This window comes from Roseisalinus antarcticus (assembly GCF_900172355.1).
GTDB classification, from domain to species: domain Bacteria; phylum Pseudomonadota; class Alphaproteobacteria; order Rhodobacterales; family Rhodobacteraceae; genus Oceanicola; species Oceanicola antarcticus_A.
The window spans coordinates 1-54,305 of sequence record NZ_FWFZ01000025.1; the positions used below are offsets into that span (position 1 = coordinate 1).

At 70.9% G+C, this 54,305-nt stretch carries 18 protein-coding genes and 2 pseudogenes; 7 read left to right on the plus strand and 13 right to left on the minus strand.

Going from position 1 to position 54,305, the window contains the following annotated elements; all coding sequences use genetic code 11:
• Window positions 1-174, plus strand: a pseudogene (locus ROA7023_RS25580) (ATP-binding protein); the annotation flags it as partial.
• Window positions 175-368: 194 nt separating this feature from the next.
• Here ROA7023_RS25580 and ROA7023_RS17565 read toward each other — a convergent pair.
• The 9 genes from ROA7023_RS17565 to ROA7023_RS17605 all read right to left on the minus strand — a co-directional run bounded on the left by ROA7023_RS17565 (window position 369) and on the right by ROA7023_RS17605 (window position 44,341).
• On the minus strand, window positions 369-1,049 hold the full coding sequence (locus ROA7023_RS17565) for a hypothetical protein (RefSeq protein WP_085880340.1): 681 nt from the start codon (window positions 1,047-1,049) through the stop codon (window positions 369-371).
• Window positions 1,046-1,903 carry an SDR family oxidoreductase gene (locus tag ROA7023_RS17570; RefSeq protein ID WP_085880341.1) on the minus strand — a complete coding sequence of 286 codons (858 nt, stop codon included), beginning with the start codon at window positions 1,901-1,903 and terminating at the stop codon, window positions 1,046-1,048. The genes ROA7023_RS17565 and ROA7023_RS17570 overlap by 4 nt, the downstream gene beginning before the upstream one ends.
• A gap of 14 nt (window positions 1,904-1,917) precedes the next feature.
• Window positions 1,918-2,286, minus strand: a complete 369-nt coding sequence (locus ROA7023_RS17575) for a hypothetical protein (protein WP_085880342.1) — start codon at window positions 2,284-2,286, stop codon at window positions 1,918-1,920.
• Between the two features lie 198 nt (window positions 2,287-2,484).
• On the minus strand, window positions 2,485-2,850 hold the full coding sequence (locus tag ROA7023_RS17580) for a YMGG-like glycine zipper-containing protein (protein ID WP_085880343.1): 366 nt from the start codon (window positions 2,848-2,850) through the stop codon (window positions 2,485-2,487).
• 78 nt (window positions 2,851-2,928) lie between these two features.
• Window positions 2,929-3,960: an AraC family transcriptional regulator gene (locus ROA7023_RS17585; RefSeq protein WP_085880344.1), complete on the minus strand. Its 1,032-nt coding sequence runs from the start codon at window positions 3,958-3,960 to the stop codon at window positions 2,929-2,931.
• Window positions 3,961-5,364: 1,404 nt separating this feature from the next.
• Window positions 5,365-7,356, minus strand: coding sequence for a preprotein translocase subunit SecA (locus ROA7023_RS17590; RefSeq protein ID WP_159458572.1), 1,992 nt, complete (start codon window positions 7,354-7,356; stop codon window positions 5,365-5,367).
• A complete protein-coding gene (locus ROA7023_RS17595; protein ID WP_143535622.1) occupies window positions 7,349-9,496 on the minus strand; it encodes a M50 family metallopeptidase in 2,148 nt (715 codons plus the stop codon). The genes ROA7023_RS17590 and ROA7023_RS17595 overlap by 8 nt, the downstream gene beginning before the upstream one ends.
• Window positions 9,493-11,352, minus strand: a complete 1,860-nt coding sequence (locus ROA7023_RS17600) for an efflux RND transporter periplasmic adaptor subunit (protein WP_085880347.1) — start codon at window positions 11,350-11,352, stop codon at window positions 9,493-9,495. Before ROA7023_RS17600 ends, ROA7023_RS17595 begins: the two co-directional genes overlap by 4 nt.
• A gap of 22 nt (window positions 11,353-11,374) precedes the next feature.
• Window positions 11,375-44,341 carry a CARDB domain-containing protein gene (locus ROA7023_RS17605; RefSeq protein WP_159458573.1) on the minus strand — a complete coding sequence of 10,989 codons (32,967 nt, stop codon included), beginning with the start codon at window positions 44,339-44,341 and terminating at the stop codon, window positions 11,375-11,377.
• Between the two features lie 158 nt (window positions 44,342-44,499).
• On the opposite strand from ROA7023_RS17605, the gene ROA7023_RS17610 reads away from it, so the two are divergent.
• Entirely contained in the window at window positions 44,500-45,315 is an 816-nt protein-coding gene (locus tag ROA7023_RS17610) for an efflux RND transporter periplasmic adaptor subunit (RefSeq protein WP_159458574.1), read from the plus strand.
• A gap of 100 nt (window positions 45,316-45,415) precedes the next feature.
• Here ROA7023_RS17610 and ROA7023_RS17615 read toward each other — a convergent pair whose 3' ends face one another.
• Genes ROA7023_RS17615 through ROA7023_RS17625 form a run of 3 tightly spaced genes read right to left on the minus strand, consistent with a single transcriptional unit; the run spans window position 45,416 to window position 48,534 of the window.
• Window positions 45,416-46,366, minus strand: coding sequence for a Gfo/Idh/MocA family protein (locus ROA7023_RS17615; protein ID WP_085880350.1), 951 nt, complete (start codon window positions 46,364-46,366; stop codon window positions 45,416-45,418).
• Entirely contained in the window at window positions 46,363-47,682 is a 1,320-nt protein-coding gene (locus tag ROA7023_RS17620) for an aspartate aminotransferase family protein (protein WP_085880351.1), read from the minus strand. Before ROA7023_RS17620 ends, ROA7023_RS17615 begins: the two co-directional genes overlap by 4 nt.
• A gap of 21 nt (window positions 47,683-47,703) precedes the next feature.
• Window positions 47,704-48,534, minus strand: a complete 831-nt coding sequence (locus tag ROA7023_RS17625; protein WP_085880352.1) for an amidohydrolase family protein — start codon at window positions 48,532-48,534, stop codon at window positions 47,704-47,706.
• Window positions 48,535-48,776: 242 nt separating this feature from the next.
• Here ROA7023_RS17625 and ROA7023_RS17630 point away from each other — a divergent pair, with 242 nt between their 5' ends.
• The 5 genes from ROA7023_RS17630 to ROA7023_RS17650 are packed head-to-tail and all read left to right on the plus strand — an operon-like array spanning window position 48,777 to window position 54,095.
• Window positions 48,777-50,258, plus strand: a complete 1,482-nt coding sequence (locus ROA7023_RS17630) for an ABC transporter substrate-binding protein (RefSeq protein ID WP_085880353.1) — start codon at window positions 48,777-48,779, stop codon at window positions 50,256-50,258.
• Window positions 50,259-50,309: 51 nt separating this feature from the next.
• Window positions 50,310-51,257, plus strand: a complete 948-nt coding sequence (locus tag ROA7023_RS17635; RefSeq protein WP_085880354.1) for an ABC transporter permease — start codon at window positions 50,310-50,312, stop codon at window positions 51,255-51,257.
• Complete coding sequence (locus ROA7023_RS17640; RefSeq protein ID WP_159458575.1) at window positions 51,257-52,126, plus strand: ABC transporter permease; 870 nt, start codon at window positions 51,257-51,259, stop codon at window positions 52,124-52,126. Before ROA7023_RS17635 ends, ROA7023_RS17640 begins: the two co-directional genes overlap by 1 nt.
• Window positions 52,123-53,109: an ABC transporter ATP-binding protein gene (locus ROA7023_RS17645; protein ID WP_085880356.1), complete on the plus strand. Its 987-nt coding sequence runs from the start codon at window positions 52,123-52,125 to the stop codon at window positions 53,107-53,109. Before ROA7023_RS17640 ends, ROA7023_RS17645 begins: the two co-directional genes overlap by 4 nt.
• Window positions 53,106-54,095, plus strand: a complete 990-nt coding sequence (locus ROA7023_RS17650) for an ABC transporter ATP-binding protein (protein WP_085880357.1) — start codon at window positions 53,106-53,108, stop codon at window positions 54,093-54,095. Before ROA7023_RS17645 ends, ROA7023_RS17650 begins: the two co-directional genes overlap by 4 nt.
• Here ROA7023_RS17650 and ROA7023_RS17655 read toward each other — a convergent pair.
• A pseudogene (locus tag ROA7023_RS17655) lies at window positions 54,092-54,305 on the minus strand (IS3 family transposase); the annotation flags it as partial. The gene ROA7023_RS17650 and the pseudogene ROA7023_RS17655 sit on opposite strands and share 4 nt — an antisense overlap.

A 54,305-nucleotide genomic window follows, 5' to 3' on the forward strand; every position in this document is an offset into this window, starting at 1 on the left:
ATCGGCAAGCCCCACGAGCGGAGCTCGATCATCGCCACGACCAATCCCGCCTTTGGCGAATGGCCGACCGTCTTCGGAGACGCGACGATGACCGCTGCGCTCCTCGACCGCCCGACGCATCGCTGCGAGACCGGCGGCGGCGGCAACGAAAGCTGGCGCTTAAAGAACCGAGCCCAACGCAAAAGCCACCCCCGCCGGCCCGCCGCCGCTGCGTCACACGAGGACTGCGCAGCGCCGGACCAGCTCAGCTCCGGAGGGGTCAATGCCGGACGCCGATGAGGGGGCACCACGATCAGATGCTGATTGGCAGGTCCGGCCCCAGAAAGCTTCGGAGCCTTCGCGGGCGCTTCCGTTGCAGGCAAGCTTGCTCATGCGAAGGTCTCCTGTGCGAATGGCGTTTGACGGTGGCGCAGAAGGACGATGCCGGCGACGATGAACCATAGGATGGCGCCAAGGCCGAAGACGGCGCCGGCGACCTCGCCAAGCGGCGGCAGGATTGTCAACAGCCCGGCAAAGCCGCTGACCGCGCCGATCCCGGCAGGGATGCGGCCAAAGATGCCGCTCGCAAACGCGGCCAGGCTGACGGCCAGGATCCAGGCACCGCCGGCGATCTCGTTGCCGCCGCCCAGGCCAAGCTCGACCGCGTGGAGTGTCGACCACAGCTCGGCAGCGGCCTCTGGATCGGCTGCGAGGGCATGGACGTGCTCCACCGCGACATTGGCAAGCATCCCGGCGCCGAGAACGAGGGTGGCCCAGATCAGTCCGATGGCGCCGCCCAAGGCGGCGGCGTCGGGGCGCTCTGCGGCGATCCGGCGGTGCAGTGCGACGACCAGAACCGTCAGCGCCAGCGCGTTGACCACGTATATGGTGGTGTTCCAGAGGATCATCATGCCAGGATTCTCGGCGGTATAGGTGACGACGGCGGGGACATCGATCTCGCCCGAGCCGAAGCCGAGTGGAGCGAACACGGTGACGAGGAAGACGAAGCCGAAGATGTAGGTTGCGGCGCAGACGAGGGCGGCCAGGCCGCCAGCTTTGGTGAGAGTCATTTCTGTTCTCCTGAAGGATTGTGGGCCGCCTCGGCGGCAAGGGTCGCAAAGTGATCGGAAAGGCACCGCGTGCCAAAGCGGGGGGCGACCATGTCGCGCCCCGAAGCGGTCAGGAAGAATCGCGCCGGGCCGCCGATGCGGCGCGGCAGGATTGGCAGGACGGCAAGTGCCGTGCGGCGCAGGACGTCCGGCATGTGGGTGATGCGCGGCTCGGCCCCGAGGGCGGCAAAGGCGGCGCGGGCGATCTCGTCCTGCGTCATCGCATCGGGGCCACCGACCTCGGCCCAGCCCCGCCCTGTCTCCGTCGCGTCGGCGACGGCAACCGCCAGGTCGGCGCCATGAATGGGGTTGAGGCGCCGCGTTCCGTCTCCGAACAGCCAGACGCGGCCATTTCGCGCCATCACGAGGATCTCGCCCATGTCGGAGAAATACCCGGTGGGCGCGATCACCGTCGCCGGCATGTCGGAGGCGCGGAGGGCGTCGACGAAGGCGGCCTTGGCATCGACCAGCGGCACGCCCGCCATGGCCTCGGCATGCAGGACATGGACATAGGCAAAGCGCTTCACGCTCGCGGCTGCGGCCTCGCGCAGCAGGTTCAGGTTGGCCTGGACGTCGACCTGCCGGTAGCCAGGCCCGTCGGTCTGCCGGGTGATGCCGAGCGACGAGACGACGAGGTCCTTGCCATCCATGATCCCCTCGGGCCGTGTAGCCTCGGCCTCGACCGTCAGATCGGCGAAAACATCGGCCCGCGCGGCGTCGCGCACCAAAGCGGTGACGTGGTGGCCCCGCGGCGCGTCTTCGGCGCACAGGAAGCGCCCGAGGTAGCCGGTCGCTCCGGCAACGAGAACGGTCATGGATCGTCTCCGGGTCAGAGGAAACCGACGCCAAGCGCGGCGGCGGTCATCAAGACGAGGACCGGCGTCCAGAGCAGACGCTCCGGGCGCGAGGGGCTTGCCGCGTTGGCGGCGAGCGACAGCAGGGTGAGCGCAAGTGCCGGCCAGAAAAGCGGCGTCAGCGCTGCCGGGCCGATGCCGGCCCGGGCAAGCACCGCCCCGGCCATCAACGCGAGAAGCGCCGCCTGGATCAGCGCCAGCGCCCGCCACAGGGGCGGCAGACGGCCGGAAAACCGCCCGCCGACCGTCAACCGGCCCAGCGGCGCCCCGGCGGCGACCGCGAGGTGCATCAGCACCGGCAGCGCGGCCAGCCCGGCATAGGCGAAGGCAAGGACCTGGGTCATCGGTCGGCCCTCACCACCACCGAAGGCGCACGGGAAGGCGCCGACGCGGCGCGGGCGCCCGTCCCTCCGCCAGGCCGTTATCACCCCAGAGGTGACGGGGCGGATAGACGGACCGCCATGCAGGCTGGCCCGGCCCCCCGGTCAGCAGTTGGTGCAGGCCGGTCATCCGGGTCTGGATGTCATGCATCGCCCCCTCCCTCAGTTGACGACAGCGTGGCCGCGGCCACGCAGGCAGTTCAGCACGATGGCCTCGCGCGTGTCGCTCGCCTCGGACGCCCCCATCGCGGCGCCCGCGAGCGCACCGGCAACGGCGCCGCCCAAGGCGTCACCGTCGTCATCGACCTCCCCCAGCACACCGCCGAGCCCGGCACCGAGGACGGCGGCGGCCATCGTCTCGTGATCCAGCTGCGACTGGTTGCGGGCGAGGCTGCGGCAGGCGGAAAGGTCACTGTGGAACTGCGCGGTTGGTTGGCCGTCCAGGATCGGGTCCACTTTCGTGCCCATGTCGGCGCAGGCCCCAAGCAGGGCGGTCATCGCAGCGGGGGCGATCAGGATTGGTTTCATCTCGTGTCTCCTTCGACAAACCTTGGTGTCGAAGGAGGACCTATCCGTCCGTGCCGGGTGACGGCATGACCGCAGGGATCAGCGGCTTGACCTTGGGTATCGATTGCCAAGCCACGCGGTCGGGCTCGCCCCGGTCCAGCGCCGAAAGGCCCGCACGAAGGCCGAGGCCTCCGAGAACCCCAGAAGATATGCTGTTTCCCCGACCGAGACCTTGCCCGCGCCCAGGTAATCCATCGCCATACGGTGGCGCAGGTCGTCATGGACCTGCGCGAAGGTGACGCCCTCGTCCTTCAGGCGGCGATAGAGCGTCTGGCGGCTCATCCCGAGGTCGCGCGCGATGCGATCCATCGACAGCGTGCCCTCGTGCAGGTCCGCGAGCATCATTGCCTCGACCGCAGAGCGCACCGTGTCACGGGTCGCAAGCTCGTCCAGCAGCGTGTCGGCGTGGCGGGTGAAGACGCCGAAGACGTAATCCTTGCCACCGTCGAATGGAACGTCGAGCCAGATCGGATTGATCCGCAGCGCGTTGCGCGCTGCGCGAAACGTCACCGGCACCCGAAACAACTCGGGATAGCGATTGGCATGCGGTGGCGGCGCAAAGCTCACCTCCAGCGCAAGCTCGAACGGGTGCTCCGGCGCGGAGCGGCGGAATTCCGAGATGAACCGGGCGAAGCCCGCCTCCGTGGCCATCCAACTGCCGTCCGGGGGCCGATGATCGACCAGCCAGACCGCCTCGCCGTCGCGGACCAGCTCGAAAGGATCGCGCCCGCCGGGGATCAGCACATCGGCCATGAGCCGCGCGTAGCGATTCAGTTGATCCAGGCTGTGCGGAAAGGAGATGGAGGCATGCACGATCTGGCCGACGATCGACATCGTCTCCAGCCGGGTATCGAGGACGTGCCGCAACAGGAGCGACGTGTCCCCTGTCGCCTCGATCCCGGCGCCGATAAGGCCTTGGTAGGCGCTGACCGGGATGCGGTTGTCCTGATCCGCCAGGTCATCCTCCGTCAGCCCCGACGCCGCCAGAAGGCCGCCGCGAGGCGCCCCGTCGGCAACCGCGTAGTCAAGGAACGCTCGCGCGAAACCGGCGGCCATGGTCTGATCGGACATGCGGCGGTGCTCCCGGGGGTCAAGGTCCTGGTCCGCCCGGTCATGCCGTTGCCGAACCGGCGTCGGCAGAATGCCCCATGACCTGACGTAGGGACACCCCCCATGCGGCGCGGCATGCTTGCGCTGATTGCAAGTCTCCACATTCTTTCCGCGCGGGCCCACGCCGTCCTGCTGTGGGCGACGCGGGTTTCCCCCGCGGATTCCGGCAACGGGGACGGGCGATGCTGCCTCGCCTCGGCCCGAGGGGTCGGTGTCCTGCTGCATGGCCGCCTGGCAGGAGCCGAGGGCGCGCCGCGCCGTCGTCCAGCAGGACGGGGGCCGATCACCGCTCGCTGCCGGCGCTGGATGGACAGAGCGATCCTCACCGTGCCCGGTTCCACGATCAGCGCGGCGCCGGAGGGGCGGCGCGGGTGACGGAAGAGCGGCAGGGTCCGGCGAAGCGCCTCGCCGATCACGATGCGCCGAGCGCGGCGCAGGTCGCAGGCCCTGCCCTGCTGACCCGCCATTCCCGGGGCGCGATGCCGGCTGTCGCCTACCTCGGCCACCGACCCCGAGGCGCCCCCCGCGCCCTCCCGCCGTCCCGCCGTCCCGCCGTCCCGATCAAGCCGGGACCACTGGACAGGTGAGGCTTGCCGCCATCCAGGCCCCGCCTCGCCGCGCTGTTGCACAGCCCGCGGGTGGACTGGGGCCCGACTGCTGGCCGGGCCCCGGTCCGGGAAGGTTGCGGCCGATGCGGAGGCCGCCCCTGACGTCATCGCCGGCACCGTCGTGGACGCCTACGCCAACGATCCAGGGAATCCCGACCATTGCCGGGGGCAGGCCCTCGCCGCCCCCGCATGGCGCCTTGGCAACCACGCGCGCGACAGCTTCTGGAGCACCCCGGCGGCGGCGGCCGGCGTCATGGCGTCCGGTTTCGCCTACACCTGCCCGGTCCCGGCCCCTGTCCCGAACCTGGCCCTAACCTGTCCCTAACCTGTCCCGGCCCCTGGCCCGAACCTGGCCCGATCCTGGCCCGAGCCTGCAACGACCGGACAGGCGCATCGCTCCACGGCTGGCACGCAGCGATGGTCCCGGAGGCCCGGACGGAGATCGTTCCGAGGCGGGACACGATCCCATCCGGGACCGGCCCGAGGACCACTCGCCGCGATCAGGTCCTGTCTCGCCTCGCCGCCAGCCAGGGACCAGTGAAAGGAGGCCGCCCCATGCCGCGTTCGCCATTTCCCCCAAAAGCGGCATCGCCCCCCTTCGCGTTTCTGTGCGCTCGTCCTGAGGATGGCTTGGGAGACCGCGATCACGCTTGCCTCCGACATGGCTCTCCAGCAGGCACTGCTGGAACTGCTGACCCGGGCCGCTCGGGAAGATCGGCCGGCCTGACGTGCGCTGATCTTCAGAAGGGCTGCGGAGTCAGACCGGATCGTTGCCCGCGATGGCGAGGGATTTGACGCGCTCCGTCTCGGCGCGAAGCTGGGCGCGGCGTTGGCTGGCCGAGACCGCCTCGGCGCGGCGTTGGGCGTGGCGGCGCAGCAGGCGCGCCGCCACGCCTCCGCGGCCCGTTCCGGCGAAGCGGCCGAGGGTGGCGCTCAGCCCCGCGGCGTGGCGGCGGAAGAGGTCGTCGTCGATCGCGACGATATCCTCGCAGCTGCCCGGCTCTCCCTGCCGGCCGGCGCGGCCGTAGAGCTGACGGTCGATCCGGCGGCTCTCGTGGAATTCGGTCAGGATGACATGCAGCCCGCCCCGCTCCGCCACGCCGGGGCCCAGCGGGATGTCCGTGCCGCGCCCGGCCATGTTCGTGGCCACCATGATCGCCCCGGCCGCCCCGGCCCCGGCGATGCGCCCGGCCTCGTCGGCCTCGTTCTGGGCGCTCAGCAATTCGTGCGGCAGACCGGCGGCCGCCAGATCCTGCGACAGGGCATCCCCCGCGCCCACCGACCTCACGCCGACCAGCACCGGGCGGCCCGCCGCGTGCATCTGCCGGACACGGGCCAGGATGGCGGCACGTTTCTCGGCCGCGCTTGCCGTCAGCCGGGTCCCGAGGTGTTGCCGCGCCACGGGCCTGTGCGTGGGCACGGGGCTGGCGACCAGATCGTAGACGCTGCGCATCTCGCCCGCGACCTCGAGCCCGGTGCCGGTCATGCCCGAGACCCGCAGGTATTGCCGGAAGAAACGCTGGTAGGTGATGCTGGCCACGGTCTCCTTCTGCGGCGAGGGGTCGAGCCCCTCCTTCAACTCCACCATCTGGTGCAGCCCCGCCCGCCAAGAGCGATCTGGCATCGCCCGGCCAGTGAATTCGTCGACGATCACCACGCCATCCTCCGGCGAGACGATGTAGTGGACCGACCGCTGCATCACGTGGATCGCTACGACGGCCTGTTCCAGCAGCTCTCGCCGGGCCTTGGGCACGCGCCAGACGCCGCCCGCCTGCCCCGCCGCGGCACGGCCCAGGGCCTCGCCCACCGGGCGCAGGCGGGCGCGGCGGCCGCTGTCCTCCAGCACGAAATGCTGGCCGGGCGACATCCCGCCGGCCAGGTCGAGCGCCAGGCGATAGAGGTCGGCATCGGCCCCCGCCTCGCCCTCGGCGGAAATGATCAGGGGCGTTCCCGCCTCGTCGATCAGGATCGAATCCGCCTCGTCGATGATCGCGAAATGCAGGCCCCGCAGCAGCAGCGGCGGCGCTGCGGGGTCGGAGGCCGTCCGCCAGGCGTGCCGGGCGAGGCTGCGGGCCTGGCCAAGCGCCAGCCGGTCCTTGAGATAGTCGAAGACCAGCTCCTTGTTGTCGACATAGACGATGGCCTTGCGGTATTCCGCCTGGCGCTCGGGCGGGGAGAGGCCGGCGGCGACCAGGCCGGTGTCGAGCCCGAGGCAGCCGAAAACGGGCGCGAAGGTCTCGGCGTCGCGGCCGGCGAGGTAGTCGTTCACCGTCACGACATGCACCGGCAGCCCGGCGAGCGCGGTGACGGCGGCGGCGAGGCAGGCGGTCGCGGACTTGCCCTCGCCGGTCGCCATCTCCAGCAGGCGCCCCTCCAGCAGGCGCAGCGCGCCGAGGATCTGCACGGGCCGGTGGGCAAAGCCGATCTCGGCCAGAAAGACCGCGCGGACGGTGGCCATCGCCTCGATCAGCGCCCTGCCCCGCAGCCCGTCGCGCAGCAGCCGGGGCCGCAGGGCGTCAAGCCGCGCGGCCAGCGGCTCGGGGCGGGTGTCGATCCTGTCGCTCAGCGCGAGGATCCGGGCGATCTGGCGACGGCGCGAGACCCTGCGCGGCGAGAGGGCCGCCGCGGCCCGGCCCTGCACCCGGCGCAGGGTGCGGTCGGTCCAGTTCATCGGCCGGTCGCGCCGGTGCGGATAGGGCATCAGCCGCACCCGCACGCCCCGCCCCCAGAACCGCGCGGCCTCAGACATCGAAGCCCCGCAGGAACAGCCGCCGCAGCGCGTCCGCAAGCTGAAGCCCCAACGGGCGGGTGCCGTGATCGAGCCGGACATGGACCCGCCCGCCGAACCGCGAGGGGATGCCCTCGGGCAGGTCGGTCTCGAACTGGAACACCCGGGCCAGGCTGCGCCGGCCGGTCTCGTCGCGCGGATCGACCGGGAACGGCCCGCCGAAGGCGGTGCCCAGCACCGGCGAGGGCAGCTCGAAGGCGGCCGCCGGGATCTCGCGCAGGGGGCCGGCGTTCATGCTCACCGCGGGCCGGGTCGGCAGCCGGATCTCGGCGGCCCGCAGGTGCTGGCGCACGGTGTCGATGGCGCTCTGGCCGACGACAAAGCGCAGCCGCGGCGGTGTCGTGGGCAGGACATGGCCGATCTCCTCGCCCCGCGCCACATGGGCGCCGACAAGATCGCCCGCCGGCTTCAGCGGCTCGAACCGGCCGGTGGCGCGGGCCCGGATCTCCAGGTCCGAGAGCCGGTCGAGGGCGCGGGCCAGGTCCTCTTCGGCGGCGCGCAGCTCGATCCGGGTGATGGCGGCGGTCCGGGGCGCGGCGACCGCGTCGGCGGCAAGCCGCAGGCGCAGTTCGGCGGCATGGGCCTCGGCCACCTCGGCCTGGGCGGCGGCCACGGCGCTGTCGAGCCGGGCGATCAGCTGGCCCTCGGTCACCAGCGCGCCGGGGGCGACCGCCATCTCGGCCAGAAAGCCGGTGCCGTCGCTGCGCACCGCGGCCGAGGGCGGCAGCCAGACCACCCCTTGCGTCCGCGTGGCCCAGGGCGCGGGCAGCGCGAAAAGCAGGGCCAGGACCACGGCCCCCAGCGCGGCCGTGGTCAGGACCGCCCGCCCGCGCACCCTCTGCAGGCGGGGGCCGGTGGTCAGTGTCCAGAACGCCTTGGCCACGGGCTTCAGCAAGGCGTTGAACAGCGACCAGGCCGCGAAGACCACCCCGAGGATGAAGAAGCGCGACACCAGAAAGGCCGCGATCGTCAGCGAAATCGCGATCCGGTAGACGAAGGCCGCGGGCGCGTAGAGCGCGAAGACGGTGGCCTCATAGCCGCTTGCCGGTTTGGGCACCACGTCGGGTGCGCGATAGGCCGTGGCCTGCCAGTGATCCGCCCACCAATCGTTGGCGCGCTTGGCCAGGTTCGGGATGCCCAGCAGGTCCGACAGGATGAAATACCCGTCGAACCGCAACAGCGGGTTGCCGTTGACCAGCACGGTCGACACCCCGCCGATCAGCATCACGTTGAACAGCGCGGCCCGCGCGAGCCCCGGCTCCATGTCGCGCCAGAACAGGAAGGCCCCGGCCGCCAGCGCCGTTTCCACCATGATCCCCGCGGCGCTGACAAAGATCCGCTGGCCGCGCCCCGGCAGGGCACCGGCGGCGGTGATGTCGACGTAGGGCACCGGCATGAACACCAGGAACATCAGCCCGAAATCATGCACATCGACGCCATAGCGCTTGGCCACCCAGCCGTGCGCCAATTCGTGCAGCAGTTTGATCGGCACATAGATCGCCGCGATCAGCGCAAGGTTTCCGGCCGACAGCACCTGGTCCGTCACCGCCGCCCGGATCGTGTCGAACTCGCGGATCACCCCGCTGAGCGCCCAGACCACCAGCGCAAGCCACAGCGCAACCCCCAACGGCCCCACCAGCCAACGGACCAGCGGCAGCGTGCGCGACAGCAGCGGGTCGGGATCGAACAGCGGCAGCCGGAACGACAGCGGCCCCATCAGGTTCTGCTTGAACACCTGCCGGTCCTGCTTGCCGCGCCGCTCTGCCTGCTCGGCCACGTCGGGCGGCCGGTCGGTCGCGATCAGGTCGGCGCCGTGAAGCTGGCCCACCAGCGACATGACCTCGGACTGACCCGGCGCCTCGGGCCCAAGCTCTTCGGCAAGGTCGCTCCAGGCGTCGCCCAGGGTCCGGCGGCCGTCGAAGCGGTGGATCAGCGCGTAGGCATGGGGCGTCAGGCGGTGCGACTTGCCGGTCAGCGGGTCGGTCAGGACATAGGCCGGCCGCCCGGCAAAGCGCCGCCGCGCGATCGTCACCCCCTGCCCCAGCCGGGGCCGCAGGGACGCCACGCGATACCAGTGTTCAGAGAAGAACGGCTCGCTCATGGCATCCAGCGCCAAATCGCAAGCTGCACCCAGTCGCGCAGCCGCCGGGTCCAGATATCGGCGAGGCTGCGCTGGCCGGCGTCGATCCGTGCGACCCCCTCCATCCCGGGGCGCAGGCTCTCGGCCGGAGCAAGCAGCTCCGCGTTCGCGCGGAACAGGCGGCGGCCCTCCTCGATCCGCGCGACCGAGGTGACCGAGGTGATCTCGAACGGCAGCGCGGCGTCGGTCCGGGCGGTCAGCCGCAGGCTGCCGGTCTCCCCGGGGCGGACCAGGTCGAGGTCGCGTTCGTCGATCTCCAGCACCACGCGGTAGGACTCGAGCGGCGCGATGCCGAACACCTCCTCGCCCTCGCTGATGGGGGCGCCGATGCGCTGGCTGATGTCGCCGGAGATGACGATGCCGTCGATCGGGGCCCGCACCTCGGCGCGGGCCAGCCGCGCCTCGGCCAGCGCCAGTTGCGCCGCGCCCTGGCGCCGCTGCGCCTGCAACAGCACCGCCTCGCCGCGCTCGCCGTCAGAGACCGCGCGCCGCTCCTCCTGGGCCAGCTGGTCGAGGTCGCTGCGCCATTTCGCGGCCTCCAGCTCCAGCTCGCGGTCGTCGAGCTTGAACAACAGGTCGCCCTCGGCCACACGGGCGCCGGCCTGGGTGCCGGCCTCGGCGATGATCCCGTCGAACGGGGCCACGGCAGCGATCTGCCGGCTGCCCTCCAGCGTGGCGTCCGACACCAGGCGCAGCGGCTTGTGGATCGCGAAGGGCAGCGCGGCCAGCACGACAAGGCACAGCGCGGCCAACCGGTAGGACGGCCGGTGCCGCCCGAACAGCGCCACCAGCCCGCTTTGCGCCAAGTCCACCGCCCGCCCCGCGATCCAGCTTTGCTGGCGGCGCTTGAGCTCGATCACCGGACCCAGGAGCGCGGCCAACGCGGCCAGGCGGCGGAGCGTGTCGGGCGGGATGCCATCGGCCGAGGCGCCCTCGGCGGTGATCGCGCCCACCGGCAGGTCGTCGTCGAACAGCACCACGGTCGCCACGGCGGCGGCCCCGGTCTCTTGCTGGTAGGCGCGATGGGCGACGGCGATGCGCTGGCTGTCCTCGCCCGCCGGCAGGGCGACGGTCGCGCCCTGGTCCAGCGCCTCCTCCATCGCCTCGCCCAGACGCCGGATCGTGGCGGAGCGGCGCCGGAACCATGCCTTGCCCGAGACCGCCTCGGCCCTGACCGGCGCGCCCCGGCGCGGCCGTCCGCGCACAAGGCCCAGCGACACGCGGGTCAGCGCCGGATCCTCGGCCAGCGCGTTCACCGCGACCTGCGCCGCGGCCGGGGCCCGCCGCTCTGCGCCGACACTGGCGAAGATGTCCATGGCGCGCAGGCTGGCGGCATGTTCCGAGGCGGTCTCCTCGGCGCGTTGCTCCATGAACCGCCGCTCCAGCCAGCCGAGCGCCCAGACGATACGCTGGCGCTGCCGCAGAGTGACACCGGCGCCGGGCGTGCCGAATTGCAGCGCGACGAAGGCCGGCATGCCGCCCGCCACCGTGACCGGCACCGCGATCAGCACGGCCCCGCCGTCATCCTGGCCCTGGGCGGGCGACCGGGTCTCCAGAACCTCGCGGGCCACGGGTTCCAGCGCGGTCAGGTCGCCGCGGCCGTCGGGGTGGACAGCGGCCGGGGCGAAGTCGCCGGCCTGCCGGTCCTCGACGAACACGGCGATCAGGCGGACATCGGCCAGGTCCTCGGCGAGCATGGCCAGCCACGCTGACAGGAACGCCGCCGCATCGGGCGATTCCAGGTCCGAGATGTCCTGCAACGGGTCGGACTGGCCGGTCCGCCGGCTCTCGGCACGGCTCACTGTCTCGTGCTGCATGATGCGTCAGTCTAGTCCAGCCCTAGCGACGGAACAAGCGCAGGCCGGGTGTGCCGCCCCCGCCCCGCGGCTTGCGGTCGGCGATGAAATCCTTGCGCCAGCTGCCCTTGCCGGCCGCGCCCCCGCCAAGGGCCAGCAGCGTCGGCGCGATCGTGTCCAGCACCAGCGAGGGCGCCTCGGCGGCGGACACGGGCGCTGTGACCGAGGCTGCCACGGGGGCTGTCCCCGGGCCGGCCGCCACGGGGCCGGGCCGGGCCGTGGCGACGATACGGCTGTCGCCCGCGGGCATCGCGTCGGCCCCCAGGCGCAGGCCGAGGCGGGCGATCTCGCCCGGCCCGTCGGGCAGCGGATAGGGGCTGTCGATCTTCAGTGTCAGGCCGTCGGGCGAGGGGCTGGCGGCAAGCGTCGCACCCGGCGGCAGGGCGGCCCCGGGCAGAACCTCGGCGGTCAGCCCCGTCGGCAGCCGTATCTCGACCTCGGCGCTGCGCAGACCGCCCAGGTTGCGGGCCATGACCGGCACCTCGCGCGGTGCGGCGGCGCGGGCCTCCTCGACCTGGATTTCGAAGCTGGTCCGGTAGTCGCCGCCGGCCACGCGGTCGCGGTCGCCGTCCAGGGCGCAGCCGAAGATGTCGGCGAAGGCCGCCTGCCCCGACCGCAGCGTCAGCCGGTAGCTGCCGAGGGCCAGCGGCGCCGCGTCCGGCACGAAGCGCAGGCGCCGGGCGTCGTCCGCAAAGGAGAACGTGCCGGGCACCGGCGCACCATCCGGGCCGATCAGCGCGGCATCGGCGAACCTGCCCGCGTCCAGCTCGACCCGCAAGGGGTCCACGGCGCGGCTGAACACCACCTCCAGCACGCGGCGGTCGGCCGAAAGGCTGCGGACAAAGACCGGATCGGTATCGCCCACCTGCACCACGAGCACCGTCGTATAGGTCCCGTCGGCCATCCGCAGCGTCACGCGGATGCGATAGAGGCCCGGGGCGTCGAACACCTTCTCCGGCAGGGCCGCCTCGGTTCCCTCGTCGCGTGTCCCGTCGCCCCAGTCGATGCGCCAGCCCAGAAGCTCGTCGAGCGCACCCGGCTCTGCGTCCGACAGGCGCAGGCGCAGCGGGTCGTCGGGCGCCGTCAGGGCGCGCAGCGAGATCACGGCATCGCCCAGCCGACGCTCCAGCTCCGGGCTGCAGACCGGCGCACCGGGCAGACTCTCGCCGCTGGCCGCGCCGATGGCGAGGTTCGACGGCGCGTTCAGCGCAAAGGGGTCCGAGGGCAGCCCGCTGGCGATGGCGCCGCCCCTGGCCGCGGTCGTGCCGCCGCTGGCCGGGCCCGCGCCGGTGCCCGCCGGGGCGGATCCCGCGCCGGCCCGCATCGCCGCGCCCGATCCGGCTGCACCGCCCCGTCCGGCAGTCCTGCCCGGGTCGGCTGCTGTGCCCGGGCCGGCTGTCCCGCCCTGGCCGAGGTCTTGCGGTGCCTCGGCCGGGGTGGTCGGCGTGGTGACAGGCTCGTCGGGGCCGGGCTGTCCGCCACCGGGCGCGGCCGCGCCGTCGTCGGTGCGGGGGCTTTCGCCGCCCACCGGCACGTCGGTCCCGTCGGACGGCGAGAGCGTATCGCCCCCCGTGCCGCCGACCGCGCTGTCCGACCCGGCTCCGCCCTGCAGGGAGCTATCGGTGCCGCCGCCGGCGTCCCCGGTCTGCGTCCCGCCGGTGGTCGTGCCGCCGCCCCCGGTGTTGCCACCGGTGCTGCCGCCACCGGTGCTGCCGCCTCCGGTGCTGCCGCCGCCAGTGCTGCCGCCTCCGGTGCTGCCGCCGGTGCCACCTCCGGTGCTGCCGCCCGTTCCGCCCCCGATGCTGCCGCCCCCGGTGCTGCCGCCCGAACCTCCCCCGGTGCCACCCGTTCCGCCACCACCGGTCTGATCCGGCGTGACCTCGATTGTCGCGGTCGCGCTGGGGGAAAAGGCGATCCCGTCGCCCACCCGGTAGTCGAAGCTGGCCGTGCCGGACATGTCCTGCGCCGGGGTGAATGTGATCGTGCCATCCGCGTTCAGCACCGCCGCGCCCTGCGCCGGTTGCCGGGTGATCTCGATCACAAGGGGGTCGCCGTCGGGGTCGCTGTCATTGGCCAGCACATCGAGGATCACCGCGTTGCCCTCGTCGGTCCGCGCGGTGTCGTCCCGGGCGACCGGCGCACCGTTCGTCAGATCCAGCGCGATGTCATCGACCGTCACCCGGCTGCCACGGCTGCCGAAAGACAGAAGGTCGAACCCGATCTGCACCGCGGCCCCGCCGCCCAACGCCGCCAGCGACAGGCTGATCGTCACCGGCCCGGACATGTCCGCCAGCGTCCCGCCGCTGGCCGCGACCCCCGAGACGGTGACGCCGGGGCCGAAGTAGACCGTGCCATCCCGCTGGATCGAGACCAGCGCATCGGTGCCGCCAAGATCGTCCAGGCGGCGCAGCGCGGAGCCGGTCGCGGGATCGGTCAGGGCGATCTCGAACGCATCCGGGGCCCGGGCGGGATCGCCCTGCAACACGATGTCCGACAGGGTGAGAGTCAGCCGCGTCGCGCCCGCCGGCAGGGTGAAGGCCTGGGCCAGGCTGCTGATCGTGCCGTCCCCGACCTCGCGCAGCACGGCGCCGCCGCCCTCGGCCGCCACGTCGCCGGCGGTGGCCCAGCCGGTCAGCCCGCCGGAGAAGTCGCCGTTCGAGACGTCCACGCCCTGCGGTGCGACGCGCAGCGCATGGCGCGCCGCGGCAAGGGCGCCCGCCGGTCCCGGGATCGCCGCCACGGCCGCCGCATCCGGCGCGAGCCGCTCACCCGGCCGCAGCGTGCCCCGCATGATCGCCGGGCCGTCCTCGCCCGCCGCCAGGTCCGACAGGCCGAGCGCATGGCCCGCCTCGTGCATCAGCACCGACAGCGCGTCCATCCGGCCGAGCGCCGCACCGTTCAGCGCGACCCGGGCGCCGTCGATCCGGGCGCCGGCGAATTCCACGTCTTGGGCCGGGGTTTCGTCCACGAACCAGCCGTGGCCCGCGGCATCCCGGTCCAGCGTGATCCGGCCATTGTCGTAGAGCGCGACGAGCGAGCCCGCGAGATCGGCGACCTCGACCTCGAGCGCCGCAAGCGTCTCGATCCGGCCCCGGCCCTCGACCCCGGCGCCCGACCAGGCCGCGACGGCAGCCGCCAGCAGCCGCCGCGCGTCGCTGTCCGACAGCGACCCGGGCGCGGCCGGTGCCGCCGCGGGCATCGCCTGCGCCGGGCTGCCCGCGTCGGGTTTCTGCGCCGCCAGCTTGATCTCGTCGAGCAGATAGACCTGGCTGATCGTCTGGGTCTCGGGCGAGACCTCCTCGGCGCTTCGGGCGATGAAGGCGCGGGCATCGGCAAGATCCGGCGCGCTGCCATCGGGAGAGATCGCGAAATCCCAGCTGTCGTCGTCGAGCTTGTCGTTGGACAGGATGATCTTGACCATCTGGCCCTTGATGCCCTGCGGGATCTCGACCGCGTGGACCTTGGACGCGAACACCCCCGTGGGCAGCGTCACCCGCGCGTGATGCAGCACGCCCGCACTGTCGGGGCCGGTGACACTGGCCTCGTCCACCTCGGGGCTGACGAAATAGACATCGACGCCGGCGTCCTCGGTCAGACCGAGGGGCGAGGTGGTCTCGAAGGTCAGGTAGTTGGCGCCCGTCTCGGGCAGCCAGAACCGGTTGTGCGCGATCCGGTCGAACTGGGCCACCCGGTCGATCACCTTGTCGAGCAGGGTGTTGATCGGATCGCTGAGCCCCAGCAGGTCCAGCGCCGGGTTGTCCGGGCCGCGGGCCGCGCCGACCAGCAGTTTCAGCACCTCCTGCCCGCCCATCAGCAGCGCGTAATCCGAGGTCAGGACGTCCTTGAAGGTCCGCTCGAACATCGCGGTCAGACCCTTCTGGACATAGGACTGGGCCGCCTGGATCCCGACCGGGTTCACCGTGCCGCTGGAATCCACCTCCAACAGCTTGTCGAGGGTGATCGTCTTGGTCGGATCGACATAATCGGGCAGCGTGATGTTCTTGATGATCTGGTCCTGGATCAGCGTGTCGCTGAGGAACGTATCGAGCTGCTTGATCAGTGCGGTGATCTGGCTCGCCCGCTTGGAGGTCGCGGTGTTCTCGTCGGAAAGCTCCAGCAGGAAGGACTTGTAGGCCGCCGAGGAGGTGTCGGACAGGTCCTGTTCCAGCTCGCTGGTCAGTTGCGAGATCATCAGCTTCTTGATCGCCGCGTCGACCAGCTTGCCGCCGAAATAGTCGAAGACCTTGCCCAGCACCTCCTTCACGATGTCGGCGGGGTTCGTCTCCATCACGAAGAGGCCGGCGAGGTCGGTGGTGAAGTCGTAGCCCTCCAGCTCCAGCCCGAAATCGAAACCGCCGCCGCCGTGGAAGGACCAGCCCGGAAGCTCGTAGGAATACGGGAACCGCCCGAAGGCACTGGCCGAGCGTTTCAGCACCTCGGAGGTCTTGGTGTATTCCGTCTCGGCGGATGCGAGATCTCTGGAGGCCTCGAGGAAGGCGTCGGTGTCCTTGTTGGCCGCGGCCAGCTCCTTGCGGGCCTTGGCCAGCTTGATCTTCTCGGTCTGCTTGGCGAGGAAATCCTCGATCTTGAGCTTGCTCAGCAGCATGTTGGCCAGCGATTGCCGGGTGCCATGCTCGAAATTGCCGTTGAAGACGGTCGGCACCGCGACCCCGGGGATCTTGGTCACCTCGGTGTTGTCGTGGCTGGCGGGATAGGTGCGCACGCTGTTGGGGGTCTTCGGCCGGTAGATGTCGCCACCGCCCGACCAGGAATAGAACCAGCCCTCGCCCACGCCTTCGCGGATGACGCCCGGCGGCGACGAGATCGTCGAGTCGTCCGCCGCCTTGCGCCCGGCGGTGATCTTCGCCGCGTCGCCCAGCCACTGCGGCCGCGCCACGTACCAGCCGCCCTGGTCGTAGGTCTCGGCATCCTCGAACACGGTGCCCAGCACCTCGACCGGCTGGCCAACCTGGCGGTGCGAGCGCCAGAGCGTGTAGCCGTTGAACGTGTCCGCTGTGGTATAGATCGTGCCGGCATACCAGGCCAGCGCCCGTTCGGAGGGACCGCCCACGCCGGTATCGAAGGTCAGCGACTGGCTGGACAGGAACGGCACGTCGATGGGCAGGCTCACCCCCTTGAGGAAGGCGAAATCGTCCTGGCCGAAGCCGGTCGCGTATTTGCTCAGATCGACATCCACGTTGGCCGTGTCCGCCAGCGAGCGCCCGTTGGCCGACAGGGTGAAGAGCCGCCCGGCAAGCCCCGTCTTGGCGGTCGCGGCGGTCTGGTAGTAATTGTCGGCAAAGCGCACGTTGTCCCAGCGCTTGACGTCGGGATCCTTGAAATCGTTCCAGTCGATCGTCGAGATCTTCACGCCGAGCGCGTCGGAGATCGTGATGATCTTCTCCAGCGCCTTCGACAATGCGCGCTGCTTGAACAACAGCGCGGCCCCGCCCGCGGCGCCCGCCGCGTTGCCGCTGGCGCCCGACAGGATCGTGCCCGCCGCCGTGATGACCGAGATCAGGTCGTTGATGTCCTTGCCGGTGGTGACAATGGACTTGAGCGGGATCTTCAGGCTTTCCTGCGACTGATCGAACGGGTCGATCGTGGTCATCTGGATGTCGGTCTTGCCCGGCAGATGCGTGGCCAGGCGCTGGATCATCTCGCTGTTGACCACGGCGCCGCGATTGTAGCCGATGAAGTGGAACGGCGCGTCGTCCAGCGCGCCCCCGGTCCCCTCGTTCAGGTTCATCAGCGCCGCGAACATCGCGTCGGCCGCGGCCTCGGCAAAGCCGGTGTCGGTGATGTCGGCCTCCTTGGCCCAATCCGCCAGCAGGACCAGCGGCTTGCCGGCGCCGATCGCGGCCAGGTTGGTCGCCCCGGTCTCTCGGTCGACGAACTTGCCGCTGGCCTTGTCGTAGTGCAGCACGATGCCGTCACCGCTGCTGCGCGCGACCATGGCGGCCAGCTCCTCGGCCTGGTCAGGCGTCTGGAAGGACGGGTTGCCGATGGCGCTGTCCAGCGAGGTGGGGAAGGTCTGGAACCCGTGCGAGATGAAGGTGACGGGGCCGTAGGTCGCGTCCGACGGCCGCGGCGCGGTCTTGAAGGTCTGGGTGCCGCGCTGGCCGTCCTCGCCGACCTGCACGCCCCAGAAGAACGTCTGCCCCGCCGTCAGCACCTCCAGGAAGGCCGGGTCGATCCGCAGCTCGGTGCGCTTGATGTCGTCCAGCTGCTCGACATAGGTCCTGAGCGACCCGTCCGCCGTGATCTCGTGCGCATACCCGCGCGCGAGGCCCAGATCGGAGGTGAAGATCCGCCCGGGGTTGTAGTCGTCCTCGAAGAACTGAAGGTCGAACGTGTCATCCACAAGCGGATGGGACGGCGCGTTGTCCGGGAACAGGCCCAACCCGTCGAAGGCGGTCGAAATATAGACCTTCGAATAGGGCGCCAGCCCGCCGGGACCCTGCCCGTTGCCGACCTCGCCCGGCGCATCGAAGGTCCAGGACAGGGTCAGCCCGTCCTCGTTGTCGCCGTAGTTCTTCACCGGCTCGGGCACCGGGTCGAGGGTCAGCGACGAGATCGGCTGCAAGCCGATGTAGTTGCTGTCCGGATGCACATCGAGCGGGTCAAGGTTCACCGGGTCGCGGCTCTGGAAACGTGTGGCATCGTCCAGCGGCAGCGTGCGGTTCTCCGCCCCGCCGTTCTGCGCCCGGTAGATCAGCTCGCGCACGTCGAAGATCAGGGTGTTGCCGGTGCGGTTGTATTGCGCATAAAGCCGGTCGCTGTCGGCGTTCAGCTCGGCATCCCAGATCGTGGCCCCCGGGATCGGAGTCGTGGCCCCCAGATAGGTCGGCTGGCCGCCCAGCACGCCCAGCGGGTCGCGGATCACGCCGATCTTGGCCCCCACCTGGGTGGCGTTCTCGACCGTCGCCTGAGCGCGGAAATCGATGAAACGCTTGCTCTGGTCGATCACGAACCCATAGCTCATGTCCGGCAGCAGCAGCAGCTTCTGCGCCCGCTGGATATCCAGGTCGAACTTCGGAGAGCCGAAGACGAAGCCGTTCTGGCGGCGGATGCTGTAGGCGCTGTTTTCCAGCAGGGCCAGCCCCGCCCCGGGCTGGTCCAGCGCCGCCCCCTCGGGCGAGGCCTGGATGTTCTGGAAATCGACCTGGAAATTGCGCGGGTCGGCGTCGAGGATGATGAGCTGCTTGAGGCCGTTGCGGTAGTCATGCCGCACATTCAGGATCATGCGGTCGGCCACCGGCGTCGGCTGCAGCTTCAGCGGGCCGCGGCCCACCACGATACCGCCGTCGCGCAGCCTGGCCCCGCCCTGGCCCGAGAACAGCTGCGGCCCGGCCTTGATCCGGATGCGGTCGCCCCAGGCGGTGCCGGGCGCGGGCTCTTCGCCGTCGGCGACGGTCTCGCCCGGGCGCGGCGCCTCGGGGTCGACGTTGAAGGCCAGGACCCTGCCCTCGCGCGTGCGCTGACCGTCGAGGTCGGTATAGCGGTCCGGCACCAGCGCGAACAGGCGCGTGCCGTCCGCGTTCACGGCGATGGATTCGATCTGGCGGTTGCGCAGCTGGCCCTCGAGGAAGGCGAATTGCTCGGTCGCGCCGGCGCTGACATCGAGGGTCGCCATCACCTGTGGCACCAGATGGTGCGGCGTGCCCGGGCGCAGATCCACCGTCCAGATCTTGTCGCGCGCCGCGAGGTAGAGATAGCGCCCGTTCGGGTCGAGCGTCATGGTCGACAACCCGCCGCCCGGGATCCTCAGGGGGTCGATCTTCGCGGACTGGGGATCGGTGTCGTACCAGCGCAGGGTCGTCGTATCCATGACGTAGACGCCCCGCACCGTCTGCACGAAGGCCATCGCCAGGTCGTCGGTCGGGATCACGTCGTAGACCAGCCCGACATCCTCATCGGGCAGCGCCAGCTGATAGACGGTCTGGTCGTCCCCGCCCTCGGCCCCGGTGCGGGTGTCGACCACGGTAATGACCTCAGGCCCCACTCCCGCCACGTCTTCGGGAATGAAGCCGTAGCCGCCGGTGTTGCGCACGTGGAAGGCGTTGGAGGTGATGTAGGGCGTGTCGTCGGGCCAGGGCCGCGGCAGGTTCTCGTCCGCGTTGAAGCCCGGCCGCTCGACGAAGATGGCGGCCTTGCCCAGCAGGACGCTGTCGGGCACGTCCACCGTCAGCGAGTTGGTGAACCGGTAGCCCGCGCTGCCGGCGGTGACCGAGACGTCCTTGTATTCCTCGCCGTAGATGAAGAATTCGGTGTCGCCATACTTGATCCGCAGGCGCGAGTCGCGGATGTCGGCGGCGGCCAGGCCGTCGGTCTCGTCGGCGAACATGAACCCGGTGAGGGTCAGCCGGGTGGCGCCGATCCGGTCGACGTCGATCGAGGCGCTGTCGATCACCGGCACCGCCTGCGCGGCCGCATCGACCGGCGGCACGACGCCGTTGCTGCGGGTGTCGGGGGTGATGCCCGGGGCGGGCTGCACCGAGATCGTCTCGCGGTCGAGGCTCGCATCAAGCTCGAAATCCAGCGGGGTCGGCGGGTCGCCATTGGCCGGCCCGTCCTTGTTGTAGGCCAGAGAGCCATCCTTGTTGTAGTAAAGCTCGCCGACCTTGAAGTAATGGTCCCGCTTGGCCGCGCCGAGGATCTTCGGCGCCAGGATATGCGCATTCAGGGTGCCGATCGTGCCGACCGCGGCCAATGCGCCGACCGCCCCGAACAGGGGCGCCGTCATCAGCGTCACCATTGTGGCCGTCGCGAGCATCTGATCGGCCGCGGTGAACGTCACCTGCTTCATCGGCACCGAGGCGCGCGCGGCCAGCACCACGCCCCGGTCCGAAAAGCCGGGGAACGGCGGCGAGGCGGTCCGCGCCATCCCGTCGGCATCCACCGTGCCGGTGTCGAAGATCGCCCAGTAATCCTCCAGCGCGTTGCCGGGGCCCGTGGGCAGGCTGATCTTGCGGAAGAAGGCGACCTGCTCGCCCGACTGGGCCTGCCCGCCTGCATCGACGCCGATCTGGATCGGCCCGTTCAGATCGCCGCCGGAATAGTCGAACTCGAACGCGCCCAGCGGATCGAACCAGTCGATCAGCGGCGTCACGCCGTCCTGGGCGCTGGCCAGATCGCGCCGGGCGACCTCGATCCGGCTGTCGCCGGAGAATTGCCCCGGCCCGACCGCCACCTCGATGCCATCGTCGGTGCGCAGGATGCCGCCCTCGGCGTTGATGTCGCGGGCGGCGCCGGTGACCGGGGCCTCGACCCGGACGGTGATCGTCTCTTCGCCGTAGGCATGGACCACGGTCACCGTCGTCTCTCCGGGCGCGACGGCCTCGATCAGGCCATCCTCGGTCACCGTCACCACGCCGGTGTCGGCCACGGCATAGACGGTGCCGTCCGCCGCCGCCCCGACAAAGCGTTTCTGGTCGGTGCCCAGCGAGGTGACGATCTGGCGGCTGCCGCCCTCGGGCACGATCGTGACCGCGTCCGGGTAGGCGTCGATATTGCCCAGCCAGGACAGCAGGTCGATCATCGACTGCTCGGAATAGACGCCCACGGCGGTCGCCGCCGACACGCCGTCGCGGCTGACCATCAGCGCTGTGTGGCCCTGCCCCGTCCCGCGCAGCAGGCCGGTCTGCGTCAGCTCGGCGATGCCGGCGGTGGTAAAGCGCCCGTTGGCCCAGTCGAACGGGACGGGCACGTCCTCTTCGCCCTCGAAATCGGCGGTGATGCTGAACGGCACCGCGTCGCCCACGTCGTCGAACAGGATCCGCCGCTCGGAGAAGTCCAGCGCCAGAAGGTCGGCCGCCGAAACCTCGATATCCAGGCTCAGCGGGCCCGAGCTGAGGTAGCCGTCGGTGAGGGTCAACGTCACGCTGGCCGTGCCCGAGAACCCGTCGGTCGGGTCGAACACCAGCCTGCCGCTGTCCACCTGCGCCACGCCGCCGGTGGCGTCCAGCACCCGGGCAAACACCGGGTCGTTGTTGGCGTCAAGGAAGATGTCGTCGACCGCGAAGCCCCGCGTGAGGTCCACATAGGTTTTCAGCCCGGCCGCACCGCTTGCCAGCTCCGGCGCCCTGTTCGGCACCAGGCCATAATTGGCGGCGAAAAGCGCAGCGTCGGCGCTGTCTGCCACCCCGTCGCCGGTCAGGTCGCGCCCGGCGCCCATCGCTGTCGCGTCGTCGGCATCGACGTCGCCGTCGGTGTCCAGGTCGCCGGCCACCGAGATCCGCAGGGTGAAATCGCCCGTGCCGGTCAGCGCCAGAAGCCCCTCGCCCGGCCTGTCCACCGCCACGACAAAGACCTTGCCCGCGCCCGTCCGAACCTCCGAGACCGGGTCCGCCCCGCGCCAGGTCACGCCGGCGACATCGCCCTCGGCCTCGAGCCGCAGAAAGATCCGGCCCGAGGCGCTGGAGCCAAGCTCGGCGGGCCGGAACCCGGCGGCCAGCAGCAGGGGCTCGGCGCCGAAGCTGCCCGAGACCGTCCCGCCGCTCAGCGTCGCGAGCCCGCCGAGGTCCTCGTCGATCGGCCGCGGGGCGGGTGCGCCGCCGGGGCCGTCGGGGAAGGCGGTGCCGCCGCCCGTGCCGACGCTATGGGTCAGCCGGCCCGCGTCATCGTATCCGAACCGGGTCGCCTGACCGTCGGCGTCCAGCACCAGGACAAGCCGCCCGTCCCCGTCGCGCCGATAGTGCAGGCTGCGCCCGTCGGGGGCGCGCACGGAGGACACCGCGCCGGTCTCGTCCCGCTCGAAGGCCAGGCGGCTGCCGTCCGCGCCGGTCAGCCCGGTCGAGGTCACCAGCACGCTCGCGCCGTCCGGATCGGTGATCCCGGTCACGCCGCGAGCCGAGTCGATCGCCCAGACCCGCCCGCCCGGCGCGGTCAGCCGGTAATCCTCGGGGCCCTCGTTGGCGGCGGGGTTGTAGGGCTCGCCCGTGGCGGCGTCGAAATAGCGGCCGTTCGCCTCTTTGAGCAGGGTCGGGGCCGATTGCAGGGCCCAGCCGTTGCTGCCCTGCGCCTGCCAGGCGGGCGAGATCAGCCGCAGGCCGTCCACCGTCTCCACCTCGGGGGCGAAGGCGAAGGTCTCGGCGCTGCCGTCGGGCAGCGTGACGATCACCCGGGTGCCCTCGCGCAGGGGCGGGAAGGCGCCGAACCGGGTCGAGCTCACGCCGTCGAGCTCTGACCGCAGGTCTATGTCGAGGCCCCGGAACGACCAGCCCGTCCCGAGCGTGCCGCGGCTTCCGGTCCTGTCGGACAGGCTGTCGTAGCTGCGCACCAGGTCGAAATCGACGCCGCCCACGGTGACCTGCAGGTCGGTCTGCGCCCGCGTGAGCCGCCCGTCCTTGGCCGGCTGGTCGATGGTGACCACGGCCTCGCGCAGGGTGCGGCGGCCGCCGATGTCGCGCGCCTCGACCCGCAGGGTGTAAAAGCCGTCCGCAAGCCGCGCGGGATCGATGGTGGTCAGCGCCCCGCTCGCGGGGGCGTCACCCTCGGCCAGCACCACCGGCGCGCCGCGCCCGGCCCGCGGGATCAGCGTGATCCGCCAGCCGTCGAGGTTCGCGTCCGCGATCTGGCCCGAGATCGTGACCGGCGCCGTGACCCGCCCCCCGGCCGGCAGCGGATCGAGGGTCAGCACCGGCGCATCGCGGTCGGCCGGATCACGGACCCGGATCGTCTGGTCCGCCTCGAACAGGTCGCCGTCGGCGTCGCGCACGGTCAGCTTGACGTCGAACCGGCCCGGCCCGGGCGGCGTGAACCGCGCCACGCCGTTCCCGTCGAGCGTCACCGGATCGCCCTCGACCGTCAGCGCCGCGACCGCGCCGCCCACCACAACCGGGCGGATCACCACGGGCTGGCCCGGCAGGCCGGGGAAGGCCGGCGTAAGCTCCAGCCGCAGGCTCGGCTCCAGCGGCCGGGCGCTCACGTCGAGCACCACGGCCCGGCGCACGTCCGTCTCTCCGTCCGAGGCCACGAACACCGGGGAATAGCGCCCCGATTGCCCCGGCGCGGGGATCCAGGTGACAACGCCGGTGGCGGCATCGAGGCTCAGCCCCTCGGGGGCGTTCTCAACCGAATAGGTCAGCGCGTCGCCATCGGCATCCGTCGCCGCGAGCGCGAAGGTCGTGTCGCGGCCGACCTCGGTCAGGATATCGGAGGGCGCGAAGGAGGGTGCGCGGTTCACGTCGCTGACCCGCAGGGTCAGGGTCAGCCGCTGCTCGGCGCCGTATTCGTCGATCGCCCGCAGGACGATCCTGTGGGTGCCGGCATCCTCGAACCCGGTCTGCCAGCTGATGCGGTCGTCCTCGGGGACGTAGACCGCGCCCTCGGGCCCCTCCACGAGGTCGACACGGAACAGGTCGCCCTCGTCGTCGCGCACCCGGATGTTCAGGTCGAAAGAGCCGCCCTCGCGGACCGCATGGTCGGTCGCCACGGGCAGGAAGCGGGGCGCCCTGTTGGGAACCTCGACGGTGAAGGTGACGCTCTGCCGGTCCTCGGCCGCGCCGTCGCTGGCGATGAAGGTCACGGTCGTCTCGCCGGACTGGGTGCGCCGCGGGGTCCAGTCGAAGGCGCCGGTGAGCGGGTCGAGCGTGGCACCCGCGGGCAGGCCCTCGGCCGCGAAATGCAGCGGGTCGCCGTCAAGATCCACCGCCTCGAGCGTCAGCGCGAAACGCTGCCCCGGCGCACCGGTCCGGGCGCCGGGGTAAGTCAGCGCGGGGGCGGCGTTCTGGCTGCGCACGGTCAGCACGAAGGCCTCCGTCGCCTCGCGGGCGAGGCTCGGGTCGCCATTGCCGCCGTCGCTTGCCGTCAGGCTGATGTCATGCGGGCCGATATCGGCCGTGCCCGGCGTCCAGACCAGCACCGGCGCACCGTCCCCGGTCTCGATCGTGGCCCCCTGCGGCAGGCCGGTCGGCGTCAGGGTCAGATCCTCGCCGTCGAGATCCGACAGCTCGATCGGCAGGCGCAGCTCCTGCCCCGCGATCGCGACGGTGTCGAAGATCGGCGCGATCATCGGCGGCTCGTTCGCGCTGGTGATCGTCAGCGGGATCGACAGCGTGCCCTCGGCCACGTTCCCGCCGGTGGCATCGCCAGTATCTATCGCGCGCAGGCGCAGACCATAGGCGCCGCGGTCGCCGTCGCCGGGCGCAAGGCGCAAGGTGCCCGTGCCGTCGCCATTGTCGGTGAAGCTGGCAAAGCCCGGCAGGGCCGTCCCGCCCAGGTCGTTCTCGAGCGCCAGCGAGATGTCACCGCCTTCGGGATCGGTGGCGCGCAGGGTGATCTCGCGGGTCTCGCCCGAGGCGACGGCCAGTGCGCCGGGATCCTCGGGCACGGGGGCGGTGTTGCGCTCCAGCACCGTCAGGGTCAGCGTGTCGCGCACGGTCAGCGGCGTGCCGGTGGCCCCACCATCATCGGTGGCCTCGATCTCGATCTCGTAGGTTCCGGCCTGGTCGAACCCGGGGGTCCAGGTCAGCGCCCAGGTCTCGGGGTCGAAAGACGCGCCATCGGGCAGGCCCGAGAGGATGCGCACCTCCACCGTGCGCTCGGCCCCGAGGACTCGGGGGATCAGTTCTCCGTCCGGGTCGGACTGGGTGGGCACGTCCCGCATGGGCGGGCGGTAGGTGGGATTGTCCGGGTCGTAGGCAAAGATCGTGACCGCCAGCGGATCGCCCTCGTAGGCCTGCCAGCCGTCGAGGTTCAGCAGCCGCGGTGCGCCGTTGGTCTCGGTCACGGTGATCCGCGTTTCGCGCCGGACGGTCGTGGCGCCGTCGCTGACCGCGAAGACCACGTCGTAGACATCGGCCTGGTCATGGCCCGGCGTCCAGGCGAACACGCCCGTTTCGGCGTCGAGCGTCGCCCCCGTGGGCAGACCGTTGACCAGGGCGCTGAAGGTGAGGTCCGCGCCGCCCGCGCCGGCACCGTCGAGCCGGATCACCATGCGTTCGCCCTCGCGCACGCTGCGCACGCCGGGGGCCTCCAGCGTCGGCGGGGCGCGGCCCTCGGTCGCGCGGATGGGCACCAGGATATCGGTGCGGGCGCTGCCATCCCGCGCGATGAAGCGCAGGTCGGTATAGAGCCCGGCGTCGCCGTAGCCTGGCCGCCAGGAAAAGACGCCGGTGCCCGGATCGAAGGCCGCCCCCGGCGGCAGCGCGTCGGCGGCCAGCACCACCCGGTCGCCATCGGCGTCGTTGGCGGTCAAACGCAGCTCTATCAGCTCTCCCTCGCGGACGGTGGCATCGGTGGGCGGGGCGACGAAGGCGGGCGCCGTGTTGCCGGTCTCGACCGCGATGGTGTAGCGCTGCAGCGTGCCCGCGCCGAGGCTGTCGAAGACATGCAGCACCACCGGCACCTGCGCGGCGGCGGTCGCGCCGGGGGTCCATGTGATCGCGCCGGTGCGGCGGTCGATCTGCATCCCCTCGGGCGCCTCCTGCAGGTCGTAGAACAGCAGGTCGCCCTCGAAATCGGTGGCCTCGGGCGTGTAGCTATAGGCGGTGCCGATGGCGGCCTCGGTCACCGGATCGGAGGTGATGACAGGCGCGGTGTTGTCGCCGTAGCCGCCGACGGCGCCGACCCGGTAATCGCCGGTGCGATTGCCCTCGGTGTCGATCCGCACGGTCCGCGCCGTGGTGCTTTCGCCCGCGCCCAGCAGCCCGTCGCCGCCAAGCTCGCCCCCCAGATCCAACAGGTAGCGGCCATCGCCCGAGATCCCGTCGGGCGCCACCGGCAGCCGCCCGCTCTCGTCCGGGCCGCCGGCCAGAGCCAGCAGGAACGGCAGCCGCAGATTGCGGCCCGAGATGTTGGTCACCGTCACGTCATAGGACAGCGTCCCGGTTTCGCGATCCAGCCGGGTGTTGACCACCGACACCTCAAGCAGCGCCGAAAGCTCTGCCACCACCTCGAAATCGTGGGTGACTGCGCCGGCCAGCGGCACGCGGTAGGCCGAGAGCAGCGCGGCCGAGACCTCCAGCGACCAGTCGCCGGCCTCCAGCCCCTTGACCGCGAGGCGCGCGGTGTTGGTCTCGGCGTCCCACAGCACGAAATCGGGCGTGACCGGCGTGCCGTCGCCATCGGTCAGGGTAAACAGGTCGGGGTTCAGCACGCTGCCCGGCGCGTCGGTGGCGGCCTGCAGCATGGCCTGGTCGAAGGTCACGTCGACAAAGGCCACGGGCGCCACGGCGATGGCGTCGGCGGCGGGCACGAAGCCGGTGACCTCGGGCACGGTGACCGGTTTGACCAGGTCCACCTGCCCGCTCTGGCTGACCAGGATCCGTCCGTCGCGGGTCAGGGTGACGTTGTCGCCGCGGGTGCCGTCCGCCGCGATCAGCGCCGTCTCGCCGCTGCCCGGTTCAAGCAGGTAAAGCTGCCCGCCGCCGCCATCGGGGCCGCTGTTGGTGCTGATGACCGCCAGGTTCTCGAAGACGCTGCCGGCCGGGCCGAAGCCGATGGAATCGATCGGCACGTCGAACCGCGCCAGCCGCGTGACCCGGCCGTCATCGGCCAGCCGCACCACCTCGCGCCGGTCGGGCCAGCCGGTGCCCCAGACCGCGCCGTCCGGCCCGATCGCGATCGAGCCGAGCCGCAGGTCCAGGTCGCGGTTCACCGCCGTGAAGGCCTCGGTCGCGATATCGAACAGGAACAGCCCCTCGACCCCGGCGACATAGACCCCGCTGCCGTCCGGCGTGGGGGCGATCGACAGGCCCATCGCCTCGCCGTAGCGGCCGATGATCTCTGCGCTGTCGGGATCGAGCCGCAGCAGCGGCCCGCCGCCCGTCGCCGCCCAGAGCCGCCCCTCGGCGTCGAATTTCATGTCGTAGACGGGCGTGTCGAGGAACACGAGCGGGTCGCCCGCGACACCGCCATCCTCGGGCAGCCGCCAGATCGCGTTGCGCGTCTCGCCGCCCGAAATCAGGATCGTGCCGTCCGGCGCCTCGACGCTCGCCAGCGGGCCCAGCCCGGCGGACGACCCGGGGATGCCGGTCGCGAAGGCCTCGGCGACGAAGGGCGCGTTGACGCTGTCGTATTCCGCGGGCGTCAGCGGCGTCTGGTAGGGGGTGGGGCCGGCGCCCAGGGCCGCGCCGAACAGCGGGTTTTCCGGGATCGCGACATCGGGCTCTTGCACCGGCGTCTCGCGGGTCGTGCCCGCCACCGCGACCGGTGCGCCCAGATCGACGGGCGGGCCGTCGGAGGGCGTGGCGATGCCGCTGGTGGGCCGCTCGCGGTTGCCGGCCCGGTCGGTCGCCAGCGCCAGGAATTCATAGCTGGCCCCCGCCGCGCCCTCGAAGACATAGGTGCCCGAGACGTCGGGGCTGCGCCCCTGAAGCAAGGTGAAGCCGCCGCCGTCGACCGAGACGAACAGGCTGACATGGCCCAGCCCGAGGTCGTCGGTGGCGGACCAGCTCAGCTCATATGTGGTATCGCTGCGGCGCTCGACCGTCAGTTGTGTGTTGGGTGCGCGCACATCCGCCGTGGCGCTCGCGCTGCGCACGTCCAGAGGCGGCCGGCCGTCCAGCAGGATCCGCGCGGCGCCCGCCACCGTCTCGCCGGAGAACAGCGCCGGCGCCAACCGCAGGGTATAGCCCACCTCGGCGGTCTCGCCGGGCTGCAACAACCCGCTGTCGCCGCCGGTCAGGACCTCTCCAGTCGCGGGGTCGATCGCCTGCAGCAGCCAGGTGGCGGTGGCCGGATCCTCCAGCACGTTGACCCCGGCCGAGACCCGCAGCACAAACCCGCGGCTGGCGGTGAAATCGTAGTCGCGCTGAAAGCCCCAGCGCCCGTCCGGCACGTCGATGGCGATGTCGCCCAGCCGCATGTCGCCCAGGGCGAAGCTGGTCGGATCGAGCGCGGGCGACAGGTCGCTGACGATCCGCATCTCGTAGACCGGCCGGTCGGGATCGTCGTTGGTGACGCCGATGGTGTAGGGCAGATCGCGCCCCAGCGGCACCCGATCCTCGGTCTCGGAGGTGACCGGCCCGGTCATCAGCGCCGAGCCGTCCGACAGCCCCTCGCTGCGCAGGAATTCCCGCAGCGAGAAGGCCGCGGGCCCGTCCCCGCCGAGCGCCGCCGGACCGAGCGCCCGCAGCAGCGCATTGTCGGCCCCCGCGCCCCCGTCCTCGACCCCGTTGAACTGCGGGAAGCGGACCAGGAAATCGCGCGCCAGGAAGGCGGTCTTGCCGCCGACCAGCGGCGTCGCCTCGTCCTGCTGGACCGTGAGGGCGCCATTCTCGGGCGCGGCCTCGGTCGGCAGGAACAGGGCGTCGCGCAGGCTGGCCGCGTCGCGGTAATAGACGATCAGCCGTTCGAAGAAATCGCGGGTCGTGGTGGCGCCCTCGCTTCTGCTGCCGATCGGGCCGAGCGACGCCGAGCCCGCGACCACCGCCAGCAGCGAGGCCACGCGCGGATCCTCGCGGGCCTCCGGCACGCCCTGCTCGGGGCGCAGGACGCCGGCCTCTTCCAGCCCGGCAAGATAGAGCTGGACCCAGGTCCCTTCGTCCGCCGCCAGCGCGAGCAGCGCGGGGGGGCTGTCGCTGTCGTCGATGATGACGCGGCGCAGGGCCTCGGCGATGCCGGTCTGGTGGCTGACAAATTCCGCCCGGCTGAGCGGCGTGGCCGAGACGCCGATCCAGCTGTTGAAGCCCAGGTCCGCCCGCGACGGCCTGCTGAAGGACCCGATGCCGCGGCCCGGATAGACATGCTGGGTGACCTGCGTGGTCCCGCTCAGCCCCGGCGCGAGGTCGAAGACATAGCCGGCCGTCAGGTGCCGCTTGCCGACCTGCACCTGGGGGTCGAGCTCGCCATAGAACCCCGCCCCGTCGCCAAAGGTCCCGCGCAGGCCGCTGGACGGGGTCATCCGGATCGCGGGATCGGTGTCGGACAAGAAGAACTGCGTCCCCAGTTCGGGCAAGAAGGTCTGGAAATAGACATAGGGCGCGTCGATATTGGCCTCGTTGCGGACCGAGACCACGAAGTCGGCCAATGTGTCGGTCTGCGACACCGAGCGTGGCCCGTTGATCGAAACGCCGATATCGCCCGAGACCGCGCGTTCCACGTTGAGCCTGTAGGGCAGAACCGCCCGCGCACCCGACGGGTTGGTGACCGATACGTCGTAAAGCCCGCGCGGCGCGCCGGTCAGGTCGAACGTGGCCACGATCGTCGTGGCATCGACCACCTGCCAGGCGACGGGCTCGAACGCCGTCGCCCCCGGGCGCGACAGGCGCGGGATCGCTTCGGGGCTGAACTGGCTGCCCCGGATCGTCGTGGTCACATAGGCCCCGGCCCCGAGCCGGTCGGCGGCCACATCGTCTATCGCCAGCGGAAGCAGCCGCGGCGTGACCGTCACGCTCTCTCCCGCGCCCGAGGAGCGGACCAGCAGGTAATAGCTGCCCGGCTCGGTGCCCGGGATCACCACGCGGCTGCCGGTGCCGCCCTGCCCCGCGTCGGAAGCGTCGAAATCGCCCCGACTCGCGGCGCGGTCATAGGCGATATAGAGATCGGCCGCCCCGTCGGCGCCTTCGGACAGGACCTGCAGCGTCTGCCCCGGCGGCGCGTCGATGCGAAAGAGCCGCTCTTCCCCCGCGGGCAGATCGAGGCTGACGGTCTCGCCCAGCGACAGGCGCGGCACGGTGACCGTCAACGGCGTGGCCGAGACGGCGACATTGTCGACCTCGCGGTCGGCCTCGTAGACATCGTTGAAGACGTCGGACCGGACGATCACCCGCCAGCTGCCCTCGGCCACGCCGGGCAGGACCGTGTCGAGCGTCAGGCTGCGGCTTTCGCCCGCGGGCAGGTCGGCCTCGGTCGTGACCTTTCCGATCAGGATGTCGCCGGTGTCGAGCGTCCCGTCCCGCGACAGGTAGACCGCATCGGTCCAGGGGCCGCGCACCGCGTTGCTGCCCGCGTTCACCGCCGACCATGTGACCTGTATCGGATCGCCGCTGCGGGCGCTGGCGGGCGCGGTCAGGTTGTCGGGCCGCAGGTCCGCCGGCGCCGGCAGATCGACCGCGATCGCGCGCTCCAGCCGGTTGTTCGCCTCGCCCGCCGCGGTCTCGAACACCTGGCCGTTGGGCCAGTTGCGCCAGTAATCGGCCTGGAAATTCAGAACATAGGTGCCCTCGGTCGCGGTGAACGGGATCCGGAAGGTGATCTCGCCCTCCTCGGTCTCGCCGGGGGCCATGACCGGCACCGACCCGGCCTCTTGCGGCAGCGCGGCCGAGATCGTGCCGCTCGCGCCCGGAAGGCCGAAGCCAATCCGCGCGTAGATCCGCGCGAGATCCGCCGGAACCGCCGTGCCGTCGTTGCGCAGGCGGTAGGTGAGCGTGACCTCCTCGCCGGCCACGACGCGGTCGGGCACATCGAGGCTTTCGATCACGATGTCGGGCCGGTCGGCGGGCAGGACGGTGATGTCGCGCACCGAGAGGTTGTTGGATTCGCCCGCGCCCTCGCCCACCGTCTCGGAGGCCTGCAGATCCAACAGCCGCAGACCGCCCGCGCGGACGCCGGGCACCGGGTCGATCCCGCGCAGCCCGCCGCCGTCAGCCATGGCCAGCAGCTTGAACGTGCCGTCGAGCGTGTAATGCACCCGCGCCTCGATCTCGGCCTCGTAGCTCTCGCCGGGGTCCAGCGCGATCTCGGCCAGGGTGCCGTTGTCCGCGCCGCCCTCGGGGTCGGCCGGGTCGGGCAAATGGTCGTCCTCGCTCAGCTGGCCGTCCGCGGACAGCACCAGCCGGTCGATCCAGGTCGGCGCGGCGATCGCGTTGCCCTGGTTCCGGACCTCGATGACGGCGGTGAAGGTCTCTCCGGCGACGACGGTGTCGGGCGCCTCGAACCGGGTGATCACCAGGTCGGGCGCAAGCGTGCCGATCCTGATGTCGGCGCCCAGCACGTTGCCGTCGTCGAAGACGTCGTAGGCCAGGTTCTGATACTGAAAGCCGCGGCCCTCGGTCCGGATGCTGCCGGTCCGGTCGAACCCGAGCTTGGTGGCGAAGGTCGATCCGCCCGGCGCGTTGGCGCGCACGTGGATCCGGTAGTCGCCATCGCCGATGTCGACGGGAATGTCGACCTGCCGGGTGTTGCTGTAGCGCTCGCCCGGCGCCAGCGGCGCGTCGAAGGACGTGCCGACCGTCTCCAGCTTGACATAGGTGTCGTTCCCCGGCCCCAGCGACAGCCAGATCTGGTCGTAGAGCGTGTCCGTCCCCGGCCAGAGCGGCCCGCCCGAGACGTTGGTCACGGTATAGGTCACCTCGGTCCTTGTGCCGGCGATGGCCGAGGCTTCCAGCTGGATGTCGGTGACTTCGAGGTCGGTGACCTGCTGGCTGAACGACACGTCGCGATAGGCCAGGTCATTGTCCGGCCGGGCGTCGGAGGCAGAGCTGACGTCCAGCACCAGGAACCGGCCCTCGACCTGCGGGCCAATGCGGAACCGCTTGGTGACGGTGACGGTCTCTCCCGGCGCGATCTCGACGTTCTCGCCGTCCATCGAATTGAAGATGCCGGCGTAGTAATCGAGGTTGTAGGCGTTGGTCGCCGCCGCCGGATGGTCCGAGATGTCGAGGTTCCAGCCCCAGTCGCCCGCGGCGATGGTCAGGTCGCCGCGGTTCTCGAACCGCATGGTGACGTCCTGGTAGGTGCCGTCGGTGCCCGGCGCAGGGGCCATTTCCAGGCCCGCGACGGCCAGGTCGCTGCGCTGCACCGGCGCGGGCCGGCCGATCACGATCACCTCGGCGTTGCGGCCGCCGCCGGCCTTGAAGTTGTTGCCGTCGGGCGTGTTCGGATCGTCCGGGTTCACGTTGTCCGAAAAGGTCTCCTCGGGCTCGGTGTCGAACGGGTCGATCCAGGGGGTCAGGTGCCAGCGGCCGGTCTCGAGCGTCTCGGGGATGGTGACGACCGCCGAGGTGTCGTAGCCCGCCAGCGGCCCCAGCACGCCGCTGTCGCGGGTGATCGTGCGCAGCAGGATGTCCCCCTCCGAGGAGGACGGGCGCGGCCGGTTGCGGTCGCGCGTCAGCCAGATCTGTTCGAGGAAGGCGCCCTGCCGGGTCTCCGCCTCGCCAAGGTTGGTGACGGTATAGCTGACCTCGGCCGTGGCGCCGGCGAGCACCTGGTCGGGGCCGCTGACATCGCTGACCGCGAGATCGGCGAAGGGGATGCCCGCGACCTCGATCGCGCGGGTCAGGCGGTTGTTGTCGGTGGCCCCGAATTCGTCCAGCCCGCGCAGGTTGGTCTCGACCACCAGGTAATACGTGCCCTCGGCCCGCTGCGGCACCGCAATCTCCACCGCGGCCGAACGATACTCCGCCCCGACCGCCAGGGCGGAGGCGTTCTCCACCTCGATGAAATCCGCGCCGTCGAGGGACGCGTCCGGGTCCGAGACCAGCGCCACCCGGTCGGTCCAGCGCCCGTCCGCGCCGGCCGCGCCGAGGTTCTGCACGATAAAGTCGAGGCTCAGCGTCTCGCCCGCGGTGATCGTGTCGGGGGCGTTGATGGCCGAGACCTGAAGATCCGGGCGCGGGGCCGGCACCACGTCGATCTCGGCGGTGAGCCGGTTGTTGCCGCTGTCGCCGTCGCGCTGGGCACTGCCGCGAGGAAGCTCGACGGACACCTCGAACCAGCCGCCGCGGACAAAGCCGCCGATGGCGTCGGTGTCGATCCGGGCCGTCCGCTCCAGCCGGTCGCCGATCTGCAGCCCGCCTTGCGTGGTCAGCTCATAGACCTGCGTCGTCCCGCCCAGCCGTCCGTCCGCGTCGGCATTGGCGACGAAGTGGATTGTCTCGACGTAATCGCCTTCCAGATCGCTTGTCCCTGCGTTCTCGAGCACCCAGGAGAGCGTCACCACCTCGCCTTCATCGGCGGTGTCGGGGCTGCCGAAGGACACGATCCGCAGGTCGGGCCCGGGCCCCGGGGTCACCGCGAAGGCGGCGCTGCTGGCGGTGTTGTCGTCGCGGCGCAGCTCGTAGATGCGCGCGGTGTTGGTCTCGACCTCGATCCGGTAGTCGCCGTCGAGGTCCGTCGGCAGCACCAGCTCGGCCTGCCCGGAATAGCACTCTCCGGGGCCGAGATAGCCGGGGCGGTCCACGATGGCGAACTCGCGGACCTGGCCGCTGTCGGCCTCCACCACCTTGACCAGGTCGCGGATCGAGGACGCGGTGCGGAACGCCAGCGCGGTCGACAGGGTGCCGACATTCTCGACGGTCCAGCTGACCTCGACCCGGTCGCCCCCCCGCAGCCCTCCGGTGCCCTGCGCGGCCACGTCGCGCACGGCGAGATCGACGCTGGGCCCGCGGGCGAGCACGATCTCCTGCCCGTCGATGTCGTTGCCGGCGGCACCCGCCTGCTGGACCACGGCGCCGGCGGGATCGGTGCGCAGCTCCACCCGGTAGACGCCGTCCGGCACGTCGAAGCCGATGGTCTCGGAACGGGAGTAGCTTTCGCCCGGCGCCAATGCACCGGCGCGGGTGAACTGGCCGATCCGCGTCTCGTCGCCGTCGCCGTCGACCAGCCACAGCTCGTCGATCCAGACATCGGCGCGGGTGGCGGCCGCGCCCGCGTTGTCGACGGTCCAGTCGAAGGTGCCACGGAAGAACGTGCCGCGCAGCTCGCCGGGCGCCGAGAAGGCCGTGACCGCGAGGTCGGGATAGTCGGTGTCCGCGATCCTCAGCGCCTGTCCGGCGACATTGCCACGGGTGCCGCCCTCTTCGGGGATCGTGCTGCCGGAATTGGCCTGGACGAAGATCGTCAGGTTCCCGGCCACCGCCAGCGGCAGCCGGACCGTCGCCGAGAGGGATTCGGACGCGTCGGGGTCAAGCCCGTCGGGCCGCGTCAGATCCGCCAGCCGGATATCGGTCTCCGGGTCGAACTGGCCGTCGCGCGACAGCCAGACGGTGTCGGTGCGTGCGCCGATCGCGGCAAAGCCGGCATCGTTGCGCACCGTCCATTCGACCAGCAGATCCTCGCCCGCCCGCGCGGCGCCCGCGCCGGGGATGCTGACGGTCTCGACCGCCAGGTCCGCCTGGCCGATCACGATCGGGGCGCTGTCGGCAAAGCTGTCCTCGAGCCCGCCCTCGAAGACCCGGTCTAGGGTGTCGGCGGTGACCCGGACCGCATAGCTGCCGGACAGATCGTCGGGCAGGAAGACCCGCTGCGTGACCTCGTACTCCGCCCCCGGGGCCAGATCGAAGCCGCGCTCGACCGTGATCAACCCTTCCCTTGTGTCGCCGGTCACCGGATCGACCAGCGCGATGCTGTCCTGCCAGGGCCCGCGGGCGGCCTCGTCGCCGGTGTTGCGGATGCGGAAGGTGATGTCGATCGGGCTGCCGGCATTGGCCCCGGAGGGGGCCGAGACGCTGTCGACCACCAGGTCGGGCGCCGAGCGGCCCTGCACCGCGAGCGCGGCCGCGCCGGTGTTGTCCGCCTCGTCGCTCTCGGCGATGGCGCCGGTGGCGTCGGTGACCACGATCAGCCGCAGATCGCCCGCGACGTCGCCGGGAATGGTCACGCGCTCTGTGCGCGCCTGCGACGCGCCGGACTCCAGCGCCGCGCCGCCCGTGACCTCGGCCAGCAGCCGGTCGCCCGCCGACAGCGTGTCGTCCGTCGAAAGATAGATCCGGTCCACGCGGCCCGCCGCCGCCCGCTCGGTCCCGGCGTTGGTGACCTGCCAGCCGACATCGGTGGTGGCCCCGGCGAACAATCGCGCCGGCGCGGCCGAGACCGCGCCCACGGCCAGGTTGACGTCCGGCACGGACACCGCGATCTCGTGCGCCGCCGAAAGGTTGTTGGCGCGGGTGCCCGGCTCTTGCAGGGCGCTGTCGGCATCGGCGATCACGAAGATCGACCATGTCCCCGCCGCAAGCGACGGCAGGCGCAGCGTCAGGCTGCCCTCGTAGCTGTCGCCGCTGGCCAGCGCCGCGCTACGCGCCACCTCGCCCAGCACGATGTCGCCGGCCCCGCCCGGCGCGCTGGCCTGGGTCAGCACGACGCGGTCGGTCCAGTCCGAGACCGAGGTCGCCGTGCTGCCGTCGTTCGAGACGGTCCAGTCCACGGTGATTTCCGCCCCGGCCAGCGCCGCGCCGGGCGCGCGCGGGGGGCTGACCGACAGGTCCGCCAGCCGGGGCTCGGCGGCGACCAGGTCAATCCGGGCGTCGTTGTTGTAATACCCGCTGAAGACGTTGGCCGTCAGCTCGGTAAAACCGCGTGTGCCATCCGTGCGCTCGTTCAACTCGATCTCGACCCGCAGCGGGCCGACGGCCTCGACCGGCAGGTCGATGACAAACTGCCGGGCAGCGCTTTCGCCCACGTCCAGCCCGGCAAAGCTCCGGGTCCTCGTCAGCAGCACATCGCCGGACGTGTCGTCGCGCACCACGACGGTATGATAAAGCGTGTCCGGCGTCGGCAAGGTCCCGATGTTGCTGTCGGTCCAGCCGATGGTCAGCGGGTCGCCCGCCCGCGGCTCGGCCGTGACGATCGCCACATCCTCCAGCGCGAGGTCGGGGGCCGCGACGATCTCGCCCGTGTCGATGTTGTCGGCCTCGGCGTCGATGCCCGGGGCGCTCTCGGCCACGTCGCCGCCGGTGTCCAGGCGCACCTCGAGGGTGAACATGTCGGTCGCGGCCTCGCCCGCGGGCACGATGAACTGCACGCTGCGCTCCGCGCTCGCGCCCGCCGCGAGGGCCGAGGCCACCGCCACCTCCAGCCGGTCGACAATGCCGGTGCGGGTGGAGATCACCAGCGCCTCGGTCCAGCCGCCCGAGGCCGCGGCATTGCCGTCGTTGCGGGTGGTCCAGCGGATCGTCACCGCCTGCCCGGGGGCCCAGCCGGTCAGATCCGGCGGGGTGATGTCCGCGATCACCAGGTTGGGGAATTGCGGCAGCTCGGACTCGGCCTCGAGCGTCGCGGTGTTGTTGCCCTCGGCATCGCCCCCCGGGTTGCGCTCTGCCAGCGCGTTGCCGCTGTCGGTGACGACCTGCACCGCGATCGGCCCGGCCCCGTCCGCACCCGCGGGCAGCGCAAGGTCAAGCGACCGGTCGACCCCACCCCCCGCGGCCAACGGCGATGTCAGGTCCAGCGTCAGCTGGGACGACGCGAGGATCGCCCCGGTGTCGCGGTTGCGCACGGTGATCCGCTCCTGCACCATGCCCGACGCCGGCTCCGAGCCCGCGTTGACGCTGCGCCAGGTCAGCGCGAGAGTTTCGCCCGCCACGGCCGATCCGACGATGGACAGGTCCGCGACCGTCAGGTCGGGGCCCGCGACGTCGTCGGTGGTGGGGATCTCCACCGGCGCGGGGTCGAGATTGTCGAACAGCGCCAACCGGTATTCCTGCGCGGGATCGCTGTCGGGCCGGCCGCCGGCGGCGACCAGCATGTAGGCGCCGTCCTCCGGCAGGATCAGGCGGCCGGAATCGGTCAGCCCGAAGCTGTCCACGACCTGGCCGGACGGGCCGAAGAGCGTGGAGCGCCCGAACGCGCCGCCCGACACGACGTCGATGAAGATCGCCTCGCCCGCCGTGCCGTCGAAGCGGAACATCTTCGCCCCGCTGGCCGGGTCGAGCCGCACGGTGACCGGGCTGCCCGGATCGAGCGCAGCACCCGCGCTTGCGGCAAGCAGGCGCAGCGCCGAGGGCCCCGCGCCCTCGACCCGCAGCCGGTAATCCCCGGCGGCAAGGCGGAAGAACGGAGACCCCGGACCGCCGTAATCCCCGGCGAAATCGCCGCTTCCGATCTCTCCATCCGGGCCGATCAGGCGCCACGCGGTGTTGGCGCTGCCGGCCAGCACGTCGACCCAGACATCCTCCGGCCCGGTGAGGGAAAAGGTCAGGTCGCGCCGCTCGGCCCCCGCCAGATCCAGATCGACCCGGTCGCCCAGGCTCACCGGGATCTGAGGGATCGCGTCGCCCGCGAAGGTGATCGAGACCGTTTCGGGATCGGCAAAGCGCCGCTGTTCCAGCACCAGGTAGACCAGGCCGTCAGCGGGCGCGGTGAAGCGGATGAGGTCGGCCGCATCGCGCATCCGGGTCTTGGTCAGGCGGCGGCCGTCCGGCCCCAGCAGCGACAGCACGCTGGAATCGTCCGGCAGGCTCGCCTCGATCCGGTAGTCCTCGCCACCGGTGACCGACAGGGCCAGGATCCGGCCGGTCTGCCCGGCGGGCAGGTCGAAGCTGGCGCTGTCGCCAGGCGCGAGCGGCGCCGCGGCCCCCGCCGCGATCACGCTGAAGGCGGCGGTGCCGGTGCGGTCGTCCTCGTTGGAGATCGTCAGGCGATAGTCGCCCGGCCCCAGCACATAGGCGGCGGGGCCAATCACGCTGTTGGCGTTGGAAGACGGGAACTCGCGGGCGCCGACCGTCCCCTCCGGACCCACAAGGCGCCATTGCGCCCGCAGGTCCTCGGCGGCCATGGCGTTGACAAACACCACCTCCGGTTCGGTCAGGGTGAAGGTATAGGCGCGGACACGGCCGGGCTGGTCGATATCGGCGGTGACCGTCTCGCCCAGGGTCAGCGCCTCGGACAATGTCGGCACCCGGCGCATCTGGAAGGTGATGTCGTTGGGCGCGGTCTGCGACCAGACCCCCTCGACCAGCAGCGCGTAGCGTCCGGACCAGGGGAGCACCACCGGGGCCATGTCGCGCAGGTCGTCCCGGTCCACCTGGGAATCGCCATTGGTGACGCTGCGCAGCTCCTCGCCATGGGGGCCGATCAGCCGGATCGCAACATCCCCGAGGGTCTGTGCGATCACGTCGACCAGCACGATCTCGCCCGCGGCGGCGTCAAAGCCGAAGGCCCGCGTCTCGTTGCCGGGGTCCAGCGCGACATCGACCGGCGCGGTCTCGTCGGGCAGGTCCGGGACCGCGCCCAGATCCAGAAGGCGGAAGGCATAGCTGCCAGAGGCCCCGCTGAAGCGATCCGCCTGGACGCGGATCTCGTAGCGGCCGGGGCCCAACAGCATGGGCTTGTCGCTGTCGCGGTAACTGGCCCCGTCGGAATTGGCGAAGGTCGCCGCGCTGCGCACCCGCCCGTTCTGACCATAGAGCGACCATTCCAGCTGCGAGCCGCCGCCGAGCGCGTCGAAGGCGATCAGGGTCTCGCTGTCGAGCACCAGGTCATGGATCACGACCGGGTAATTGCCCGAGTCGCCCAGATCCTCGATCACGCCCTCGACCAGATCCCCGAGCGCGATCGGGCCGTCCGCCCCCGGCGCGGTGGTGATCGAGACGTTGTCGATGTCGTGGTTGGCCGTGCCCGCGCTGTTCTCGGTCGAGGCGCGCACGGCGAAGCGTCCCGCGCCCAGCCGCAGCCCCGAGGCGACGTAGACCGCGTCCGCGAGGATCGTCTCGCTCTCGCCGGGCGGGGTCAGGCCCGCGGTGATCTCGACGCCGCCCCGCGCCTCTTCAAGGGTGACGCGCAGGCGCTGGAACGCGTCGCGGGCGAGGTCGGCGGTGACGGGGATCTCGGCGATCTCGGTGCGGTCGCGGCGCAGAACGATCCGGTGGTCGGTGGTCCCGTCGCTGGCGCGGGTGATCTCCAGCGCCACGTAGATCGTGCGCTCGTGCCGGTCGTCGCCGAAGGCGCTCGGCCCGAAATCGGTGACGCCGGTGACGCCCAGCTCGCGGGCGGGCAGCCAGGCGATCTCGAACCCGCGGCCCTGGGCGCCGATCCCGCCGAGTGTCGCGGCCCGCATGTCGAAGGCGATCTCGGCCTTGCCGAGCAGCCCCGCGCGGGTCTGGTCAAAGAACACCGTGTTGGTGGTGGACGTATCGGTCACCCCCGTGAGGCGCAGCAAGCTGTTGCCCGTCCCGTCGTCGATCACCCGCGCCGCCTCGCCGCGCGCGTTGCCAAGGTCGAATCCGAGGCCCGCGGTCTCGAAATCGGCGGTGCTCTGGCCCAGCGTCGGTTCGCTCTCGCCGCCGTCGAAGATGAAGCGGTGGCGGTCGCTGGTGTTGGCCACGGTCTCGTCCGCGAAGTCGAACCCCTGCAGCAGCAGATACCAGCGCCCGGCGTCGGGCAGGATCACCCGCCGCTCCGGAAGCGACCACTCGTCCATGACCACGTTGCCCGCCGCCGACACGATCTGCGAGCGGCCGGAAAACCGGACGCCGTCCACCGTTTCGATGTCGAAATCCGCAGGCCCGTCGATGTCCAGCGCATAGAGCCGCACCCCGCGCTGGCTGACCCGCAGACGGTTCGTGACCTCCTGGTTGAACCCGATGGTCTCGGCGATGTCTGCCGCATCGTAGAGCGTGAAGACGAACGGCAGGTCGCGGGCGCCGTTGCGGGTGCCGGAGACGCGGAAGACATAATCGCCGGGGCCGAGATCGACCAGCGGGCCGCCGCCGGACACGACCCGGCCCTCGCCGTCGCGCAGCTCCCACCGCAGGCTGGGCGCCCGCATGTCCGGCAGAAGCGTGGTCGCCGCATCGAGGGTGAAGGCGAAATCGCGCTGGTCGCCATCGCGCGGCAGCACGCCCTGCACCGTCTCGCCAAGGGTCAGCGGCTGGGCCGGGACGGTCCGGTCGTCCAGGGTGAAGGCGCCGAAGAGCGGCTCCTGGTTGCCGCTGATATAGGCGAACATGCGCCCGTCGCGCCAGGCCACGGGCCATGACGCCGCGCCGCGCCGGGTATCCGCGAGGTAGCGGGCCTCGAAGAAATCCACCTCGGCGGCGCTGTCCGGTTCGGTCAGCATCCGGTAGCGGTGGCCGGCCTCGGCATCGAAGGTCACGAGCGTGCCCGCCAGGCCCGAAGGCGTGTCGACGTTCACCGTGTCGCCCGGCGCGATCAACGTCGCGTCCGCGGCGTCGAGCAGCCGGAACGCGAAGGCGCCCAGGTCTTCGGGGGTGGGCGGCGTCAGCCGCAGGCGATACTCTCCGGCGCCCAGCGGCAGGATGCTTTCGGGGATGTCGTGATAGTCGAGATCCCCCGAGAACAGCAGGCCCGCAGGCCCGTAGAGCTCATAGAAGGCACGCGGGCCGCTCAGCCCCTCCAGCAGCAGGTGGCCCGGCGCGGCGCGGGTGAAGGTGTATTCGACCACATCGTCATGGGCGCGGAACCGGCCCGTCACAGCGTCGTCCGTGACCGGCGCGATCAGGGCGCTGCCCCCCGCCGTGGTCCGATTGAAGAGCGCGTCGCCGGCCCCCTCCTCGAAGGTCAGGGCGAGGCGCAGGGCCGGATCGTCCGGATCCCAGCTTCCGGCATGTCCGGCGGCCAGCACATCCGGGGCGGCTGCATCGGCGCGCAGGCGCAGGGCCGAGATCCGTCCCGAGAAACGCGGCTCGAACCGGTCGGCGATCCCGCCCAGGACCAGCGTGCCGGGCGCGTCGAACCAGCTTGTGTCGATCAACCTGCTGCCGCGCTTCTGCCCGTCCACGTAAAGGGTCAGCGTGCCGGCGTCGCGGTCGATCACGGCATCCACATCGGCCGGGCGGAAAAGCTCGATCGCGTCGTCGGCGCGGACGCTGACGGTCCGCGTCCAGGTCGGAAAATCGAGCGTGCGCACGACGATCTCGGACCCGTCCGCAACAAGCGCGAGCACCTCGCGCCCGTCCGCAACGAGCGTCGCGATCGTCTGGTCGCCGAAGGAATCGGTTCGGATCCGGGCGCTGAGCGTCAGCGTGCGGCCGATGTCGCCGATCATCGCCTCGGGGAAGGTCACGGTCTGGCTGCCGGTCATGTCCAGCTCGGTCCGGCCGGTCGGGTCGGTGTTCCAGATCGCTTCGATGGCGGGCGCGGTGTCGAGTGGCTGCACATCGGCCTCGGGCGCATCGAGCCGCAGCCGCAGCCGGGCGAGAACCGGTTCGGTCCCGAGCCTGTCGCTGCCCTGTCCTTCGATGGCGACGATATAGCGGCCGTCCGCCGGCAACCGCATCCGGCCCATGGAATAGACATTGGCGCTGCGTTTCAGCAACGTTCCGTCCGGCGCGAAGACCGCCAGCCTGATCGCGTCGTCGTTCTGCATCGGCAGAGCCCAGCCGATGTCGAGCCTCTGGTCCTTGCGGGCCTCCAGCGCGAGGATCGACGTCGTCGATGCCCCCGGCAGATCCAGCTGGGTCACCTGCCCCAGCGGCGCGGGGGCGGCCCCGTCGCCCGCGTCCAGCAGGCGGAAGGCGGTCAGCCCCTGGTCTTCGGTCGACAGGGTATAACGCCCCGGCCCGAGGGTCAGCAGATTGAACGTCAACCCGTCGTCGATCCGCTCCAGCAGGTCCCCGGTCGCATCGCGCAGATCGACCCGCCCGCCAAAGACGTGGTCGGCATAGAACCGGCGGGTCTCGGTCAGGGTCATCTCCCAGCGCTGGCGGTCCCCGCCCAGCATGACGGTCGAGACCATCCCGGCGTCGTCCGGCAGGCCTGCCAGGCGCCCGACCGCCCCCGATCCGCTGCGCTCGGCGGCCAGATCGGCGGGATCCTCCATCCCGAAGGCGGCAACCAGCCCCTCGGCATCTGCGACCGCGGCGCTCTGGTAGCTGGCGGCGATCTCGGCCGCGGTGCGGGCGTCGGACCAGATCCGCAGCTCGTCCATGTCGCCCCGGAACGGCGCATCGGAGGTGTCGCGACTGGCGCCGAAGTAGAACGGCCGGGTGGTGGCAAGCCCAAGCCCGCCCTCGTCCAGCGCCCCCACTTCGACCCCGTTCAGATAGATCGCCATCCGCCCCGCGGCGCGGTCGAGGACCAGCGCGAGATGGCTCCACTCCCCGGATTTGACGGCGGCATCCCCGGAATTGACAAAATAGGCCCGCCCGTAAGAGCCCGGGCCGAAATGCGCCCGGCCGAAGATCTGGCCGTCGCCGCCGACCCGCAGGTACAGGGCGTCGGCCTCCTCGCCAAGCTCGAACAGGGTGCGCGCCGTACGGTCGGGGCCGAGCAGATCCGGGCGGAACCAGCCCTCGACCGTCAGGCTGCCGGTGACGTCCAGCGTCTCGGGCGGCGCGACCTCCAACGCCAGCCCCCCGGCGACCCGCAGCCCGCCGCTGCCGATGACACCTTCGGTGGCCTGCTCGGCCAACGCCCCGGCATCGGGGTCGAGCGGCACGGGCGCGGGCTCCGTCCGCAGGGCGATCACGGCCTCCCGCGGGTCGGTGATGTCGTAGGCGAACTCGACCCCCACATAGAGAGGGCCGGTAAGCCCTTCCAGATCGAAGCTGCCGCCGAAACCGGAGACCGGCAGCTCGGCACCGTTGGCGTCGAACAGCTGGGCGGCGAACGGCTCTGCCGCATCCACCGTCAGCCGGGTGGCGCTGCCACGGTCCAGCCGCACGAACCGCGCCTGCCGCCCCTCGGGCAGGGACAGCGTCAGGCGCCCCGGTCCCGACAGCGTCGGCGCATCGGAGAAATCCACCAGCTCCAGCGCCACGTCGCGGGCCGAAGACTCCTCGTTTGTGAAGGTCAGGTAATAAGTTTCGCCGACCGCCGCATCCAGGATGGCCTCCCATCTGCTGGAGATGCTGTAGCGGTCGAACGGCTGATCGCTGGCGATCACGCCCTCGGGGCCGCGCAGGTCGTAGCTGTGGGAGGCCGTCCGAAGGTCGCCATCCACCAGCACCGGCGCCCCCTTGCCGACGAAGCTCCAGGTCTTGCTCTCGCCCGGCTCCAGCGTCGCGGTCAGGATCTCTCCGATGTCGACAGCCTCGGGCGGGTCCAGGCTCTCGGCCGCAAGCGACCAGGTGGCGGTGGCCGGGCGGGCGTAGCCCTCCAGCGCGATCAGGTAGGTTCCGGCCTCGAAAACGTTGAAGCCGCTGCCGTCCGTCCCGAACCTCGTGTCCACCAGGATGCCGCCGCCGGGGTCGATGACGCGGAACTGGCGGTTTTCCCCGGAATGCGAGACCACGTAGCGCGTGTTCGCCGCCGCATCGAGCCGGTAGAGCCCCGCCCGGTTGGTGTCGTCGAAGGTGGTCGTCACCGTCTCGCCGGCGGTGATCGCGGGTGCCGATGCCGCGCCGCGCAGCGACACGGTATAGTCCATCTCGAATTCGCCGCTCAGATGCAGCCGCCATGTGCCCGGCGTCAGCAGCAGCGGGACGGGATCCTCGCCCGAGAGGTTCTCGGTGACCAGAACCGTCCCGTCGGGCCCGTCCAGCGAGACCCGCAACGGCCGGAAGCTGCTGGACGTCGTGTCAATGCTGTCGAGCACCGCGAGGATGTCTTCGGTGATCTCGAATTCATGAACGTCGAGGCCGCCGCCCGGCGTGCCGAGCGTGCCACTGATGGTGTCGTCCAGCGCCGCGGCAAAGACGTTTTCGGGCGTCTTGCCAAGGGTAAAGGCGATGTCGCGCGGCGAGCTGCCGGTATAGCCGCCCTCGATCAGCAGGCTGTACTGACCCGACCGCTCCAGCGGGGCGAAGCGGATCAGGTTCAGGCTTTCGGGTGTGCCCACGACCTCGCCATCGGGATCCAGCAGCTTGACCGTGACGCCGAAGTCCGAGGCGTCGGGCGCAAAGGTCAGCCGGTCGCCGGCCTCGGCATCGAAGGTCCAGGCGGCGGTTTCCGTGGCCCGCTCCTGGTTCAGCGTGATCTCGTCGCCCAGGGTCAGCGCCCCGCCGGCGGCGATGTCCAGCAGCCGGAACCGATAGGCGCCGGTCTCGTCGCCCGGCGCGTCGACGATGATCTCGTAGGTGCCCGGGGCCAGCGTCAGCACCGGATCGTCCTGGTTGTCCGCGTCCGAGGCCGCGAAATCCCGCGTCCGGACGATCTCGCCCTCGGGGCCGGTCAGGTTCCAGCGTAGCCGGTCGGGCCCCTCCTGCGCGTCGAAGACCAGCTTGCGTTCGGCATCAAGCGTGAAGGTGTAGCGGTCGCGCTCGCCCGGCACGTCGATCTGGGCGGCGACAGGCAGCAGGTCGGCGGACAGCAGCAGCCGGGGTTCCAGGGTCTCGAACTGGAAGGCACTGTCGACGGGGCAATGCGATCCGTCAGATCCCGCGTGGCGATCCGATGGATCGCGGGACTTGTTGATCTTGGCTTCGGCCTCGTTGGCGCGTCGCTTCAAACCGTCGTCGCACTTCCTGCACTGTATACTACACCGCCCCGGGGCGGGGCACATCCGGTCCGCTTCGGGGGGCAAGTGGTTGTGATTTAGATGATTGTGTGTCGAAACTGGCCCCCATGCAACCCCGGTGCCACCACAAAAACATCTTGACGCCGCGCATGGCCCTTGCCGCGCTGGCAACACTGGGGACGCTCCTCGCGCCGCTCAGATCCGAAACGCAGGTGATCGAGCAGGGCTGCGTGATTCGCCCCTCCGAGGTGGTGGCGCTCAGCGCGTCGGTCGCCGGGCGCCTGTCGCACTTCAACGTGGGCCGGGGCGATGAGGTCGTCCGCGGCGATATCCTGGCCGAGCTGGAGGCCGGCCCCGAGCGGGCCGATCTGCGCATCGCCGAGGCGCGGGCCGCCGACCGCAGCCAGCTGGAGATCACGGCCCAGCGGCGCGACCTCTTCGACGAGCAGGTGGAGCGGAACCGGTCGCTCAGCGAGGCGGAGCTCTTGACCCGCAACCGCTTCGACACCCTGCTGGCCGATCAACTGGAGGCGCAGGCGGCATCCGAGCAGGCCCGCGTCCAGTTCGAGCTGGCCCAGCTGGAGGTCGCGCGCGCCCGCAGCATCGTCGAGGAACATGTCGTGCGCGCCCCCATCGACGGCGTGGTTGTGGAGCGGACCAAGGCGGCGGGCGAATTCACCGGCGAGCGAGAGCCGGTGCTGACGGTCGCGGCCCTCGATCCGCTGCATGTGGAGGTCTTCGCCCCGATCGCCATCAGCCGGACGGTCGCGGTCGGGGACCGCGCCCGGGTCACCCCCGAGCCGCCCTACGACACCCCGCGCGAGGCGGTGGTCGATGTGGTCGATTCGGTCTTCGACGCCTCGAGCGCGACCTTCGGCGTCCGCCTGACACTTCGGAACCCGGACCGGGACTTGCCCGCGGGCCTGCGCTGCGCGATAGATTTCTCGGACCCCGCGCCGGACTGAGCGGTCGCGGCCGGAGCGGTCGCGGCCCGATCGGTGGCGGCCCGATCGATCGCGGGACCGGCACGCCTTGCCCCGACCCGGCCAGACGCGCACCCTCGGCCTAGGGGCCGAGGCCCGCCTGGCTGTAGATCTCCACGATGGTGTCCATCGTGTGCTCCATCGCGTCGAGATCTGGGGGCGCGCTGCCGCCGGGGCCGCCTTCCACCAGGTCGCGAAAGCTGCGCCATTGTTCCATGAAGGCGTCGTCGGGCCGGTCGTTGCGGCCCTCGTTGACACCCTTCTCCGTCTCGATCCGCCAGAAATCCAGCCCGACCCGGGCGATGCCCTTGCGGCCGATGATGCACAGTTCCGGCGGCGCGGTGTCGAACGGCGCCCACAGAAGCGACATCCGCACCGGCGTATCGGCGACCCGCAGCCGGATCTCGGCGTGGTCCTCGACCTCGTGCCCCTCGATCAGCGGCACCAGCCCCGCCGCGTCCACAAGCTCCGGCCGGCCGTCCAGCAGCCATCCGGCCCGGTCGATCAGGTGCACGCCATTGGTGGTCACGACCCCGCCGCCGGCGGTCGCGCGGCTGAAATACCACTCCGACAGCATCCCCGGATCGAGCCGGAAGTGATAGCTGTCGGAATAGCTCAGCACCTCGCCGAGCGCATTGGCCTCGAGCAGCGCCTTCAGGTTACGCAGCCCGGGATGGAACCGGGTGGTCAGCCCGACGCGATACTGCGCGCCGCCGCGCACCAGCGCCGTGCGCAGGGCATCCGCGTTCTGGTAGGGCAGACGGTGGGGCTTTTCGACCAGCAGGTTCAGGCCCATCCCGGCGATCTCGGTCGCCTGCTCCAGATGCGCGGCGCTGGGCGTGGCGAGGACCACCGCGTCACAGCCTTCGGCCGCGGCAAGATCAGGCGCCGCGCGGGCGCCGAACCGCTCCGCGAGCCACGCCGCGCGCGCCGCATCCGCGTCGATGACCACGGCGACGGTATCGCCCGCCGCGGCGATGGCGGCGGCGTGGACACCGCCCATCCAGCCCGCCCCGACAACCGCGGCCTTCATGCCCCGACGAGACCTTCGTGGGCCATCTCGGTCAGCACGACGCGGGCGGCATCAATAGTCTGGTCCACGTCCTCGGCGGTATGGGCGCCGGTGATGTGATTGCGCTTCAGCGACATCGGCAGCATCAGGATGTCGTGGTCGTACATCCGGCGGTGGAACTCGGCATAGGCCTTGTCGTCATGGTGCTCCAGCAGGTCGCGATAGCCCTTGGGCCGCATCGGCATGAAATAGCAGATCACGACCGAACCATAGCCCGTGACGCAGGCCTCGATCCCCAGATCTTCGGTGATCGCCGCAAGACCCGCGCGCAGCCGGTCGCCAAGGGCGAAGACCCGCTGGTGGAAATCGGTGGTGCGCAGGTGGGTCAGGGTGGCGATGGCCGCCGCGGTCGACGCGGGCCCGCCGTTGAACGTTCCCGCCAGCAGGACACTGCCCCCCGCCGAGCTGAACTGATCCATCAGGTCGGCCCGGCCCGACATGCCCGCCACCGGAAAGCCGTTGCCCATCGCCTTGCCGTAGGTCGTCAGGTCCGGCATCACGCCACAGATCTCCTGGTAGCCGCCGGGCGCGTGGCGGAACCCGGTGATGACCTCGTCGAAGATCAGAAGGGCGCCCTCCTCCTCGGTCAGCGCCCGCAGCCCTTCCAGAAAGGCCTGGTCGGGCAGCAGGGCGCCGATGTTGTGCGGAATGGGCTCCAGGATGACCGCGGCGATCCGGTCCTTGTGCCGCGCGAAAAGCTCCTGCACCGAGGCGAGGTCGTTGAACTCGGCGATCAGCGTCGCCTCGAGGTTGGGCGCGAGGATGCCCGACGAGGTCGGGTCCATCCCGTAGGCCTTCTCGGGGGTCGAGATCACGTTGCGCGACACCGCGTCGTGCCAGCCGTGGAAACAGCCCTGGAACTTGACGATCAGGTCGCGCCCGGTGACGCCGCGGGCCAGCCGGATCGCCTGGAAGGTCGATTCGGTGCCGCTCATGGTCAGGATCGTCTTGTCGGCCGAGGGGATCATCGCGTTGACCAGCTCGGCGCATTCGATCTCCAGCCGCGAGACGCCCATCCCGACAAGGTCCTGGTCGACCAGCGTCCTGGCCACGGCCTCTCCGACCACGGGGTCGGCATGGCCCAGCAGCGTCGCGCCGAAGGCCGCGTGGTAGTCGATGAAGCGCCGCCCGTCCGCGTCCCAGACATGGGCCCCCCGCGCCCGCTCGATCACCAGCGGGCGGCCGATCCGGCGGGTGGCGGAATTGACCCCGCCGGGAATCGCCCGCTCGGCCCGGGCCCAGAGGTCGGCGGTGGTGGCTGATGCTTGATCCAGCATGGTCATATCCTTTCAGACGCCTCAGAGGTCCAGCAGCGGACGCGGATCCTTCGACAGGATCGTCTCGATCGTTTCGGGCAGCACCCGGGGAAAGCCCTCGCTGCCCATCCGGGTCAGCCCGCGGAGCCCGTCGACGGTCACCTGCGGGGTCCAGAGCGGATAGTCCGAGCCGAACAGCAGCTTGTCCACGACCCCCCATTCCTGCGCGTTGACCAGCGCCAGGTAGCCGTCCATCGAACGCGTCCACATGCCCGAGACATCGGCATAGACATTGGGGTTCTTGCGCAGCACCTGCACCGTGTCGCGCTGCCACGGGTGGCCCATGTGGGCGATGATCTGGCGCAGGCCGGGAAACCGGCGGGCGACCTTGTCGATCACCAGCGGATGGCTGACCGACAGATCGCCCTCGGCCGAGGGCGTGGCCCCCATGTGCCACAGGATCGGCAGGCCGTGGCTGTCGGCGGCGGCGTAGAAAGGATCGAAAGCCGGGTCGGACGGGTCGAAATGCGCCATCACGGGATAAAGCTTGATGCCCTTCGCCCCGGCAGCAAGTCCTTCGTCGAAGGCGCGGCGCCAGTCCGGGTCGGCGGGGTCCAGCGCCATGAAACAAACGTTGGGCGTCTTGAGGCGGGCGCAGAACGCGGCAACCTCCTCGGTCGGCGAATGGACGCCGGCGGCCTTGGCCGTGATGCCGAAGACGACGGCGAAGGTGACGCCGGCCTCGGTCATCACCGCGTCGAATTCCTCGACGCTGGGCTCCTGCCAGGGCTTGCCGTAGGGGCCGCGCCAGTTTCGGTCGTATTCCGCGCCCCAGTATGATGGCTTGAGCATGTGGGTATGAATGTCGATCATCGGGACAGCCAGTCGCCTCCTCGCAATGTGGAACGCTGTTTCATATTTTTCTAGCACCCTGCCTTCAGATCCGTCAATCGGTCAAGAAGCCGGGCCTTTACTGTTCTGAATCGACGCTTGACGAAACTCGATCGAGCTTTCTAAGCTGAATGTGGAACGGCGTTTTACATCGCTCGTGACGCTCACGGGTCTCCTGCGCGGGGTGCGCCGGGTCCGGAGCTCCAACAGAGGAGAGACCAAGGATGACCAAGATCAGCTTCCACCGTCTGGCCACGTCGACAGCGGTCGCACTGGCGCTCGCCGCCGGCCCCGCCATGGCGCAGGACGGCACCCTGTCCGTCGCGCTCGCCGGGGACATCGACAATTTCGATCCGGCCACGAACCAGCTCATCGCGTTCCAGGCCGCCATCGGCAACACGGTCTTCGACCCGCTGATCGGCTATGACGCCGACCTCAACCTGGTCCCGCGCCTCGCCGCCTCCTGGGAGGTGAACGAGGACGCCACCGAATTCACCCTCACCCTGCAGGACGGCGCGACGTTCCATGACGGCACCCCGGTGACCGCCGAGGCAGTGATCGCCTCGCTTCAGCGCAGCGCCGAGTTGGGCGGCGTGATCGGCACGCCGCTGCAACGGGTCACCGCGTTCGAGGCGGTGGACGACAGCACCCTCAAGATGACGCTCGAGGACAGCTATGCCCCGTTCCTGACGGCGCTGACCGTGGTCTTCATCCTGGCGCCCGACAGCTTTGACGACGCGACCAGCGCGCCGATCGGCTCCGGCCCCTTCGTGTTCGAAAGCTGGACGCCGAACGACGCGATCGTGCTCAGCCGCAACGACGCCTACTGGGGCGAGAAGCCGGCCTTTGAGACGCTGCAATTCCGGCCCGTGCCCGACAGCCAGGTCGCGCTGACCAACCTCTATGCCGGCGATATCGACATCGTGGCCGAGCCGTCGAACGCGGTGCTGGCACAGGTCGACACCTCGGCGGCGAGCGTCGTGCGGCCCTCCGCCTCCAACAGCGTCGCCTATGTCGAGATGATGGGCACCACCGGCACGCTGTCGGATCCCGCGGTGCGCCGGGCGCTGGCCCATGCCTTCGACCGCGAGGCGGTGCAGCTTGTCGCCTATTCCGGCGGCGGCGAGAGCAACGCGAGCCCGCTTCCGACCAGCTCCTGGGCCTACGAGGACCTGGCGGGCTACGGCTACGACCTTGACGCCGCGGCGGCGGCCCTCGAAGAGGCCGGCGTCTCGGACCTGACCGTCGGGCTCGAGATCCCCGCGGGCTTTCCCGAGGGCGAGCAGATGGCCCGCGTCTGGCAATCCAGCCTGGCCGAGATCGGCGTCGATCTTGAAATCAACGTCTCCGAGATATCGGTCTGGCTGGATGCCTACGTGTCGCGCAACTACGACATGACGTGGAACTTCTTCGGCGTCTCGCCCGACCCGCATTCGTTCTTCGACGTGATCCTGCGTCCGCATTTCGAGGGCGACGTCTATGACAACCCGCGCGTGGCCGAGCTTGTCGCCGCCGGCATCGCCACCGGCGACCGGGCCGAGCGCGAGGAGATCTATTCCGAGCTGCAGCAGATCGTCGTCGACGAGGTGCCGGTGATGACGGTCCAGTCGCGCCCTGTTGGCGCAGTCGCCTCGAACGGTGTCGAGGGCTTTGCGATGAACCCGCTTGGCTGGGGCCTCTACACCGGCGTGACGCTGACCGAATAGTGACCCGCTCCCGATGACCCGCTGCGACGACCCGAAGGATCACGGCCCATCATGACACGGCTTTATGGCGCTGTCCGCGTGCTCCTGATCCTCTGGGTCGTCGTCACGGTCGTCTTCGTGACCCTGCGCCTGACGCCCGGCGACCCGGCCGAGCTGTTGCTCGGCCCCACCGCCGGGCGTCAGGACAATGCCGAACGGCTGGCCGAGATCCGCGCCGCCTACGGCCTCGACAAGTCCATCCCCGTTCAATACGGCATCTTCCTCGGCAATCTGGCGACCGGCGATCTGGGCGTGTCGAACCGCAGCCAGCGCCCGGTGATAGAGATGATCGGCACCGCCGCCCCGGTCACGATCTGGCTGATCGTGCTGTCCGTGACCGCGGCCGTGCCCGCCTCGATCCTGCTGGGCACGCTGGCAGCCGAGCGGCGCGGATCGGGGCGCGACGCGACGATCCGCACGGTGGCGACGGTCTTCATCGCGATCCCCTCTTTCTGGCTTGGCCTTCTGCTGCTGAACTGGTTCGCCAGCGGCCTGCGCTGGTTCCCCTCGCGCGGGTTCGAGCCGTTGCTGGCCGACCCGCTGGCCTTCGCCGCGCATATGACCCTGCCGGTGCTGACGCTGGCGATCTTCCTGATCGGGTCCTTCACCCGCTTCGTCTATACCGAGACCGCCGACACGCTGGAGCGCGACTACATCACCGTGGGCCGCGCCATGGGTCTCTCGCGCCGCAGCATCCTCTTTCGGTTCTCGGCCAAGAACTCGCTGACGCCGCTGATCATCGTGGTCGGGGTCGAGATCGGCACCCTGATCGGCGGCGCCGTCATCGTGGAGGAGGTCTTCGGCCTGCCCGGCCTCGGCCGGCTGCTGCTGGCCGGGGTGATGTCGCGGGATTACCCGGTGGTCCAGGGCACGGTGCTGATCATCACCCTCGCCGTCATCCTGATCAACATCCTGTCGGAATGGCTGTATCGGCTGATCACGCCGCAGGCCCGCGCCTGATGGCGGGCGCCGACCGCCTCGGGGCCCCGGCGGGGGCCGGCCGCCTGAAGGCCCTGCTGCCGCGCAGACCGGGCAGCATCCTGCTGTGCCTGCTCGGCCTGCTGGCCCTGGCCGCGGCCGTGGCCCCAAGCTGGCTGACACCGTATCATCCGACGCAGATCGACGCCCGGTCGCTGCTGCAACCGCCCTCGTGGAAGCACTGGCTGGGCACCGACGAGCTGGGCAGCGATGTGCTGGCCCGGATCCTCTACGGCACCCGGCTGGAGGTGGCGATCGCCATGGGCAGCGTCGCGCTCGCGGCCCTCGTGGCGGTGCCTGCGGGGCTGCTCGCGGGGTATCGCGGCGGTCGCGCCGATTATGCGCTGACCATTGTCGCCGACGCGATCCTGAGCTTTCCAATCGTGCTGTTCGCGGTGATGGTCGTGGCCAGCCTCGGCGCCTCGCTCGGCACGCTGATCGGGGTGCTGGGCATCGTCTTCGTGCCGCGGATCTTCCGGCTGGTGCGGGGCCAGACCCAGGTGCTGACCGAACAGGGGTTCGTGCGCAGCGCGAGATCCATGGGCGCGGGCACCGGCGACATCCTGCTGCGGCACATCCTGCCCAATATCCTCGGGCCGATCATGGTCATCGTGCCCCAGCTCATGGCGGTCGCGATCCTGATCGAGGCCGGGCTCAGCTTTATCGGGCTGGGGGTGCAGCCGCCGCAGATCTCGTGGGGGTCGCTGATGCTGGTTTCCAAGAACTACTACGTCTCGGCGATCTGGTATCCGCTGTCGGTGGGCGCCGTGACCACCATCGCGTCCGCCGCGCTGGTCTTTGCCGGCGACATGGCGGGCAACGCGATCAACCCGGACCGGAGGACGTCATGACCGCATTGATCGACGTGGCCGCGGCGGACGTGGTCTTTGCCGCCCGGCGCGGTGGCAAGCTGCGCCGCCTGCAGGCGGTCACCGGCGCCGACCTCACCCTGCGGCAGGGCGAGGTGCTGGGCCTCGTGGGCGAATCGGGCTCGGGCAAATCGACGCTGGGCCTCGCCGCGATCGGTCTGCAGCGGCTCAGCGGCGGCGAAGTGCGGATCGACGGCGCCCCGATGCCGCCCCAGGGCGCGCCCGACTGGCGCCGGTTGCGGCGGCGCGTCCAGATCATCTACCAGGACCCGTTCTCGGCGCTGAACCCGCGCTGGACCATCGGCCAGTGCCTGGCCGAGCCGCTGCGCCTGCACGGCGTGCTGCCCCGCGCCCGCTGGCCCGCCCGGGTGCGCGAACTGCTGTCCGAGGTCGGCCTGCCGCCCGAGGTCGCCGACCAGTATCCCGGTGCGCTCTCCGGCGGGCAGCGGCAGCGGGTCTGCATCGCCCGCGCCCTCACGGTGGAGCCCGAGGTGATCGTCTGCGACGAGATCACCTCGGCGCTCGATGTCTCGACCCAGGCGCAGATCATGACCCTGCTGCGCGGGCTCCAGCGCAAGACCGGCATGGGGCTGCTGTTCATCTCGCACGACCTGGGGCTGGTGCGCACCATCGCCGACCGGGTCGCGGTCATGTATCTCGGCCGGATCGTCGAGACCGGACCGGTGGGCGAGATCTTCGAGACCCCGCGCCATCCCTATACCCGGGCCCTGCTCTCGGCCGCGCCGGTGCCGGACCCCGCGATCGAACGGGCGCGGGTGCGCCGCCCGCTGGAGGGAGAGATCCCGGACCCGACCGATCCGCCCTCGGGCTGCCGGTTCCGCACCCGCTGCCGTCACGCCGCGGACCGCTGCGCCCGCGACCAGCCCGCGCTCGACCCCGCGGGCGAGGCCCGGATCGCCTGTCATTTCTGGCAGGAGATCGCCTCAAGGGAAGCTGCGCCATGACGGCCCTGCTGCAGATCGACGACCTGAGCGTGTCGTTCCGCGTCGGCGGGGCCGAGCTGCACGCGGTCATCGACGTCTCTCTGGCTGTCCGGGCCGGCGAGCGGGTGGGCGTTATCGGCGAATCCGGGTCGGGCAAGTCGGTCATGGCCCGCAGCATCCTGCGGCTCGACGATCCGCGCCGCACCCGCTACGGCGCCGGCAGCGCGATCTCGCTGGACGGCCAGCAGGTGCTGACCCTGCCCGACGCCGGGCTGCGCCGGCTGCGCGGGCAGACCGCGTCGATGATCTTCCAGAACCCGATGCACTCGCTCAACCCCGCCTTCACCATCGGCAACCAGCTCGACGCGGTGCTGCGGGCCCACCGCCCAGACAGCCGGGCAGAGCGGCACCGGCGGATTCTGGCGATGCTGACCGATGTCGACCTGCCCGGCCCCGAGGATCTGGTAAACCGCTACCCGCACGAGCTTTCGGGCGGTCAGCGGCAGCGGGTGATGGTGGCGCAGGCCGTGCTCTGCGAGCCCGCCCTCGTGATCGCGGACGAGCCGACATCGGCGCTGGACGTCACCGCGCAGGATTCGGTGCTGGAGGTGCTGGGCCGCCTCAATCGGGACCGCGGCATCGCGGTGCTGATGATCACCCACGACATGGGCGTCGTGGCCCGGTTCTGCGAGAAGGTGAACGTGATGTACGGCGGCCGGCTGGTGGAAAGCGGCAGCGTCGACCGGATCTTCGCCGCGCCCGAACACCCGTATACGGTGGGCCTGCTCGATGCGACGCCCAACCCGGCGGCACCGCTCAAGGACCTGGTCGCGGTGCAGGGCACCCAGGCCACCCGCCGCGGCACCGTCTCGAGCGCCTGCGCCTTCATCGACCGCTGCCCGCTGGCGACCGAGGTCTGCGGCACCGCCCCGCCCCTGCGGCGGCTGCCAGACGGCCACCACGTCGCCTGCCATCACGCCGGGCCGGACAGCCCGGGCCGGGCCTAGGTATTCAGTCCCGGCATCTGGTGGATCGGGTCGAGGATGAATCGATCTGGCTCTGACGTCCAGATTTTGCAGATGTATTCGTAAGGCGTGAGGCCGTTCAGGGTCTTCAGCCTTCGCGCGAAGTTGTACGCTGCGAGGAAGTCGGCGAGGTGCGTCCGCAACTGGCCGTGGCTGTCGTAGTGGTAGCGTTTGACCGTGGCGTCCTTGATC

Coding starts and splice junctions, on each gene's coding strand:
- ROA7023_RS17565 (WP_085880340.1), bottom strand. CDS start 1,049: ATGACTCTCACCAAAGCTGGCGGCCTGGCCGCCCTCGTCTGCGCCGCA.
- ROA7023_RS17570 (WP_085880341.1), bottom strand. CDS start 1,903: ATGACCGTTCTCGTTGCCGGAGCGACCGGCTACCTCGGGCGCTTCCTG.
- ROA7023_RS17575 (WP_085880342.1), bottom strand. CDS start 2,286: ATGACCCAGGTCCTTGCCTTCGCCTATGCCGGGCTGGCCGCGCTGCCG.
- ROA7023_RS17580 (WP_085880343.1), bottom strand. CDS start 2,850: ATGAAACCAATCCTGATCGCCCCCGCTGCGATGACCGCCCTGCTTGGG.
- ROA7023_RS17585 (WP_085880344.1), bottom strand. CDS start 3,960: ATGTCCGATCAGACCATGGCCGCCGGTTTCGCGCGAGCGTTCCTTGAC.
- ROA7023_RS17590 (WP_159458572.1), bottom strand. CDS start 7,356: ATGTCTGAGGCCGCGCGGTTCTGGGGGCGGGGCGTGCGGGTGCGGCTG.
- ROA7023_RS17595 (WP_143535622.1), bottom strand. CDS start 9,496: ATGAGCGAGCCGTTCTTCTCTGAACACTGGTATCGCGTGGCGTCCCTG.
- ROA7023_RS17600 (WP_085880347.1), bottom strand. CDS start 11,352: ATGCAGCACGAGACAGTGAGCCGTGCCGAGAGCCGGCGGACCGGCCAG.
- ROA7023_RS17610 (WP_159458574.1), top strand. CDS start 44,500: ATGGCCCTTGCCGCGCTGGCAACACTGGGGACGCTCCTCGCGCCGCTC.
- ROA7023_RS17615 (WP_085880350.1), bottom strand. CDS start 46,366: ATGAAGGCCGCGGTTGTCGGGGCGGGCTGGATGGGCGGTGTCCACGCC.
- ROA7023_RS17620 (WP_085880351.1), bottom strand. CDS start 47,682: ATGCTGGATCAAGCATCAGCCACCACCGCCGACCTCTGGGCCCGGGCC.
- ROA7023_RS17625 (WP_085880352.1), bottom strand. CDS start 48,534: ATGATCGACATTCATACCCACATGCTCAAGCCATCATACTGGGGCGCG.
- ROA7023_RS17630 (WP_085880353.1), top strand. CDS start 48,777: ATGACCAAGATCAGCTTCCACCGTCTGGCCACGTCGACAGCGGTCGCA.
- ROA7023_RS17635 (WP_085880354.1), top strand. CDS start 50,310: ATGACACGGCTTTATGGCGCTGTCCGCGTGCTCCTGATCCTCTGGGTC.
- ROA7023_RS17640 (WP_159458575.1), top strand. CDS start 51,257: ATGGCGGGCGCCGACCGCCTCGGGGCCCCGGCGGGGGCCGGCCGCCTG.
- ROA7023_RS17645 (WP_085880356.1), top strand. CDS start 52,123: ATGACCGCATTGATCGACGTGGCCGCGGCGGACGTGGTCTTTGCCGCC.
- ROA7023_RS17650 (WP_085880357.1), top strand. CDS start 53,106: ATGACGGCCCTGCTGCAGATCGACGACCTGAGCGTGTCGTTCCGCGTC.